Source organism: Rothia aerolata (assembly GCF_014635585.1).
In the GTDB taxonomy this organism is placed as follows: Bacteria; Actinomycetota; Actinomycetes; order Actinomycetales; family Micrococcaceae; genus Rothia; species Rothia aerolata.
In genome coordinates, this window is record NZ_BMDC01000003.1 from 57,230 (window position 1) to 114,625 (window position 57,396).

Below are 57,396 nucleotides of genomic sequence, written 5' to 3' on the forward strand. Positions count from 1 at the left end.
AGTCACGAGAAGATTGACGTGAAGAAGATTTCTCCCATTGCTATCACCGCCGCGGTGGGCGGGCCCGAGAACCAGCCCGATTTTCTGAACCTGGTGGTTGAAATTGAGACCACGCTGAGCCCCTTTGATCTGCTGCGCTACTGCCAGGAGATTGAGCTCAAACACCACCGCACCCGCGAGGTGCGCTGGGGACCTCGCACCTTAGATATTGACATTATCGAATACGCGCAGATTGAGATGGACGAGCCCGACCTCACCCTGCCTCACCCGCTGGCTGCCGAGCGTGCTTTTGTGCTGGCGCCCTGGGCTCGCATGGATCCGACCGCCCAGCTTGCCGGCGAGTCGGTGATTAAGCTGGCGGAACACGCCCATGACTACGACGGTATTCGTGAGTTCCGTGCCGCTCCGGTGGTTTGCACATGAGGTTGCTCAAGATCCGCGTGCTGATTTTGGTTTTTGTGCTGGCGCTGGCCGCCGGTGCGCTTCTCAACGGCATCAGCGTGGGGGCTGGCGGGCCGGTTTTACAGCCACCGCTTCTTTTCTTCGTTATTTCTATGGTGATTTCGGGAATTACCCTCTTCTTCGGCATGGAGGTGCGCAAGTACTCTAACCGCCAGCGCCGCAAAGACGCCAAGCTCATGGATCCGCTCTTAGCCGCCCGCACCGCCGTCTTTGCCCAGGCCTGCGCCTACACGGGGGCCGTGATGGCGGGCTGGAGCACCGCCCTGTTGGTTTTTCAGATTCCGCTTTTTGCCGCGCGCCAGCTCTGGAACCCCCTGCTTGAGGCCGGTGCCAACCTGCTGGGTGGGCTGGTGATGGTTATCGTGGGGCTGATAGTTGAGGCCTGGTGCAAAATTCCTCCCGAGGACGGCGCTGATACCGGCTCCCAGCCGGCGGTCAACTCCCGCGAAAGCCAGGGCTACGCGAGGAATGATTAGCCTTTTCTTTCTAGCCGAGAGGCCATTTTTATACCGAATTTCTGCAAAAAACGGTATAAAAGTGGCCTCTCGGCCTCAGAGGGGTCTGCTGTGCTAGCTTGGTGCTACCGCCTGATCAAAGGAGACCACCGTGGAAACCACAGAACCGCGTTTTTCCCAGACCCTGCCACCCCTTGACTTCGACGGTCGGGGAACTTCCACCATCGACCCGGCAGAGATTGACTGGAAGAGGGTTTCGCCCCGCTATGTGAAGGTGAGACTGATTTCCCGCGTCCTCTGGTCGGTTTTTTGGCTTCTTCTGGCGGCCCTGCCGCTGGTGGGTTCCAGCCTGGGCAACTGGGGCTGGCCCCTCTGGCTCACCGGAGGAATTCTTGCCCTGGTGGCAATCTGGCAAATTTGGCTGACCGTGCTGGTGCGGGGCAGGGTCAAAGCAATCGGCTACAGCGAACGCCGGGACCACCTGCTTAAGACCAACGGCGTTTTCTTTCGCAAGGTCAGGGCGATTCCCTACGGGCGAATCCAGTATGTTGATGTGACCTCGGGCCCCCTTGAATCTCGGCTGAAACTTGCCCGGGTGGTGGTCAATACTGCCTCTTCAGCATCGATTTCTATTCCCGGTCTGCCCACTGCCACCGCTGAGCAGCTGAGAGAAACCCTCACCGATCTTTCTGACGCCAAGATGGTGGGCCTCTAATGGAGAATCTTGAATTTCGCCGTGCCCACGTTCTCTCGCCCCTTGTGAATGCCTGGCTTGTTATTTTTGTGGCACTCTTCAGCTTTGGCCGGGAGTTTATTGAAAATTCAAGGCAGAGCCTGGACTATCTCACCTCAGCGCCTGAGCTTGCTGGCCCCCTCTCCTGGGTGTCATCCCTGGGTGCCCTGTGGCTACCGGTTTCCCTGCTTCTGCTCTTTGCGCTGATTCTTCTGCCCTTTTACATCGGCTGGTGGTTCTATAGCTTTGCGGTGGGGGAGAACCACGTCTACGTGAAGTCGGGGGTGCTGAACAAGACCCAGCGCCAGGTGCGCCTTGACCGCGTGCAGTCCATCGACATTAACCGCTCCCTGCTACCCCGCCTGCTGGGCCTGGCAGAGCTGAAATTCGATGTTGCAGACGGCTCCGACTCCGCCCTGGCGGTCAAGTACCTCTCGAACAGCCAGGCCCACAGCCTGCGCGCTGATTTGCTCTCGCAGGTGCGGGCCTTGAAGTCTGATGTTCAGGACGACGCCGCGGCGGCGTCCTCACCTGTACCGAGTGCTGACGAGAGCGAGGAAGAGCAGATTGTGCGGGTGCCTATCGCGCGCCTGCTGGCCTCGATGGCGCTGAACCTCTGGAACATCTTTGCCCTGCTGGTGATTGTGACCGTGGCGGTGATTTCGATGGTGACCGGCGCCAGTATCACCGGGGCGCTCTTTGCCAATTTTGCGGTGGTAGCAGGTTTTGTCTCGGCGGTCTGGAAACGCTTTAACACCGGCTATAACTTCAGGCTCTCTACCGGCCCCGACGGGCTGAAAACCCGCTTTGGATTTGCCGATACCCAGACCCAGACCGTGCCCCAGGGGCGAATTCAGAGTCTGCGTGTGGAACAGCCCTTTCTCTGGAGGATCTTTGGCTGGTACAGGGTGCAGGTTTCTCTGGCGGGTAAAGAGGCAGGCGAGAGCGTGTTTGCCGGTGAGCTGCTACCGGTGGGTACCCGCGAGGAGATTAGGCGCGTGCTCCCGCAGGTGCTTGCTGCCGAGCTCACCGATGTTCTGCTGGTGGGGATGGACGGCGCCGGGCAGGCGGGTGGCTTTGTGACCTCGCCCGACAGGGCAAAACTGTTTGACCCTCTGACCTGGCAGCGCAACGGTTTTGCCCTGCTACCCGAGGTACTGCTGGCTCGAAGCGGGCGGCTGACCAGGAATCTGGCGGTGGTGCCCCACGCCAAGATTCAGGCGCTGACCTGCGACCAGGGGCCCTGGGCGAGGCGTCGCGGCCTGGCAAACCTGACGGTGGAGACCGCAGGAGGCGGTGTGGCGCGGGTGCACCATGCCGACGCCGAGGTGGCAAGGGCACTGCTGGTGCGCCAGGCGCAACTTGCGGTGGGGTAGCGGAGCTGGCGCATCCCCGTCCGCGAGGCATGAGCCCCACCCGCGGAGCTGTGCTCTCTAGTACACTAGAGCCCAATGAACTCTTTGAAACCTGCTCGTTTAGGCATTGGTATTATCTCGGCCGGCAAGGTGGGGGCTGTGTTGGGTGCAGCCCTGCGCGAGGCTGGCCACGCTATTGTTGGCGTGCACGCTGTCTCGGAAGGTTCGCTGACCCGGGCTGAGGCGCTTCTTCCCGGGGTGCCGGTTCTACAGATTCCCGAGATTGTGGAGCGGTCAGAGGTGGTTCTTCTGGCGGTTCCCGATGATGCGCTGGAGTCTCTGATTGCTGGCATAGCAGCTACCGAAAGTGTGCAGCAGGGCCAGATTTTTATTCATACCAGTGGCAGGCACGGTGCCGGTGTGCTTGATCCGGTGCGGCAGAAGGGTGCGATTGGTCTGGCGATCCATCCGGCTATGACCTTCACGGGGCTCTCCCTCGACCTTGCCCGCCTCAAGAATACGGGCTTTGCGGTGACCGGCCCCGCCGCCTTTCTTCCGATTGCCCAGGCTTTGGTGGTTGAAATGGGCGGTGAACCGGTTATGGTGGCTGAAGGGGATCGCCCGCTGTACCACGCGGCTTTGGCCCATGCCTCAAACCACCTGGTAACTATCGCAGGCCAGGCCCAGCAGGTTCTTGCTGCGGTGGGGATTGAGAATCCCGCCCGCTACCTGGAACCCCTGTTGCGAGCTAGTGTGGATAATTCTTTGGCATCCGGCGAAAACGCGCTCACCGGGCCGGTGGCGCGCGGGGACTCCCAGAGCGTCGCCGTCCACCTGCAAGAGCTTGAAAACTTTGCAACAGAAGAGGGGGCAAAAGATATTTCCGCAGCGTATTTAGCCTTGGCAAAGGCCACTGCTACCCGCGCCCACGCCCGCGGGGCACTGACCGATGAGGCCTTGCAACAGGTTATTTCCGCTTTAGGCGAGTAGAATACTTCACGCACATACTTAGAAAGGACCGTTCAGACCGTGGCGAATAGTCCCGAAATTGTTCGATCTATCGAAGAACTTCAGCAGAAGATCCGCAAAGCTCTCAAGCATGCTAAAAAGGTTCGAGCCGAGCAGGCAACCGAGGAGTCCCCGGCAAAACAGCCCACACTGGGTTACGTTGCAACCATGGGCGCCTTCCACACCGGGCACGCAACCCTGCTCCGCCGTGCCCGCGAGCAGAACGACGTCGTCGTGGTGTCGATTTTCGTCAACCCGCTACAGTTCGGCCCCGATGAAGACTTCGACCGTTACCCGCGGGATTTGAACGCGGACGTCGCGGTGGCGGTAGAAGCCGGCGTTGATTTTGTGTTTGCGCCCTCGGTGGAGGAAATATACCCCGGCGGCAAACCGCGCATCACCGTGTTCTCGGGCGAATTGGGGCAGAAGTTTGAGGGTAAAACCCGCCCCGGTCACTTTGACGGCGCTCTGACCGTTATTAACAAGTTCTTCAACATTCTGGCACCGGCTGCCGGCCGTTGCACCCTCAACGCTTACTTTGGGCAGAAGGACGCCCAGCAGGTCTCCCTGGTGCAGCGCATGGTGGCTGATTTTAACCACTCTGTGGTGGTCAAGCCGGTGGCAATTGTGCGCGATGATAATGGCCTGGCGCTTTCCTCCCGCAACGAGTACCTCTCTGAGGAGGAACGGGAGAAGGCGCTGGTGCTCTCCCGCACCCTGGCGCTGCTGCGCGAGCAGATTCTGGGCCGCGGTATCGAGAGCCTGGATTTGCGCAGCGCTCGCGACAAGATTAACCACGCCGAGAACGTCAATCTTGACTACCTTGAGGTAGTAGACCCCACCACCTTTGAGGCACCCACCGCCGACTCCACCCGGATTCTGGCGCTGGTTGCTGCCTATGTGGGTGAAACTCGCCTCATTGACAATATGGAACTCATCTAAGAGCTTCAGAACCGTTAGGCTTTATACGTGACTAAGAATCAGAACGAGAATTCAGCAGTAGCAGACCTTTCAGAGCAGATGCAGATTCGCATGGAGAAGCGTGCGAAGCTGATTGAGTCGGGTCGTGACGCCTACCCGGTGGGCGTGCCCGTGACCCACACTATTTCTGAGGTGCGTGAAAAGTATGACGGCGCGCTGGAGGTAGACGAGGCAAGCGGCGACTTTGTGGGCGTGGCTGGTCGCGTTGTTTTCGTTCGTAACACCGGTAAGCTCTGCTTTGCTTCTCTTCAGCAGGGCGACGGCACCCGTATTCAGGCGATGATTTCTCTCAACGGCGTGGGCGAAGAGGCCCTGGTTGAGTGGAAGTCCCTGGTTGACTTGGGTGACTTTGTGTTTGTGCACGGTGAGGTTATTTCCTCCCGCCGCGGCGAGCTTTCTGTGATGGCTGATTCTTGGCAGATGGCTTCTAAGTCTCTGCGCCCCATGCCGACCCTGCACAAGGAGCTCAATGAAGAGACCCGCGTGCGCCAGCGCTACCTCGATCTCATGGTGCGCGATGAGGCTCGCCAGACCGTTATTAAGCGTGCCAAGATTACCTCTACCATTCGCCGGGTTCTTGAAGACCACGGCTACATCGAGGTAGAGACCCCCATTCTTCAGCTGGTGCACGGCGGCGCTACCGCCCGGCCCTTTGAGACCCACCTCAATGCTTTTGACCAGGATATGACCCTGCGTATCGCCACCGAGCTCTTCCTCAAGCGTGCTGAGGTGGGCGGTATTGAGCGGGTCTACGAGATTGGCCGCGTTTTCCGTAACGAGGGTATCGACTCCACCCACAGTCCCGAGTTCACCACCCTGGAATGCTATGAGGCATACGCCGATCAGTTTGTGATGGCCGAGCGCATGCAGGAAATCATTATGGCCTGCGCCGATGCCCTGGGTATTCACGAGATTGAAACCGAGGCGGGCACCATTGATTTGAAGGGGGAGTGGAAGTGGCTTTCGGTCTACCCCGGTCTCTCTGAGGCAGTGGGCGAGGAAATCACCATCGATACCCCCGCTGAGCGCCTGCGCGAAATTGCTGCCAAGCACGAGGTTCCCGTTGACCCCAAGTGGAACGAGCAGAAGCTGGTAATGGAGCTCTTCGGTGAAATCGTTGAGCCCACCCTTCTCAACCCCACCTTTGTCTACGACTACCCGCCGCTGGCCCAGCCGCTGGCCCGCCCGCACCGCGAGAAGCCCGGCGTCATTGAAGCCTGGGATCTGATTATTGGCGGCCGTGAGCGCGGCACCGCCTTCTCCGAGTTGATTGACCCGGTGATTCAGCGCCAGCGCCTCACCGAGCAGTCTCGCCTGGCTGCCGCTGGCGACGACGAGGCCATGCAGCTGGACGAGGACTTCCTGCGCGCCTTGGAACACGGTGCACCTCCCATGGGCGGTATCGGACTGGGTATCGACCGCCTGGTGATGCTCTTTACCGGCCTGGGCATTCGCGAGACCATCCTCTTCCCGCTGATGAAGCCCGAGGCAGAGTAGTTCGCTATGGATTACATCATTGCCGTTATCCCTTCTATTGCAGCCGGTCTGATTCTCTACTTCATCCTGCGTTCTATCAACCAGGCTGACCGTAAAGAACGCCGCATGAAAGAGGAGCTTCAGGCAGACGCCGAAGCCTGGTACGAAAAGGTCAAGGCCTCTGAGGGCACCCGCGACCCCTTTGGCGAAAAACCGAGCTGGGGTTCAAAGAAGTCTTAGGAAGTTTATTTAAAGGTAGGGTTTCCAGCCCGAGCGCGCTGGCCAACCTCCCTTAAACGCCAGCCCCGATGCCAGTTGGCCAGTCGCGCTCGGGCTGTCTTTGTAAACTTTTGAATAAGCCTCTAGCTAGAAAAATTATCGGAGAATCTTCTTATTCTCCGATAATTTTTTATTTATAAGATTTTGTTGCTAATATTTTGTATGACCTCATAAGATATGGAGTAAGCCTTGAGGTAGGCGGTTAACGTTTCACCGGAAAGCACTTTTGGTGCAAGACGGCGCAAGGCTGTTAAGCGGCTGACTCTGTTTTGGGTTTATCGTTTAGGTAAGAAATTTTCTATAAGGAGAATGCAGAATGGCTCAGAAAGTAAAGATCATTCTTGAAGACGATCTCGACGGCGGCCCCGCAGAAGAAACCGTGCGCTTCGGTCTTGACGGCGGCCACTACGAGATTGATCTCTCTAGCGCTAACGCGGCTCGTCTGCGCGATGCTATTCGCCCCTTTGCTGCTAAGGCCCGCCGTGTTCAGGGTGCTAACCGCACTCCCGGCCGCCCCTCAGGCGCAAAGAACACCGGCTCTGCAAAGCGTAACCCCGATACCGCGCTGATTCGCCAGTGGGCTAAGGATAACGGTTATGAGGTTTCAGACCGCGGCCGTATTCACCAGGATATTCAGGATAAGTACTATGCAGCTCAGAAGGCTAGCAACTAATCCTGAGAAAAATCTGAAAAATTGATTTTTGTAGAACCTTTTATTTCTTAGAAATTTTCGGTCTTATCTAAAAGCGAGGCCTCCCCGGTGGGAGGTCTCGCTTTATTTTTATTTCGAGTTCTATTTGCCGTGGGGCGGCAAGCTGAATCTGTCACCATAAAAGTGCCAAAAGATGCTCAGAGCGAAAGCGCCCGCTCGAGCTTTCACCTCTTGCGAACAGTGCCCTAGATAGGGCTCAACCCGCGTAGTCTTTTTTCTAACGTTAGATTTGTTAGGAGTGTTCGATGTTTGAACGATTTACCGACCGTGCGCGGCGTGTAGTGGTTCTTGCGCAGGAAGAAGCGCGCATGCTCAACCATAATTACATTGGCACCGAGCACCTGCTGCTCGGTCTGATTCATGAGGGCGAGGGCATTGCCGCTCGTGCTCTGGAATCCCTCGGTGTTAACCTCTCGGCAGTGCGCGAGCAGGTTCAGGACATCATCGGCCCCGGTCCCCAAGCGCCGTCCGGCCATATTCCCTTCACCCCGCGCGCTAAGAAGGTGCTGGAACTTTCCATGCGCGAGGCTATTCAGCTCAACCACGGCTACATCGGTACCGAGCACATTCTGCTGGGTATGGTGCGCGCGAACGAGGGCGTAGCTAACCAGGTTCTCTCCAAACTGGGCGTTGAGCCTGCCCAGGTGCGCCAGACCGTTACCGACATGATTTCCGGCTACCCCGGCAACAACGGTGAGGGCAAGGAAACCGCCGGTGTTGGCGCTGGCCAGTCCCGTGAGGGCACCCCCGCAGGTTCGGCGATTCTTGACCAGTTCGGCACCAACCTCACCGCCGCTGCCCGCGAGGGCAAGCTTGATCCGGTGATTGGTCGTCACGCCGAGATGGAGCGAGTCATGCAGGTTCTCTCCCGCCGCACCAAGAACAACCCTGTTCTTATCGGTGAGCCCGGCGTGGGTAAGACCGCCGTGGTCGAGGGTCTGGCCCAGGCTATCGTGCACAACGATGTTCCCGAGACCCTCAAAGACAAGCACCTCTACACCCTGGACATGGGCTCGCTGGTGGCAGGTTCCCGCTACCGCGGTGACTTTGAGGAACGCCTGAAGAAGGTGCTCAAGGAAATCCGTACCCGCGGCGATATCATCCTCTTTATCGACGAGATCCACACCCTGGTGGGTGCTGGCGCGGCAGAGGGCGCAATCGACGCGGCGTCCATTCTCAAGCCCATGCTGGCCCGCGGCGAACTACAGACCATCGGCGCAACCACCCTCGACGAGTACCGCAAACACATTGAGAAGGACGCCGCTCTGGAGCGCCGCTTCCAGCCCATTCAGGTGGACGAGCCCTCGCAGGCTATGGCCATTGATATTCTCAAGGGCGTGCGCGATAAGTTTGAGGCCCACCACCGGGTGACCATTACCGACGACGCTATTGAGTCAGCGGTAAACCTCTCGGCCCGCTACATTTCCGATCGCTTCCTGCCCGATAAGGCAGTGGACCTGATTGACGAGGCCGGTGCCCGCCTGCGCATCAAGCGCCTGACCGCGCCGCCGGAAATCAAGCAGCTTGAAGAGCGCATTGCCAAGCTCAAGGCGCAGAAGGAAGACGCTATCGCGAACAACGAGTTCGAGAAGGCGGCAGATCTGCGCGATAAGGAGCAGAAGCTCGTTGCTGAGAAGGACGAGCAGGAGAAGGCATGGCGCGAGAACGGCGATGCTTTCGGCGAGGTGACTCCCGATGTTATCTCCGAGGTGCTGGCAGCTTCTACCGGTGTTCCCGTTTACAAGATCACCGAAGAAGAGTCGGGCCGCCTGCTCAAGATGGAAGACGAGCTGCACAAGCGCATTATCGGCCAGGAGAATGCTATCAAGGCGCTGGCCCGCTCGATTCGCCGTACCCGTGCCGGTCTCAAGGATCCCAACCGCCCCGGCGGCTCCTTCATCTTCGCCGGCCCCACCGGTGTTGGTAAGACCGAGCTGGCTAAGGCGCTGGCGGAGTTCCTCTTCGGCGATGAGTCGGCTCTGATTACCCTCGATATGTCTGAGTACCAGGAGAAGCACACCGTTTCCCGCCTCTTCGGTGCCCCTCCCGGATACGTCGGCTTCGAAGAGGGCGGCCAGCTGACCGAAAAGGTACGCCGCAAGCCCTTCTCGGTGGTTCTCTTTGACGAGGTTGAAAAGGCCCATGCTGACCTCTTCAACTCGCTGCTGCAGATTCTTGAAGACGGCCGCCTGACCGACTCCCAGGGTCGCGTGGTGGACTTCAAGAACACCGTGATCATTATGACCACTAACCTTGGCTCCCGCGACCTGGCTCGCAAGGTGCCCGTGGGCTTCCAGTCCAGCGGCGATGTTGCTGGCGACTATGAGCGTATGCAGCACCGCGTGATGGAAGACCTCAAGGAGCACTTCCGCCCCGAGTTCCTCAACCGTGTGGACGACATCATCGTCTTCCCGCAGTTGGAGGAGAAGGAGATTCTGCAGATTGTTGATCTCTTCGTGGGTCGCCTGGCAAAGCGCCTGGCTGAGCAGGACATGAGCATTGAGCTGACCAACTCTGCCAAGGTTCTCATGGCAACCAAGGGCTACGACCCCTCTATGGGTGCCCGCCCGCTGCGCCGCGAGATGCAGAAGAACATCGAAGATGCCCTGTCTGAGAAGATTCTCTTCGGCGAGATCAAGCCGGGCGAGAAGATTACTGTGGACACCGAGGGGGAGGGCGAGCTGGCCAAGTTCACCTTCTCTTCCCAGCCCATGACCGATCTTGAGAAGTCCATGGATTTCTCCGCCTACGAGAATGAGTCTGAGGACGGCGCCGGTGCAGAACCCGAGGCCGGTGCGGCTAATGACGCCGCGGCTGCTGCGGCAGATGCCGAGGATTCCTCGAACCAGACAGACAGCTCAGCTCCCCACCTGGACCTTCCTCGCACTGACGAGAGCGGTCAGTAGGCTCTTCTAGCTCTCCTTAATGCCCGCAACCGCTTCGGTGGTTGCGGGCATTTTTGTTGAGTGGGGGCTACAGGGCTAGCTCTTGGTCAATACGAACCCGAGAACAAAAATCAGCATCATGTGAAATCAACACGAGGGAACCCTGATAGTTGGCGAGGGCGCCTACTAGCCAATCCACCGAGCTAATATCTAAATTATTGGTTGGCTCATCAAGAAGTAGCAGTTGGGGCGCTGGGTTGGATAAAAGAATTTGAGCTAAGGCCACTCTGAAACGTTCTCCACCAGAAAGTGTTGCTACCTTTGCGTTGACGGAATCACGTCTAAACAGCAGCTTCGCTAGCTGGTCACGTAAATATTGTTCTGAAGCTTCATGGTTTGCTTCAGACACAGTTTCTAGAACTGTCAGATTGTTCTTGAGTTCTATTTTCTGCGGTAGGTATCCTACCGAATCGATTCGATAGGTAACCTGATATGCAGGAGCAGGTCTACCTTTAGTACTGAGATTTTTGAGACCGGGTGTAAAAATTTCACGCATCAACGTGGTCTTGCCTGCTCCGTTGTTACCGGTGATCAGCAAATGTTCAGAACCTTGCAGAACATAAGACTCCGGTAGTTCCTCTAAAGCTTCAGAGGTTTTTTGTAATTCCAAAACTTTTCTGCCGGTGGGTAGATTGGTAGCTGAAAGGTCTAGATAGATCGTTTGATCGTCTCTCAGCAGAGTTTCAGCTGCTTGTGCCTTCGCAATCGCGGTAGACTCTGCGGAGTCCTGGGTAGATTTCAGCTTGCCTGCTGATTTCTGAGCTGAACTTTTTAGTAGTCCAGCTACCATGCCTGAGGAAACTTTATTATTTTCGGCCTTTTTATGGTTGCGACTTCTGCGATCGAGTTTTTCCTGAGTTTCAATACGATCCCGTTTTTGCTGCTTCTCCTCAGCTTTAGCCTCGGAGATTCTACGGCGAGCTACCCGTTGTTCCCCGTCGATAATTGCTCGATATGATTCAAAGTTCCCTTCAAAGAATCGTAAAGATGAAATGCCGCGGTCACTTCGTATCTCAGCAATCTCATGTACATGTGCCAACAAGTCTCGGTCATGACTAACTATCAAAGCAGGGCAGGAGAGCTTATCTAGCCGGGCTAGTAATTCCGCTTTCGATGAGGCATCGAGATTATTTGTGGGCTCATCTAAGAGAAGGAACTCAGGGTTATCTTGTAACGCTGAGAGAAGCGCTAGAGTTATTACTTCTCCGCCGGAGAAGGTCGATAGCCGTCTACACAGAAAATCTTCAGGTCGTTGACCAGCTTCTTGCGATTCGAGGGCTGGCTTAAACCCTCCGCTGGCTAGCTTCGCAACGAGGTCTTCTGCAATGGACCAGTTGTCGCCGATAATTGTGTAGAGACTTTCTGAATATTCGCCTGATTCAATCTGTTCTAGCGCGTGAAGAACCGGTGCAATACCTAATAAATCAGCTGGAGTCTTTGACGTTTGGAGAGCAATCTCTTGGGGCAAGTATCCTAAGCGCGTAGGTGCGGTAATTGAACCACTAGTGGGTTCCTCAATACCCATAATGAGTCTTAGAAGACTAGATTTTCCTGCTCCGTTATCTCCAACTAAGCCGGTAAGAGGGGCTGAGAAAGAACCGGAGATATTTTCAAGGGTGCTGGTGCCATTGGGGCGAAGAAGTGAAACGTTGTTTAAGACGATAGAAACATTAGACACGGTAGAGCAAACCTTTTGCATCGATAAGTGAAGCTGCGGCACTTTTGACCACCTGCCTGTGGGGCACTACAGCATGAACTTATGCAGAAGGTGCTGAATCCAATGTGAAACCAATCGTCGGGAACAAGACATTTTTAGGATAACAAGAAAAATCCAATAGAGATAGAGCTACCTTGCTGGTCATATACCGGAAGCGGGCGGTACTTTGGCGGTTGCAGGGGCTAGAGTGGGGTTATGACCAGCCTGACCCTCCGCCCCGCGACCGTTCACGATGTTCCTGCCATCCAGGCCCTGATTGCACCCCTGGCGGAGCAGAAAATCCTCATTGCTAAAGAGACGGTTGCCTACTATGAGGGCATCCAGGAATTTTTGGTTATCGAAGGCGAGAACCAGAAGGTTCTGGCCTGCGGTGCCCTACACGTGATGTGGCGAAACATCGCAGAGGTGAGAACCCTGGCGACTGACCCGAGAGTCCGGGGCAAGGGCCTGGGCCGAATGCTGGTTGAAGCCCTGCTAGACCGCGCCCGCACTATCGGGGTCAAAGAGGTTTTCTGCCTGACCTTTGAGGTGGACTTCTTTGAACGCATGGGCTTTGAAGTGATGAGCAACCAGAAACAGCTCGACCCCGAAATCTTTGCCGAACTGCTGCGCTCCTACGATGAGGGCGTGGCGGAATTCCTTGACCTTGCCAGGGTCAAGCCCAACACCTTGGGCAACACCCGCATGATTACTACCCTCTGATAAGTCGTGCCTCATTCGCTATAATTGTTAGCCACCTCTCATAAAATGCCGAGGCTGATTCAGAGGAGCGATAGGATTTGGCAAGATACAGAGACATTTCGAGCCTGCCATCTAAGCGTAAGAATCTTAGAGCTTTTACCGTTGCTGTACTTCTTCTGGGAGTTATTTTTCCCTTCGCTTTTTCGATGATTTTGGGCCAGTCGAGAGCTTTGAACTCGGATTCTGCGGAGCTTACCGTTGAAGTGCAGAACCGTGGAACCAACGATTCTGGCAAGCGGTGTTGGGAAGCCTCAGCAGAAACGCACGAGAAGAACGTTCTGGGTTTCAAGGTTGCTACTAATAACTTCAGGGCACAGTGGTGTGCCCTGAACGGAGAACTAACCGAGCAGGCAGGTTCCGCAACCTATCGCTCAAGGTTGCTTGGCTGGGATATGGTCAGTGCTGAAACCCACATTCAAGACTCGACCATTACGGTGGTGCAGCCCCTCAAGTACGACTTCTTAAACTTCAGCACGGGTTTTAACCGCACCGTGGAATTTACGGTGGATACCGAAGGCAATGCAAAGGCGGTGACCTACTAGTGTTCACTGAAATCAGAGAACCCAGCCAGTCAGAACCCGCTTTCCAGCGGGGTAAAAAAGCTCATCAGGAATTTGGTTTTGTGCAGGAGCACCCCGGCTTTTTTACCACTATCTGGTTCCCGCTCTTTTACCTGGTGTCTTTCTCTGGTACCGGCCTGCTTCCGCTGATAATCGCCCTGGTGGGCCTCTACAAGAACGGCCATGCTTACCCCAAAAAGTATGGCGTGTACTCGCCACTCTACTTCTGGCTCTCGGTCGCCTTCACGCTGGTGCCGTTGGTGCTCCTGGTGCTCACCATGCCGGGGTGAGTACTTATGGGGTGAAGTGAATCGGTGTGCCGCTCAGTCAACTGGCATCGGGGCTGGCGTTTAAGGGAGGTTGACTGAGCGGCACACCGATGAGCAGTCAACTGTGTTAAAGGCTTACCCGCCCCGCGTCGTCCTGCTTAGCCAGGCCGTCTGCCAGCAGACCCGCGAAACAGCGCTGTAGTTGCTCAGCGGGGGAGTTGAGCTTTTGGAGTTTCTGGACGGCGGCGGCCACCTCCTGCGGAAAGGCGAAGTCCACGCGCCCTCCTGAGGTCAGGAGCTCCGCAGGTAGCGGCCCCGTTGCCTCGCGCAGTACCGCCATCATGGCACCGCGCAGCTGGCGGTCGGTGCCTGCCCACGCCTGGCCGGTGGGAACATAGTCTGCCTCGGGCTTGCCTGCGGCAATCCAGGCGCAGCCCGAAGAGACCGGGCATTCCTCGCACCTGGGGGACTTGGCGGTGCAGATGAGAGCACCCAGCTCCATGGTGGCGGCGTTCCAGACCACCGATTCTTCAAGATCATCGGGCATAAGGGATTCCGCCAGGCGCATCTCGGCGGCGGTCAGAGACTTGCCGGGCAGGGCAAGCCCGCGCACCGTGCGTCCAAAAACTCGGCGGATATTGGTATCAACCACGGTGGCGCGGTTTCCAAAGGCAAACACGCTAATGGCGGCTGCCGTGTAGGAGCCAACTCCGGGTAAAGCCAGCAGTTCTTCGTAGGAGGAGGGAACCTCGCCATTGTGCTTCTCAACAATCGCCTGAGCCGCCGCGTGCAGGCGCAGAGCCCTGCGGGGGTAGCCCAGCCGACCCCAGGCGCGCACCGCCTCAGAGGAATCAACAGCTGCCAGGTCTGCGGGGGTGGGCCAGCGTTCCATCCAGGTCTCCCAGACCGGCAAGACCCGCTTCACGTGGGTCTGCTGAAGCATAAATTCACTGACCATAACAGACCAACCGGAGCGGTCGGCTGCACGCCAGGGGAGGTCCCGGGCATGGGCGCGGAACCAGGCGTTAATATTCCGGTGAAGGAATGCAATTTTCTCGGGAGAAACCACCGAATTATTAGGGGAAGAGCTCATTCATCACACTCTAGACGATTTCCTGTAACCGGGGCGAATAAAATTCTCAAACAAGTGCCTCACCCGGTACGCTATAAACATGTCTGTGAGTTATGAAGATCCTGAGGGCCCCGAGCCCGTAGAGCCCAACTACCGCCGGCGTCGTTTGATTGCGCTGGGCGTTTTACTTCTTCTTGCCCTGCTTCTGATTTGGGGCATTGTTTCGGTCTTCCGCGCTATCGGCGGTAACGACGAAGAAGCCAATTCTGCTGCCAGCGCCAGCCCCTCTGCCTCGGCAGAGCCCTTCAGCGACTTCACCGAACGTGCATCAGATGAGGCCTCAGAAAGCTCCTCGGCAGACCCCTCAGAGACCGCCAGCGAGTCTGCTGAGCCCAGCGAATCGGCTGATGCTACCGAATCCGCAGACCCGGCTGCTACCGAGACTTCAGACCCCGCAGCATCTGAAACCGCCGCTCCCAGCGAAACTGCTGAGCCCACCGCAGAACCCACCGAGACTCCCGCAACCGTAGCGGCCTGTTCCGCCGCTGACATGCAGGTTTCCCTTACCGCAGACAAGGGTAGCTACGCCGCTGGTGAGAACCCCGCTATGGCAATCACCTATACCAACACCTCGGGCAACCCCTGCGATATTGGCGGTGAAGGCCAGACCATCGACATCAACATCACCTCCGGCTCCGCCCAGGTCTTCAACTATGCCCAGTGCAACAACGCAGCCGTTGAGACTTCAGAGCTGGCAGCGGGTGCAACCGACACCAAGGTGATTACCTGGGATCGTTCGCTCAACGCCCTGGGCTGCAACACCAATCGCAACGTTGATCCCGGCTACTACTGGGCTACCGCAACCGTCAACGGTGTAACCTCGGAGCCCGCCCGAATCATCGTAACCGGTTAGTCTGCGTTCACCCGCCGCTGGTGGCTTTCTCGCCCCAGCGGCGTCCTGCCCTTAACCTGGCCACTGCGGGCTTAAGATAGGTTCTGTGCTTATCGACTATGACAACCAGCTGATTCGAACCCTTGCCCGCATAGCCCCCGGCACCGAGCTGCGCGAGGGCATTGAGCGTATTCTGCGCGGCCGTACCGGCGGCCTGATTGTGCTGGGTAGCGATAAGACGGTGCAGTCGATTTCCTCCGGTGGCTTTGCCATCAACACGGAGTTCTCCGCCACCGCTCTGCGGGAACTTGCGAAGATGGACGGCGCGATAATCTGCAACAAAGAGGTCACCATGCTGCTCAACGCTAGCGTGCAGTTGCTGCCTGACCCCTCTATTGAGACCCACGAATCGGGAACCCGCCACCGCACCGCCGAGCGCGTGGCGATTCAAACCGGTTTTCCCGTGATTGCGGTGAGCTCCTCGATGTCGCTGATTACCGTCTACGTCAGCGGAATCCGCTACGCGGTAGAGAACACCCAGGCGCTGGTTTCTCGCGCCAACCAGGCGATTCAGACCCTGGAGTCCTATACCTCCCGCCTGGAGAAAGTGCTCCAGGCTCTTTCCTCTTTAGAGATCGAAGCCAACGTAACCGCCCGCGACGTTCTCTCTACCCTGCAACGCATGGAGATGGTGCGGCGTATTTCTGCCGAGGTCAACCACTATGTGGTGGAGCTGGGAACCCACGGCCGCCTCATCAAACTCCAGCTGGACGAACTGACCCAGCCCGACCTTCCCGGAGCCGCGGTAATTCTGCGCGACTATCTGCCGGTTGAGTGGGAGGTGCTGGGCAGCGCCATTCCCGAGGCACTCAACGCCCTGGTTCAGCTCCAAGACAAAGACATTGTTGATCTTGAAACCATCGCCGCCGCGGTGGGGATAAATACCGATCTTGACGCGGAGATGTCTCCGCGCGGCTACCGCCTGCTGGCCGGTATCAAGTCTATGCCCGCCACCGTGGTAGACCGCCTGGTGGAAAACTTCAACGGACTGCCGGGACTCATGGCGGCCAACCTCGAAGACTTACGCGCCGTGGAGGGCATCGGCGAACAGCGCGCCCGCATTATTCGCGAGTCGCTCTCGCGCATGGCGGAGAGTTCGCTGCTGGAACGTTTTATGTAGGATGACGCCGGTTGGCCGGGCGCGCTCGGGCTGTCTAGGTAGCGGGCTACCTTTTGAAATCTCGAATACCCAGCAGCAGGGCCGCTGCCATCATGGCTGCCGCCCAAATCCACCAGGCGTTAGCAAAACCAAAGCCCGATGCCAGGGCGCCCAGTGCTATACCGCCCAGGCCGGTGCCCAAATCGTAGTTGGCGTTCCAGGCCACCGAGGCGGCAGTGGTTTTTGAAGCGGGTGCGTCAGAGAGCGCCCGTACCATGGTTACCGACTGCAAAAATCCGTAGCCGGTACCGGTCAGAAGCGCTGCCAGCATAAGATCCAGGGCAGAGCCTGAGATACTGGCAAACCCCAGGGCTGCCACGCCCGCAGCGTTGAGGGCCAGCACCGGCGCCATAGTGATGCGGGTACCCCAGCGGTCGGTGAGGGTACCGCCGTATAGCCTGGTGGGAACCGCAACCGCCATCATCACCAGTAGAGCCAGGGAGGCAGCCGAGGCATCCTGGGCGATCTCCGAAGCGAAGGTCATCAGAGCGCCACCGGCAGCTGTTGCCAGAGTCAGGGTGAGCAGGGCCGGCCAAATAATAGGAAGCACCGAGCCGCCCACCACCTGAGTCATGGCGCCGGTCTGCACCGTAGCGGCGTCGTCCTTATTCATCGAGTCCACCAGCGAGCCCAGCCGCCAGGCAAAGGGCGCGCCCAGGGCGGCAATGACGCCGGCGCACAGTACAAAGCGGAAGCCGAGGGTCTGCGCTATCCAGGGGGAAAGCGGGGTGAAAAGCAGCTGGGGAATCGCAGCGGCAAGGCCGTAGTAGCCCACTGCGCGTCCTCGCTGGTTGGAGGGTACCAGGAGGGTGAGCGCCGTCGAACAACAGACGGTGAGAATGCCGAAGCCCACACCGCGCAGGGCGGAGGAGAGCAGCACCAGCCAGAGGTCTGAGGAGATAGCCTGCAGAGGTGAAGGTAAGCCCATGAAGAGGGAACCCGCCGTGAGCGTGGCGGCCCAGCCGAACCGGTCGAGAGCTTTCTGTACCACTAGCACCTGGGTGGCAACGGTTGCCGCCATGAGCACAGCCGTGACTAAACCGGCCCCGGTCGCATTCGCGCCACCGGCAGAAACCCAGGCAGGAGACGCCGGGAGAAGCAGGGCAAGCCCCGAGATGCAAAAGGCGAAGGTAGCAAGTACCGGCACCATACCTGGTGTACGCAACAGACTCTGCTTCACGGCCGCTCCTTTGTGAAAACCGCGCCCTGAGGGGCTAACGTGACAAATGCCAACGTAACAGCGTACCAGCTTCGCAGGCTTTCGGCGCATAAGATAAAAGCCATGCCCGTGCTTATGAATACCGTCAACTTTCCCTCGGGAAACTCGCTGACCTCCCAGTCGCTGCAAAATACCCACGATCTGCTGAAATCTCACGAGGGAGCCACCGCTTTTATCGGTATTTCAGACCCCGATTCCACCGACATGCAGGCGCTGACCGAACGCTTTGGCATGAACGAGCTGGCGGTGGAAGACTCCACCGAGGGCCACCAGCGCGCCAAGATTGACCGCTATGGAGACACCTACTTTCTGGTGTTGCGCCCGGCGGTTTACCTGGACCAGGCAGAGGAAATTCATTTTGGCGAGATCCACCTCTTCATGGGCTCTAATTTTCTGGTGGCATTATCAAGGATTACCTGCGGGAATCCCGCACCATCAAGCAGCTCTTTGAGCGGGTTTCCGCCGAGATGCAGAACATGAAATCCCCCTGGGATATGGTTCATGCCGCCCTGGATGCCGTGGTAGACGGCTATATGCCGGTGATTGAGGGACTGGAGAATGACGGCGATGAGATTGAGGATTCCCTCTTTACCGAAGAACTCACTGACACCTCGAAAGTGTCTCAGCGAACCTACCAGCTACTCAATGAGGTGGCAGACTTCAAACGCGCCGCCAAGCCGCTGACCACCGTGCTTGATGTTCTCATGGGCAGAATCCGCATGAACTCTCATCTGCCCGGCGGCGGGCAGAATGAAGAGGCCGTGGAGGATATTCGGCGTTTCCGAGACGTTCACGACCACGCCCTACAGGTTAACGAGCGGATTGATGACCTTCGGGCTTCTCTACAGAATGCCTTGGAGGTGAACTCGATTATCGTGGCGGAGCGTCAGAACGATGACATGAAGAAGATTTCTGGCTGGGCGGCTATTTTGGTGGCTCCGACCGTGATTGGTTCTATTTACGGCATGAATTTCGATAATATGCCCGAGTTGCACTGGGCGCTGGGGTATCCGGCGGCTTTGCTGTTGATGGTGGTGACGTCGGTCTTTCTGTATGTGCTCTTCAAGAAGAAAGATTGGATGTAGCACGATTTTCCGAGCGAGCGAGGAAATAAAAATCGTGCGGAATCAGCCGAGCTTGCGAGGCTGGAGCGCGTTAGCGCGGGGGAGTAGCGAAGCGGGCGCGAGCGGAATCAGCTCAGCGACAGTTTGGTACACATTCAGAGCGCCAGTACACATCTACACATGTACTGGCGCTCTCAAGGTGTACTGAAGAAATCATGTCCGGAATTGAGGTGTACCGGGCAGGCCGTGCTTGATTTTAGGGTGTGCCCAGACGTAGAAATTTTTGTTCCCTGTGACCAACCTGTACACCAGATCCCTGTGGAAAACGCTTAAAAGTAAACAAAATCCCTCTTTTATCCACAGATTTTAAGAAGCAAATATATTTTGTATAGAAAATTAGCAAAATATATCTATGAAACAGATTGAAGAGTATCTCGCAAGGGTCAAAAGCTATCAGCAGTTGGTCGAATCTGGGTACAACAACCACCAGATCAAAAAGCTACTTTTGCAGGGCACGGTGCGAAAAATTCGGCAGGGCGTCTATGTATCCACTCAATTTTTTGATTCGCTTGCCCCGTGGGAGGTGCCGGTAGTCGAAGTTTTAGCGGTTCACCTCAATAGCCCAATCACGGTGTTTTCTCATCAATCGGCGGCTCTGCTGCAACACCTAGATCTCATATCGGACCCCGATAGCGTGCATGTTTACTGCTCCCGTAACTCCAGAGGAAGCCGCGATAGGGTAGTTAATCACCCTTTTCTCGTGCCTGAAACTCCCACCTTTACAACTGGTGCGGGAATACTGTGCACTGATATTGCCACTACCGTTGCTGATTCGGCAACAGTTCTTTCTTTCCAAGAGGCTGTAGTTCTTGCCGATTCGGCTCTGCGGCAGAAACTGATTACAGAGACTGAACTGAAAGAGAAACTGCTGGGTTTCTCGCGCAGGGGCAGGAGGAAGGTACTCAGAGTTGCAGATTCCATGAGTAGTTCTTCTGAATCTGCCGGTGAAACCCTCACCCGTCTCATTCTCGATGATATGGGAGTGAGCTACATCGAGCAGTATTGGGTTCCCGGCTACAACTTTCGCGTTGACTTTTACCTTCCAGATTTTGGCATCTATATCGAGTTCGACGGCGCCGGAAAGTACAAAGAATCGCAGTCGTTTGAGAGCTCAATTCTGCAGGAGAAGTGGCGCGAAGACGACATTACTGCTAACGGAAAAATTCTGATAAGAACCCGATGGGAGCAGGTGTTCAAGAACCCGGCTATTTTCCGGGGAAAGCTAGCTCAAAGAATCAGAGAGGTTCAGCGGCAGAAACTGGTTGCTGCCTAGAGACTTGAGTACACCTCAATTCCGCTAGGAAAAAGTTTGGTACACATTCAGAGCGCCAGTACACATCTACACATGTACTGGCGCTCTCAAGGTGTACCAAAGGCGAGAGAAAGAGTTTCCTTACTCTTCGATCAGATCTCGAACCACAATGGTCTGCTCGCGGCCGGGGCCCACACCCACAGCTGAGATGCGGCAGCCCGAGAGCTCTTCAAGCTTTTCCAGGTAGAGTCGGGCATTGGTAGGCAGCTCATCCAGAGACTTAGCCTCGGTAATGTCCTCAGTCCAACCGTCAAAGTACTCGTAGATGGGCTTGGCGTGGTGGAAGTCGGTCTGGGTCATGGGCATCTCGTCGTGGCGCACGCCGTCCACGTCATAAGCCACGCATACGGGAATCTTCTCAATGCCGGTGAGCACGTCCAGCTTGGTGATGAAGAGGTCGGTAAAGCCGTTGATGCGCACTGCCTGACGGGCCAGTACCGAGTCGTACCAGCCACAGCGGCGGGGGCGGCCGGTGTTGACGCCGAACTCACCGCCGGTCTTTTGCAGGAATTCTCCCCACTCGTCAAAGAGCTCGGTGGGGAAGGGGCCTGCACCCACGCGGGTGGTGTATGCCTTCTGAATACCGATCACGCGGGAGATACGGGTGGGGCCAATGCCCGAACCCACCGATGCGCCACCGGCGGTGGGGTTAGAGGAGGTCACGAAGGGGTAGGTGCCGTGATCGACGTCCAGGAAGGTCGCCTGGCCACCCTCCATCAGCAGGGTCTTGCCCTCGTCGAGGGCGGCGTTGAGCAGCTGGGTGGATTCAACAATCATGGGGCGCAGGCGGTCTGCAAAGCTCATGAAGTAGTCCACGATTTCGTCAACCTCTACGTGGCGGCGGTTGTAGACCTTCACCAGCAGCTCGTTCTTCTGGCGCAGGGCTCCCTCAACCTTCTGGCGCAGGATTGATTCATCGAGAATGTCCTGCACACGAATGCCCAGGCGGGCTACCTTGTCCATGTAGGTGGGGCCAATGCCGCGACCGGTGGTGCCGATGGCGCGCTTGCCCAGGAACCGCTCGGTGACCTTGTCCATGGTCTGGTGGTAGGGCGCTACCAGGTGGGCATTCGCCGAAATCTTCAGCTTGGAGGTGTCTGCGCCGCGGGCTTCGAGCCCGTCAATTTCCTCAAAGAGAGCCTCGGGGTTGACCACCACGCCGTTACCAATCACCGGGGTTGCGTTCTCTGAGAGAATGCCAGCGGGAAGGAGCTTGAGCTCGAACTTCTGGCCGTTGACGACGACGGTGTGGCCGGCGTTGTTGCCGCCGTTAGGCTTGACCACGTAGTCTACGCGGCCGCCGAGCAAGTCGGTTGCTTTACCTTTACCTTCATCGCCCCACTGGGCTCCAACAATCACTACTGCGGGCATTGAGTTACTCCTTGATGAGCGCTTCACCGGCCGGATTTCACGGCGGTGCGGTGTGCTGATGTTTTTCAGGACGACGCTGCTTGGCTTGGTTTCTCGCCGGCGTGTTGGTGCCGGGCGGCTGGGCGGGAATCGGACTGAAAACAATCTGGTGCTCAAAACACACCAGCTTTAAGAATACCAAGGTAGCTCAGTTTTGGGGTGCGGTACTTTACATGCTGGAAGTAGGGGGTCAAGTAATATCTGACATTTTATTCAGGGTTTTCTCAGAAAGTGTTTACTCTATTACCATGAGTGAAAACCCCTATACCCCTTCATCGAACCCGCAGCAGCCCGGTTCAACTCCCGCAGGTGCTGATGGCACTTGGTCTTCTCCCTATAACACTGCTTACCCAGCACCGGGCCAGCCTGGTCAGATGCCCAACGGTAAGAAGCCCCGTAACGTGGTGGGCCTGGTTGCCTTAGGCCTGGGCGTTCTGGGCTTTATTCTAGCCTGCATTCCCGGCGTTATGATTCTGGGCTGGTTGCTATTGCTTGCGGCCCTGGTGGTCGGTATCGTGGGGCTTTTCCAGAAGAATAGGGAAAAGATTAGCTCAATTATTGCCATTGTGCTCTCGGTGGTTGGATCGATTGTCTCAGCCATTGTGCTTTTCGTTGTTGTCGTGAATTCACTGGGCAGCTCTCCCGAACCCCAGCAGAGTTTTGAGGAGCGGGCCCCGCTTGTCGCCAGCCCGTCAGCCACTGCTAGCCGTGAATCTCTTGCTACTGAAGAGCGGACTACCCCGGCACCGGTGGCTGAAGCTCCCTCAAGCCGGGCGGCCACACCGGCTTCCAGTGAGCCGGCTGCATCGGCAAGCTCCGACGCCGCAGCATCCTCAGCAGGTGTACCGCGCGAGTACACGAGCGCTCTTTCAAAGGCTAACGACTATCTCCGCATCATGGACTTCTCCTATGCGGGTCTCTATGACCAGCTCACCAGCGAGTATGGCGAAAAGTTCTCGCCTGAAGCAGCCCAGTACGCGGTTGATAACGTCAAGGCTGATTGGAATGAAGAAGCGCTGGGATCAGCCCAAAACTACATCGACATTATGCACTTCTCGAATGCCGGTCTCTACGAGCAGCTCACCAGTGAATTTGGTGAGCAGTTCACCCCTGAGCAGGCCCAGTATGCGGTAGACAACGTCAAGGCAGACTGGAACGAAGAGGCTCTCGAAGCTGCTCAGAGCTACCAGGAGATGGATATGAGTAGCGCTGCCATTTATGACCAGCTCATTAGCGAATACGGTGAGCAGTTCACCCCTGAACAGGCTCAGTACGCTGTCGATCACCTCTAAGCGGGCGGGCTCGGGCTGGTGGGGAAGCTAAACTGAACCTATGTTTTCACGTTTTCGTTCGGCACCTGCCGGCGGGCAGGCCCAAGAACCCACCCAGCCTGAGCCGCCCATCTACCTGATTTCTATGGCGGGCTTTCCCAACTTTGGTGATGAACTTATTGCCGCCCGCTGGCTACGCTTTCTGGCCGAGCACAAGCCTGACACCGAGGTCTGGCTGGACGTGCGGGAGCCAGGCACGGCGTCGTCCTTACTCAAGGGCCTTCACCCCAAGCTGCACGTGACGAACACGGTTTTCCGCGCTATCCACGAGTACCTGCACTTTGGCAACCGCACCCCGGCTCAGCTGGTGCGCGATTTGGGCTCGCCCAAGTTCGACGTGGGCCTGCTTGAGCTGCGCGAGGCGGGCGTGATCCACCTGCTGGGCGGCGGCTTCGTGAACTCCGTGTGGCAGGAAAACAAGCTGATCGTTGACGCCATGCGGGCAGCCCGCGAGATTTCCGGCGCGCGGCTGATTGCAACCGGCCAGGGGCTGATGCCGCGAATTGATGAGAATTTTGAGAGCTTCGAGCACGTGAGTGTGCGCGATAACCCCAGCGCGCTCGAGCTGGGAATTGAGAGGGGCTGGGACGACGCCTACCTGCTGCCGTCTGCTCCGCAGCCGGGTACTTTTGACCCGCAGACCGCCGAGCTCTACCTCTGTATTCAGAACGATGCGCTGGACGACGGCGCCCACGAGAACCTGGTTGCCTTCGCCCGGCGCCAGGTGGAGTACTGGGGAATTCCGCGGGAGAGAACCTTCTATGTGGAGGCAATTCCCGGCGACGATTTTGCCGGCTACGATGCGCTACGGGATCTGGTGGGCGAGTTCCTGCCCTTTGCCCACTTCTGGCGGTCTGGCTTTGAATTTAGCTCTAACCAGGTGTGGGTGACCACCCGTTTTCATCACCACCTGGTGGGTGCCCTGCATGGGGCGCGGGGCATTGCGCTGAGCGGTAAAGCGGGCTACTACGATGTCAAGCACGGCTCCCTGGCAGATTCCGGTACCGGCTGGATTCTGCCGGAGAATTTTGAGCGCCTCTACGATATGTCTGAGCTCCAGGCGCCGCAGAGCTTTGCCCCGCAGGTGCGCGCTAAGTATGCGGAGGCGGAAAGAATCTACGCTTAGGTCCTGCGGGGCTAGTCTTTCAGCACCTTAATCTGCAGGGGGTAGTGATAGACCTCGCCGTTGTTGCTCTTGACCGCACCAATAATGTGAAAAACAAAAACACAGACCGTGGTGGCCAGCCAGACCAGGCCAGAGATGGGTAGCGCCAGGCCAAAGGTAACGAGGGCAAGCAAACCGGCGGCGATGTTGATAACCCACATGGTCAGATTAAAGTTGAAGGCCCTGGCCGAATTAGCGGTAACAAAAGCGTAGTTGGGCTTTGACCGGTAGATGAACCAGAAAATCAGCGGCCCCACAAAGCTCAGGGTGCTGGCGGTCAGCAGGTAGAGAACCAGCGACGAGAGGTGGGAGAGAACAGAGATAGTCTTGGCATCTGCGGGAATCTGGTTTCCGTAGGCATCAAAGCTAACCTGCGGGGGCTGCTGAAAGCCGCCGGGAGGGTAGCCAAAGTTGTTCTGCTGAGTCATAGTTCATCTTCCTCCGTAGAGATTGAAACACTTTATAACAGCTTAGGGCCTAGCCCGGGTAGACTTAACCCCATGCGTGAACTACAGGCAAAAATCATTGAAGAAATGGGCGTTAAGCCGAAGATCGACCCTGCCGGGCAGGTGCGTAAGCGCGTGCAGTTTCTGGTGGACTACCTCAAGGCAAGCGGTGCCAAGGGCTTTGTTCTGGGAATCAGCGGTGGCGTAGATTCAACCCTGGCGGGGCGCCTGTGCCAGTTGGCCGTTGAGGAGCTGGCGATGGAGGGCATTGACGCCGACTTCATCGCGGTGCGTCTGCCCTATAAGGTGCAGCAGGATGAGGACGACGCCCAGGCGGCGCTGAAGTTCATCATGCCCAAGACTACGGTCACCTTCAATGTCGGTGCTGCGGTAGACGGTTTCGAGTCGGCTTTCCAGGAGGCTACCGGCCGTGAGATTGCAGATTTCAACAAGGGCAACGTGAAGGCGCGCGCCCGCATGATTGCCCAGTATGCCCTGGCAGGGGAGAAGAACCTGCTGGTGGTGGGCACCGACCACGCTGCCGAGTCTATTACCGGCTTCTTCACCAAGTTTGGCGACGGCGGCGCCGATGTTCTACCCCTTGCCGGCCTGAACAAGCGCCAGAACCGGGAGCTGCTGAAGGTGCTGGGAGCAGAGACCAAGCTCTGGGAGAAGGTGCCCACTGCTGACCTGCTCGACGGCAAGCCCGGCCGCACCGATGAGGAAGAGCTGGGGCTGACCTACGACCAGATTGACGACTACCTTGAGGGTAAGGAAATCCCTGAAGAGGCCGCCGAGAATCTTGAGCAGAAGTACCTGCGATCCCGCCATAAGCGTGCCCTGCCCGTGACCATCTTCGATGACTGGTTCAAGAGCTAGGCATGGAGTTTAACAGGGAATCGGCCGCTGAGTTTGAAGAGAAAGTTCTACCCGCGCTGGAATCCATGCGCGAGTTTGGCCGCGACTTTTCACGCATGCTCATGGAGTACCAGTTTGCCATTGACGAGATTCTGACCAAGGTCAATATTCTTCGGCAGGAGTTTCTGCACGATTACCGCTACAACCCGATTGAGCACGTGACCTCGCGGGTCAAGGCACCCGAATCGCTGGCGAAGAAGCTGGTGCGCAAAGGTGTTCCGCTGGATTCTGCCTCGGTGGCGGAGAATATCTTTGACGTTGCCGGCGTGCGGATTACCTGTTCTTTCATTGGCGATACCTACCGCGTGATGAAAGCTCTGACGGATCAAGACGACGTTGAGGTTGTGGAGGTCAAAGACTATATAGCCAACCCCAAGCCCAACGGCTACAAGTCTTTGCACGTGATTGTCAAGATTCCGGTTTTTCTTTCAACCGGGCCCAAGAAGATTCCGGTGGAGCTCCAGTTCCGCACCATTGCTATGGATTTTTGGGCGGCGCTGGAGCACAAGATTTTCTATAAGTACGACCGCGATGTGCCCGAGCACCTGGTGGCGGAGCTGACTGAAACCGCCGTCATCGCAGACCAGCTAGACCGCAAGATGGAGACACTGCACGACTCGGTGCACGGGGCCAACGGTATTAAGGACGTCGCGGCGCAGAGCGTCGAGTCTGGGTCAGTGATTCTGCAGCAGCTTCTTGAGCTGGCGGAGAAAGATGGGATTCATAAGTAACCACAGCGAACAGTCTGAGGGCGCCGGGCAACTGGCATCGGGGCTGGCGTTTAAGGGAGGTTGCCCGGCGCCCTCAGACTGGAAGCCCAGACGTACCTTTAGCCTCTTCTACATTTTTACGTAAATCACAGATAACCATTCTTTAACCTTTGCGGTGAATCATAGTGGCTTGTGAAATCTATAAGCAGCGTACCGGGGCTAGAGAATGCTCACCCCGCCCACGAACCACCGCAGCGAAAAGAGAAGAAAGACTTTAAAAGTCTTCTTTTAGCGGCTGTTCTTGTTGTGCCCAATGTGGTTTTGCTGATTGTTTTTACCTATCGGCCCCTTATCGACAACATTAGGCTCTCTTTCTACAACTGGAACATATCCTCAACCCGCCCTGCCACTTTTGTGGGTCTTCAGAACTATATTGAGTGGGCTAGCAACCCGGTGAGCTGGCAGATTGTCTGGCAGACCATCATTTTTACGGTGGTTGCTGTATTTGGGTCTATGGTGATTGGGCTTGCCCTGGCCCTGCTTCTTGACCGAAAACTCAAAGGGCGCAACTTTGTGCGGTCCCTGATTTTTGCCCCCTATGTTATTTCGGGCGCTGCTATTGGCGTTGCCTTTCAGTTTGTTTTTGACCCCGGCTACGGCCTGATTCAGGATTTGCTGGGCCGGGTGGGCATGGACTCCCCGGATTTTTACTCCAGCCCCGGCTGGGCGCTGTTCATGGTGACCGCCACCTACGTGTGGAAGAACCTGGGCTACACCTTCGTAATTTATCTGGCAGCCTTACAGGGGCTGAGGAAAGATCTCGATGAAGCGGCAGAGATTGACCGCACTCCGCGGGCGCGTAAGTTCTTTAGGGTAACCCTGCCGCAGCTGCGCCCCACCACTTTCTTCCTCTCGATTACGGTGCTGTTGAACTCGCTACAGGTCTTCGACATTATCAACGTGATGACGGCGGGAGGCCCCCTGGGAACCTCCACCACCACCCTGGTTTTCCAGGTTTACCAGGAGACCTTTGTTAACTCGCGGGCAGGCTACGGTGCGGCGGTGGCCACCATCATGTTCCTGGCTGTTTTGGTGATTACCGTGGTGCAGGTGCGTATGCAGGATAAGGAAAACTAATGGCTTTTGATTATCAGGTTCCCGCTGTTCCCGCAGAAAATGGACTTTCAGAGCCCACCCAGCAGGCGAAGGAGGCGGAGGTTCCCCAGCGATCTGGAACTGCTCCTGCTGAGAACCGTCGCTCAAAGATCTGGGGTTATCTGGGGCTGGCGCTCGCCACGCTCATTGTTGCCCTTCCGCTCTATTTTGTGCTGATGACCAGCTTTAAAACCCACGGGGATATTTACTCAAATCCGGTGAGCTGGATTCCGTCTCCTTTTGCCCCGGAGAACTACTCTTATGTGTGGAACACCCTCAACTTCGACCGCTACTTTTTGAACTCGGTGATTATCACCGTTTCCCTGGTGATTATTGAGGTAAGTTTTGGGGTGCTTTCTGCCTACGCTTTTGCCTTTATTCGCTTCCCGGGCTCAAGTCTGCTTTTCTTCCTGGTGATCGGAACCCTGATGGTCCCCAACGAAATTACCATCATCTCAAACTACGCCCTGGTGGCGCAGCTGGGCTGGCGCAATACCTTTACCGGCATCATCGTTCCGCTGGCGGGAGTGGCCTTTGGAACCTTCCTCATGCGCAACCACTTCCGCTCCCTGCCCAAAGAAATCTTTGAAGCAGCGACCATGGACGGCGCGGGCTTCTTCCGCACCCTCTTCAAGGTGGTGCTGCCCATGAGCTGGCCGACCCTCATGGCGTTCGTCCTCATCACCGCAGTCACCGAGTGGAACCAGTACCTCTGGCCCTTCCTGGTCTCCGACACCGAGAAGGTTGCCCCGCTTCAGATCGGTCTGACCCAGCTGCAGGACGTCGAGGGGCTGACCAACTGGGGCCCGGTGATGGCGGGAACCATCCTGACCACCATTCCCATGATTGTTCTCTTCTTGCTTCTTCAGAAATCCATGATTAAGGGCCTGACCGCCGGCGCGGTTAAGGGCTAAATCCTCAACTCAACAACACTAAGGAACATCGCATGATTATCTCTCGTCGTTCGGTATTTACCCTTGCGGGCCTGGGCATTGCAACCGCCGGCCTCTCTGCCTGCGCGGGCACCGGTGGCAGCGCCAGCCAGCAGCAGGAGGGCTCGGGCACCCTGCAGTTTTGGTCTAACCACCCCGGATCTTCCCGCGACCTTGAGCAGAAGCTCATTGACGCCTGGAACGAGGCCAACCCCGATACCCCTGCCGAGCTGATTGACGGCGGCGCTGACTACGAGGAACTGGGCCAGAAGTTTAACGCGGCGCTGGCAGGCGGGGATCTACCCGATGTCATTGTTGCCTCAGACGTTACCTGGTTCAACTTTGCCTTCACCGAGGCAACCACCCCGCTGGATGACCTCTGGGCGGAGAACGATATTGATACTTCCACCTACGTTGAGACCCTGTTAGAGGACTACAACTTCGAGGGCAAGCACTACGGTGTGCCCTACTCCCGCTCTACTCCGCTGATGTACTGGTACACCGCTGACCTTGAGAAGGCCTGCCTGCCCACCGACCGCGGCCCGCAGACCTGGCAGGAATTTGCCGAGGAGTGGGGACCCAAGCTCAAGGAGGCGACCGGCAAGCCTGCCCTGGTGGTGGCCGACGGTTCAAACTATCTTGACTGGTATTTCCAGGGAGCTTTCTGGACTTTCGGCGGAGCCTACTCCGATGAGTGGGATCTCAAGTTTACTGACCCCAAGACCGTTGAGGCGGGTAAATTCCTGCAGAAGATGGTTCAAGACGGTCTGGTGTCTGTGGTCAAGGATTCCGCCAACGACTTCGGTATTGGTAACGCCAGCGGCCTGCTGGAATCCACCGGTTCTTTGGGCGGTCTGAAGGAGTCAGCCCAGGGCGATTTCATCACCACCTACCTGCCCGGCCCCAAGCCCGGCACCACTACCGGCGGTGCCGGTCTGGCTATTCCCGCCGGTATCTCAGACGAGCGTAAGGCGGTGGCGGTCAAGTTCATTGACTTTATGACCAACACCGAAAACACCATTACCTTTACCCAGGAAACCGGCTACATGCCGGTGCGTAGCGACGCCGCTGATGTTCCTGAGCAGGCTAAGTACATGGAGGAAAACCCCAACGCTGAGACCGCGATTCGCCAGCTTGAGGAGAACACCAAGCCCCAGGACTTTGCGCGCGTCTTCGTCAACGGTGGCGGCCAGGCAATCGGCGGTGCCCTCGATAAGATCGTTGCCGGCCAGGACGTCGAAGAGGTTTTCTCAGCCCTTCAGGATGAGCTACAGGCAACCATCGACCGCGACATCAAGCCCAATCTCTAAGAAACTGAGGTAAGCGCCTCGAGCGAAAGAATCACATGGTTGAAGTATCACTACAGCACATCTCCCGCTATTACGATTCGGGCAAGCGCCCGGCGGTCAACCGGGTCAACATCGATGTTCGGGACGGTGAGTTTATTACCCTGGTGGGCCCCTCGGGCTCGGGTAAGTCTACCTGCCTGCGCATGATTGCCGGGCTTGAGCCGGTTAATGAGGGAACGGTCATGATTGACGGCGTGGACGTTACCGAGGTCAAGCCCCGCGACCGAGACGTGGCGATGGTCTTTCAGTCCTACGCCCTCTACCCCAACATGACCGCCCGGCAGAACATGGCCTTTGCCCTGGAGAATTCGGGTATGAAAAAGCCCGAGATCAACCAGCGGGTAGAGGAGGCTGCTGCCATGCTGGAGCTGACCGACCTGCTCGATAAGAAGCCCTCGCAGATGTCTGGCGGCCAGCGCCAGCGCGTTTCCATGGGGCGCGCGATTGTGCGCAACCCCAAGGTCTTTCTCATGGACGAGCCGCTCTCTAACCTCGATGCCCGCCTGCGCGTTTCCACCCGCGCCCAGATTGCTGATTTGCAGCGCAAACTCGGTGTCACCACCGTCTACGTGACCCACGATCAGACCGAGGCGATGACCATGGGCGACCGCGTGGCTGTGCTCAAGGACGGCGTGCTCCAGCAGGTAGACGAGCCCATGCACCTCTACCGCTACCCCGGTAATACCTTCGTGGCGGGCTTTATCGGCTCGCCCTCGATGAACCTGTTTGACGGCGGTGAGGTGCAGGATTCCCGGGTGGTGCTGGGCGATCTGTGCACGGTGGAGATGAAGCCGGAACTGGTTGACCGCACCCGCCACCCGGCGGTGGTTGTCGGGGTGCGGCCCGAGGACTGGAAGATTAGGGTGCCCGGTGAAGACAGCGAGGTGCAGGGAATTCCCGGCCAGGTGGTTCATATCGAGCACCTGGGAGCTGAGGCCTTCGCCTACCTCAAGCTCAACCGGGGCGTGGGCGTTACCCCGCGGGCGGAGCGGGTGGCGGTTCGCCTCAACCAGCTGGCCGAGATGAAGAACATCGAGGTGGGCGATACCCTGCGTATTACCCCCACCCGCTGTAGCTTCTTTGACCGGGAGACCGAGATTAACCTGGAGTACCTGGCCTAGGTTGCCTGCCCGCTGGACTGGCTAGCGCAGAACTTTTTGCGCCACCCAGTCCAGCACCATGCCCAGGGCGCCAATCACCAGAATGACAGCCAGCATCTCGTCATAGGCTAAGCGGTCTCGGGCGTTGAGAATCTCATAGCCCAGACCCGAGGAGACACCGAGCATCTCCGCCGGAACAATAATCACCCAGGCGATGCCCAGCGCCAGGCGAATTCCCGAGAGCACGTAGGGTTTAATGCTGGGAACCACCACGGTACGCAGGGTTTCAAAGGGGGTGGCCCCTAAAGTCTGGGCAACCTGCAGGTGCTGCCTATCCAGCGCCCTTACGCCCGAGACTGTGTTGAGGGTAATGGGCCAGACCGCCGCCATGGCCACCAGAAAGATAACGGGCGAGCTGCCCACACCGAAGAGCGCCACAGCAATGGGAGCCCAGGAGAGTGGGGAGACCATGCGCAGAAACTGCACCAGAGGCGCTGAGAACTGATCTACCCCGCGCCAGAAGCCAATGGCAAGACCCAGCGGAATACCGATAACGCCGGCGATCAGCAGACCTGCCAGCAGCCGCCACAGGCTCACCCCGATATCGGAGAGCAAAACTCCGCGGGAGAAAAGGGCAGCAAAGGCCGAGGGTATGTTCTCGGGCGCAAAGGCAGTAATCATGGTGTTGCCCGTGGCGGAGTGGGTAAAAATCCACCAGAGTATCAGGGCAAAAACAATGCCGGCACTTCCTAGAACCCAGGGGCGGGCCTGCTTACTCATGCCTCTCCTTCACCGTCAATTTCTTCGTGGCGGGTGGTTGATGTTTCGCCAAAGACCGACAGGCCACCCACCCTGTCAATGGCCTGGGCTACCAAGCCGGTATTAACCAGCTCTTCCTGTACCTTCTCAGGCGCCAGTTTCTCGAGAAAGTCCGTGGGAGCATCGACCAGGGTATTCCGCATATGCTCCACCAGCTCCTTGGTGTAGCTGGCATAGGGGTAGGGCTGGAACTGGAGTAGGTGCCCACCCCAGTCCGGGTGGCGTACCGCATCCCGGTGGTCTGCCAGATGGTCTGTCATGGCCCGCTCAATAGCCTTGGGAGCCTGGGGCAGATAGTTATCGGAGAGAATCTGAGCCGCCCGCTGCCGGTTCTCGCGGGCAAAAACCTGCGCGGAAACCAAAGCGTTCGTGAAGAGCTGCGCGGCGCCGTCCTGCCGCTCAATCAGCGAGGAGCGCATCATGGTGACGCAGCAGGCGTGGTCGCGCCAGACATCGCCCATGAAGCGGTGAATCCGCCCCTTCTTCTGCGCCACCGCGGCGGCGTTGAAGGGGTCTGCCACGGTAAAGCCAGAGATGGTGCCGTTGGCAAGGGCGGGAATCATGTCGGCGGGTGCCATCACAATCAGGGTGACTTCCCCGCGGGAGGCATCGGCGGTTTTACGAATCACCGGGGTCAGGCCCGCCTCACGCAGAATCTTCTGCACCAGAATGTTGTGAATGGAGAACCAACCGGGAATCGCCACGGTCTTACCCGCCAGCTGGGTAGTCTCTACAATGCTCGGAGCCACAGTCAGCGCTGAACCGTTCACGTGGTTCCAGGCAACCACCTGCGCGTCTGCCCCCAGGTCGTATTTGAGGTAGACAGCCATGGGCATAAGCAGGTGAATCACATCCACGGTGCCCGAGATAAAGGCCTCGGTTAGCGACGACCAGGAGCGAAAGAGCACCGGGTCCGCCACCTGCACCCCCTCGCGCTCATAGTCGCCGTTGGCGTGCGCTAACAGCAGGGGAGCGGCGTCCGTAATGGGCAGAAAGCCCACCCGAATCGGCTCCTGTAGCCCGCGGGAGGTTCCGCTTGCTTCTTTTCCGGACGCCGCTCCGGCGGCATAGGCGCCCGCGGCGGCTGATCCCGCGGCGAGTACTCCGCCGCCGGCCATGAGGGCAGACCTGCGGGAGATGGGCTTAGATGACATAGGATCCCTGCCCTGCGGCGTTTCGATAGTAGTCGAGAATCTCTGTCTCGCTGACCTCTTCTTGGCGGGGGCTCCAGAAACGGGTGAAGCCCTTGTGCGCCTCGAAGTAACCAATGCGGTCTGCCACCGTGACCGCCTCGGAGATATCGTGGGAGACCATGAGCATGGTCAGGTGAAGCTCATCGATGAGGTTGCGGAGCCATCCCTGTAGTTCCTCGCGGGTGGCGGGGTCAAGCGCTGAAAAGGGCTCGTCGAGCAGCAGGAGCGAGGGGTTGATAGCCAGTGCCCGCCCGATGGAAACGCGCTGGGCCTGGCCACCGGAAATTTCGCTGATCTTGCGGTTTTCCAGGCCGGTGAGCCCCAGCTTGGCAATCAGGCTATCGATGCGGTCTTTCTGCACCCGACCCCGGTTGCGCTTGTAGCGGGCGCCGAGCTCAATGTTCTGCCGAACGGTCAGCCAGGGAAAGAGGGCAGCCTGCTGAAAGACCACCGCCAGCCTGCCGTGGTCGGCAATCTCTACCGTGCCAGAATCCAACTCTTCTAGCCCGGCAACAGCCCGCAACAGGGTGGACTTTCCCGAGCCGGTCTGCCCCAAAATCACCAGGGCCTCACCGGAATTGAGCTCTAAAGAGACTCCGTTCAGCGTGGGGGTCTGGGCACCGGGGTAGGTTTTGACCGCGTTTTCAACGGTGAGAGTTCTAGCCATAGAAAACCTACTTGAGCTTGCTCAGCTCATAGCGCAGGTGACCCTCGGTGGGTGACTGCACCGGCAGGAACTGAGCTTCGCGTACACGGCGACCGGAGGGGGACTTCACCGCGTAGGCCTTACCTCCCACGGTGGAGAGCTCCAGGTGGGTGGCAGCGTTGGCAAAGAGGGCAACGTCGAGGCGCAGCTGGAGCAGGCGGGTGCGGTCGGCGGTCTTGGGGTCCTCGGCCAGCTCAAGAATCTCTGCGCGCAGGCGCTCGTATTCGGCCTTGATCCGCTCAAAATCCTCGCGGAAGATGCCGTTATCGGCGTCTAAGTGCTGGGCCGCCGAATTCAGGGCAGCCGCACCCAGACCCAGGCAGAAGGAAGACTGCACGGTCAAAAAGGGCGCGGTGACCTTGGCCAGGAAGCCCGGTACATCGTCGGTGAGAATATCCTCTTGGGGAACAAAAACATTCTCGAACTTGCTGAAGCCCGACTCGGTGGAATCCAGCGCCATCAGGCCCTTCTGGTACTTAATCTCATGGCCTTCTACGCCCACTCGCAGGGTCACGATGTACTTGTTCGGCTCGTCCGCCGCGGCGTCGTCCACCACAACAGGCAGCACGACGACGCCGCCCGGGTAGAGGTTGGAGGTCCAGGGAATAATGCCGTTGAGCTCAAGCCCGCCCTCAACATGCTTGGCGTGAACCTGAATCTCGCCCACACCCGAGGCATCCTTGAAAGCACCCGCCATGGCGGTAGCACCGGTCACCTCACCGCTGGCCAGCCCCTCGGGCAGCTCGCGGTCCACAGCATCAAAGAAAGCCACGGTAGAGCGGTGGGCCCACAACGAAAAAGCGGTAGAGGCACACTCGGTCGCCAGGTCAAAAGAAACAGCAATCTGCGGCACCAACGAACCCTCGCGGCCCAAAGTCAGCAGACCGCCGTCCGCAGCCAGCTCGCGCAGGGTCTCAAAGGGGGAGCGCTCGTCAGCATCAACAGCGGCGGCATGCTCCTTAGCCAGGGCTAGCACGCGCTCGCGCTGGGGGTAGTCGGTGAGGGGAGTCAGGGTAAAGTCAGCCATAATTTGCCTTCTTTTCTCGGTTCAGAGGTGGTTCTTAGCGGTATTCGGGCATAAAAAACGCTGCCGCCTTGAGGAGGGCACCCTGGAGGGGGTTAATCCGATTCAGCGGCAGCGTGAAGAGTTGAAGATTTACTTAGCTTCGTTGAGCTTGAAGATACGGTCGATCGGGGTGTTGACCGCCGCGCGAGCACGCTTGAGAGCCTCTTCATCGGGAGCATCGTAGAAGCACAGGCACTTAGCGGTGTCTTCGCGAACGTAGGTGCGCAGGAAGGAGACCTCGGGAACCTTAGCGTAGTTGGGGGAGTTCTGCTTCTTGCGAGCCAGGTACTGGTCCATGGTGATTTCAGCGGGAATGTCCCACTCAATCAGGTACTCAGCGCTGGTCTTGAGCTTCTTGATGTCTTCGAGGTCTGCACCCACCAGACGAACCTCATCGGGGCCTTCCAGGCCAGCAACACCGCGGAAGGTGTCTTTGTAAGACTGGGCAAAGACTGCGGGGTTATCTGCCTCAAGAATGGCGTAGATAATCTTGAAATCAGAGGTCACCTGGGTCTCAATCACCTCAGCGTCCAGGCCCTCAAGTGCCTTGTGGGCTGACTCAATGATTGACTCAGCGGTTTCCTTTGAAGCTTCAGCTTCGGGAGTAAATTCAACCAGGTAGAGCTTTGACATGTGCTTATCCTCTCGGCTTGGAATTTTTGTATTTTAGATGCCTTATATACGAACCATGTCTGAATCTACGCGGTTTGGGAGTGGGAGTCTAGCGCGCGTTAAAAAACTTAACACCGCCCCCTTAAACGCCCGCGAGGGGTCACATATCGTTCACAAAACGGCTATTTTAGGCGTATTTGTGAACGATATGTGACCCCTCGCGGTGGGGAGGGTTACCTTGCTTCAATCTCGCTTTCGGTAACCCACTTGTGGTTTTTCATGGTCATGCCGCCAGCGCTGTAATCAACCATGTAGACGGTCTCGTGGCTCACCTCGGCAATGGTTGCCTCAGCGCCCTCCATGCCGCCCATATGATCGGCAGCCAGCACCGCGGTATCGCCCACCTGCAGGGGTTCATCACCGACGTTTTCCAGCTCCTCCTGCACCACCCACTTGTGGTCGGTGACCTTCTCGCCGCCGTCCGTGGGCTCATAGTCCACCGCGTAAACCGTGGTGTCGTAGGCGCCGACAATCGTGGCGGGAGCGCCGTCCATACCCATCATGTGGTCAGCGGTGAGCGTAACCTCGCTACCCACCGGAAAGGCTGGGTCGCTGGCTTCGCGAATCCCCTCGGGGGCGGGGCCGCCGTCCATCTTGTGGTCGTGCTCCTGGGCGGAGGCCGCCGAACTCTGCGCCTCCTGCACGATTTTTTCGCTGTTGCTCTGCCCTTCGCAACCTGCAAGGACGGCGGCGGTGAGGGTCGCGAGCAGGACGGCGCTGACGCGGGTTTTCATGGTATTCATACTTTGACTATAGCGGCTGGGCTGGCCTTAGCGAATGCCCACCATCTTCTTTACAATCCACTTGTTGAGGGCGAAGATAATCACGCCGGTGACGATAGCGATCAGACCCATGGTAGTGAAGTAGGATACTTCGGTTTCCAGGGAGTAGAACTGAGCCATCCAACCGGCGAGCACGGTGCCCAGGGAGACGGAGCAGAAGTAGAGCGCCATCATAAGCACGCGGTGGGCGTTAGGAGCCAGGCGGGAGACCAGCGACATGCCCACCGGGGAGAGGCAGAGCTCGCCCAGGGTAGCAAGAAGCAGAATCAGAACCATCCAGAGGATATTCACGTTGGTGTTACCCGCCTGGGTCAGGAAGATTAGGAAGGCCACACCAATCAGAACCAGCGCGATACCGAACTTGCGGGGAGTGGTGGGCTGGCGGTCTCCCAGCTTGGTCCACAGCGCGGTAAACACGGCACCGAAAATCAGGATGAAGGCGGGGTTAATGGCCTGGAACCAGCCCTCGGGGAACTGGATTCCGCCGATGTTCCAGTTCAGGCGAGATTCAGAGTAAATCGCCAGAACGGTGAACTGCTGCTGGAAGAGGGCGAAGAAGACCATGTTGCCGAAGAACATGGGAATGAAGGAGATAATGCGGGAGTGCTCCTCTGCCGAAGTCTTCTTTGAGGTAATCAGCAGTGCAAAGAGAACAATTGCGAAGAGAGCCACCAAGCTCATCACCCAGGTTGCCAGGTTAGAGGGGGTAATCAGCTTGAAGATAACCAGCAGGGCAACCACAATAACGATTCCCACCGCGATGAAGAGAGCTTTCTTCTTCTGCTGGGGGCTCAGCGGGTCAGAGAGGTGGTGAACTGACTCGGGCAGGCGCTTGCGAGTCAGGCTGTACTGAATCAGACCCAGTGCCATACCCACCGCAGCCAGGCCGAAGCCCACGTGGAAACCGTAGGTCACGCGCAGCCAGTCGGTGAGCAGGGGGCCAATGAGGGCACCGAGGTTAACACCCATGTAGAAGATGGTGAAACCGCCGTCGCGCCGCGGATCCTTCTGGTCGTAGAGGGAGCCCACCAGCACCGAGGCGTTGGTCTTCAGGCAGCCCGAGCCAATCGCAACCAGCACCAGGCCGATGACCACGCCGGGAACACCGGGCACTAGTGCCAGGGCAATGTGGCCGAGCATAATGCCAATGGCTGAGTAGAAGAGGGTGCGCTCGGGGCCCAGCACACGGTCGCCCAAGAAGCCACCCAGAATGGCAAAGAGGTAGACCATGCCGCCGTAGGCACCCATGACGCCGGTTGCGGCGGCCTCGTTGAGGCCCAGACCTCCCTCGGAAACCGAGAAGTAGAGGTAGTAGAGCATGATGACCTGCATGCCGTAGAAGGAGAAACGCTCCCACATTTCTACGGAGAACAGGTTGGCCAGCATACGGGGGTGGCCGAAGAAGGTCTTACCCGCGGTGCCACCGGGCGTATTGCCCTGTGGAGCGGCAACTACCGAGCTGCCCTGGGGTGAGTTACTCATGTTGATCTCACTTGCTGTATGGGGAACAACGGTGTGTTCCTGCTATAAATTCTTTCCAGCGTAAGCATAGACCTTATGAGGATTACGATGAGAAGAATCCCCCACGGGAGTGAACTAGCTTACGCTTCAGAAATCGAACTTATCATATGTTGAGAAGACTCTTGATTTTTTGGAAAAGTTGATGTTTTCGTGCTCGGGACGGCGCAGCGGAATCATATGTAGGCTTATTAATGATTTACTAAGCAGTATGTCTATCAATCCTAATCACTCGAACAACGGTAGCAACCCTGTAGAAGGCACCTCGGTTCAGCCCGGTACCCACCACAACGACTACGCCCAGCCCGGCGTCAATAACCAATACTCTGCCCAGCCCACTGACAACCAGTGGCGGCAGATGGAAGCATCTCAGCAGCAGGGTCTAAGCTCTGCTAACACCTCTAAGGTGCTGGGTATTATCGCGCTGGTTCTCTCTGTCATTTTGGTTGTATTTCCCCTAGGCGAGATTCTGCCCCTGATTCTCGGCTTTATCGGTGTGTCTAAGGCAAATAAGGCAAAGCGGTTTGGCGTACCTGCCAAGGGCGGAAAGATTATGAATATCCTGGCGATTATCATCTCTCTGCTGGTGATTGCCCTGGTGATTATCGCTACGATTGTGCTCGCGAATAACCCTGACTTCCAGCAGATGCTTCGCGATGCCCAGAATCAGGTTTCCTAGTTTTTAGTAACGGATTCGCTTTTAATCTATAAATCCCCGAAAGCCACTGGCTTTCGGGGATTTATATTTTTCCCTGCCCGTGGGATAGAGCAAATCTGTGTTCCCCTTCCGGGTGCGCCACCCAAGATAGTGGCAGAAAGGTGTTCTCTAACATGCTGGGCGGCTTTCAAGCATGGGTTAGTGCCCCGAGTCGCCGCTTCGGTGGCATATCGCTGCTTCAGCGACGTTTCGCTGGTTCGTGACCGGCGAAACGTCGTCGAAGCGGCGACTCAATGAAACAGGCGCAACTGCACGGGCTACTTTGACTGGCGAGCGGCCATTTTTAGACCGTTTTCCTCCGATTTTCGGTACAAAAATGGCCTCTCGGGAAAACTCGGTGGCGGCAAGGTATAGGTTACTTCTCGCCGCGCCACCTAGGGTACAAGCAGAGTCCCCGAGTACAAGTATTGTCTTGTACCTGGGGACTTCACGTGTACCTTTGGCCTCTTCACGGGAACTTGCTTGTACCTGAGGTCTATCTACAGGAATCTATGTGTACCGAGAGCCTGTTTCAGCTCAAAATCCACGAATGCCCCATGCCCCATTTCTCCCCTGGCGCACCCGCTTGCCCCGGCGTCGTCCTCGTGGAAAAGTGGAAGGAGCAACTTCAGCAAAGGAGTAAAAACCGTGAACGAAGATATTAATCAGGTCACCGTTGACGAAATCCCCGCAGACGCCAAGATCCTTGACGTGCGTGAAGACTACGAGTGGGAGGCCGGCCACATTAAGGGTGCCCAGCATATTCCCCTGGGTGAGGTGCCCGAGCGCTACGGCGAGGTTCCACTGGACGAAGACGTCTACGTGATTTGCCGGGCTGGCGGCCGCTCCCTAAAGGCAACCGCCTACCTGCAGGACGCCGGTTTCGACGTTATTAACGTTATCGGCGGCATGGGCGCCTGGGCAGACGCCGAGAAGCCCATCGTGTCTGAAAACGGTGAAGAACCCCGCGTTCTCTAAACAAGCCAGCTAGGGTACCGCCCGGTCTGTCTGATGAAGGCAAGGTCGGGCGGTTTTCTGTTCTCTATGACTTTTGAGGGCCCCTCGCGTTTAATGGTGGGGTGATAGTTCAACGCCTCAATTTTCCTGTGGACCCCGCCGCCGCTTTCCGGTCTTTTGCCTCTGAGTCTGACTACGCTTTCTGGCTGGATTCTGCGCGTGGTTCCTCGCCTATGTCGCGATTTTCCTACGTGGGTTTTGTGCCTGCTGATAGTGAGGTTCTGCGGGTTGAGCACTCGGGAGTGGGCGAATCAGATAATGCCTGGCAACTGCTTGCCACTGCACTGGAAACCGCGCCTTCGGTAGTGGAGGTGCCCGCCTCTCTGGGCTTTCTGCGCGATGAGCTTCTGGGCGGATACGTTGGGTACTTTGGCTACGAGGCGAGACGGTCGTTGGGCTTTTCCGTACCGTTTGAGGCAGCCACTCCCGATGCCCTGTGGATGCCGGCTGTCAGCTATCTAATCTTCGACCATTCTTCGGGGCAGACCTATGCGGTGGGTTCTGAAGAGTGGGTGGCGTCTATCGAGCAGGAGCTCCCGAGAGTTAACTACTCGACGGAAGAATTGAAATTACAAAAAGTTCTGGACTTTCCGCAACCCGAGCGCGCCCCCTACGAGGCAAAGGTGCGTGAGAGCCTGCGCGAGATTTTTGAGGGCAACAGCTATGAGGTGTGCCTGACTGCCGAAACCTCCTGTGAAGTACCCGAGGCGTGCAACGATGAGCACATGCTTGCCCTCTACCTCTCCCAGCGAGCCCATAATGCCGCTCCCTATGCGGCTCTGCTGAAGTGCGGGGACCACTGGGTGCTCTCGTCCTCCCCCGAGAAGTTCTTGACTGTCTCTGCTACAGGCGTAGCTGAGACCAAGCCCATCAAGGGCACGGTTCCGCGTTCTGCCGACCCTGCGCTTGATGAGGAGCGGGCAGCCTGGCTGGCCTCAGACCCCAAGACTCAGGCAGAGAATCTGATGATTGTAGACCTGCTCCGTAACGACCTTTCACGGGTGAGCGTGCCCGGATCGATACGGGTTCCGGTGCTGATGGGTGTGGAGAGCTATTCAACGGTGCACCAGCTAGTCTCTACGGTGACCTCCCAACTGCGACCGGGTACCACCGCGGTTGAGGCGGCGGCTGCCTGTTTTCCCGGTGGGTCTATGACCGGCGCGCCCAAACAATCGACCATGGAGATTATCGACCGACTGGAATCCCGCGCCCGCGGAATCTACTCCGGTGCCCTGGGCTTCTTCTCCGCGACCGGGGCGGCCAACCTCTCGATTGTGATTCGCACTCTGGTGACCCGCTCCTCTGGGTGTCTGACTCTGAGCGCCGGCGGTGCAATCGTGGCAGACTCCGATCCAGCTGCCGAATACGAGGAGATGCTGACTAAACTGGCGGCTGCGGTGCCGGGGCTTTCTGCTTAGGGTTCTCCCTGGGGTTAGTGTCGTTTCCCTGGCGGTTATCAGAAGGGAAACGACACTAACCCCAGGGAGAACTCCTCATAATTTTCTTGCCCTCACAAAAGCGCGTTTTAAATCCCTCGCCAAACGCTCCGGATAGAGGTAAACAGATTCCCAATTGACGCGCACAATAATCCAACCCTGGTTGGCCAGTGCTTTTTCTCTGTCTCGTTCACGAATGAGAGCCTGCTGTGTATCGCCGTAGTCCTGATATTTTCCGCGGCCGTCAAATTCCAAAATGACCCTAAGATCGCGCCAGATGAAATCTGGTCTGAAGAGTCCATAAGGGGTGCGGATAGACACCTGTTCTTCTGGAGCCGGAAAACCAAACTCATGTAGCCTATAGCGAGTGATGCTTTCGCCCACTGATTCGCTATGGGGGCTCATACGTTCAGCCACTTCTTTAGCGCGAGCCGATCCGTACCCTTTGACCGTTGTGAGCGCAGCTTGGAGCTCGGCAAAATTCACCATTGTTTTGAGTGCGCTATCGGCAATAACGGTGCCTTCCAAAGAGCCATAAACCCGTGAGCAATCTACTACGGTCTGTAGAGGCGATGTAGCTAGTACCCCGTGGGCGGTAGCGGCTGAGTGCTTTTGGATGTCGAACGAGTACCTGTGGAGTCTGATACCGGGCGGAGCCTTCTTACACAAAGAAGTCTGGGCTACATGCAGAAAATCTGATTTTGACAGGGTTGGCAGACCGTAGAGATGGGCTGCAGACAGATGCGTAAAGATGGGGTCTTTTGCTACTTTCGAGTAACCAACGCAACGGGCAATTTCTTTCTCTTCTCTACTCCAGGAGTTCCAGATACTCTGCCGCACATAGACCCCGTGGTATATGGTCAACAGCCGCTTGCGTAAAACCAACCTTCTGATGGTTGAAGCAGAATATCCGCGGTTTCTAAGCTCTCGAGCTGAAAAGATGTGCTCTGTGATGGGTGAGGTTCTTGTTGTCATGAACTAAACATTAGATATTTATTAGTTCATTTTGGGGCGTTTTGAAAATCTTTGGATAACTCTTGAACTTTTCCCTGGTGTTAGTGCCGTTTCCCTGCTGGTTATCCACAGGGAAACGACACTAACCCCAGGGAGAACCGGGATGAAAACTGTAATAGTAGAGTCATGAGTATTTTTTCTCGAGACAAAACTGAAACAAGGGGCCAGAAACTTACCCGCCTGACAATGGGCGCAGCACTGACCGGTATGGGAATCTTGCACTTTAAGCCCAGCTCTGTGCCCAGCTTCGAATCCATCGTGCCGCCGTGGGTACCCGGCACTGCCAGGCAGGTTGTCTACGTTTCGGGCCTCGCCGAGCTTGTGCTGGGGGCAACTCTGCTGGGTGCACCGCGCGCTCGCCGACTGGCGGGGCTGGGTGCGGCCGCTCTCTTCGCCGCTGTTTTCCCTGCCAACGTGTATCAGTACACTCACCGTATCGACATTCCCGGCCTCATTGACTCCGATGCCAAGCGCCTGCGCCGCCTGCCGATGCAGATTCCCATGATCGCTGGCGCGCTCTATATTGCTCGAAAGAAGTAAAAGGTAAACTGAGGAACATGACTAAGCTTTCTGAATCCCTCTCCGCTGAAGCCGCCCGCGAACGTCTGCGCGAACTCATTTCTGAGCTCGCCGTGGTGCGCGGTAAGGTGACTCTTTCTTCCGGTAAAGAGGCCGACTACTACGTTGATTTGCGCCGCATTACCCTCCACCACGAGGCCTCCCGCCTGGTAGGTCAGGTTATGCTCGACATGCTTGACCAGGCCGGTATTGAGTTCGATGCCGCCGGTGGTCTCACCATGGGTGCTGACCCGGTGGGTAACGCGATTATGCGTTCCGCTGGCGATAATGACCGCGCCATTGATGCTTTCGTGGTGCGCAAGGCGCAGAAGTCCTACGGTATGGGTCGCCAGGTTGAAGGTCCTTCGGTTGAAGGACGTCGCGTGGTGGCTGTCGAAGACACCTCCACCACCGGTGGTTCGGTGCTCACTGCTGTAGAGGCCCTGCGCAATGCTGGTGCTGAGGTTGTTGCCGTTGCCGTGATTGTTGACCGTGCAACCGGAGCCAAGGAGCACGTTGAAGAGGTTTCTGGCGTGCCCTACCTCTACGCCTACTCTAAGAGCGACCTGGGTCTGGACGACTAGAAATAGCACGTGACTACCGAATCTTTTGACTATCCCGGTACTGATCAAACTGTTCATACCGATTCTTCTGAGCAAAATTCTGCCGAGCTGAAGCACGTGGTAGGGGTTGGCCCCTGGGAGGGGGACTGGCCGGAGGGCGACCACTGGGACCCTGACCTGTTGCGTGAGGGCGACCGTCGCAATGTAGTCGATAAGTATCGCTACTGGAAGATGGAAGCTATCATTGCCGATCTCGATACCCAGCGCCACGATTTTCATGTGGCGATCGAGAACTGGCAGCACGATCTCAATATCGGCACGGTGGTGCGCACTGCCAACGCTTTCCTGGCTAAAGAGGTACACATTATCGGCAAGAAGCGCTGGAACAGGCGCGGTGCTATGGTGACCGACCGCTACCAACATGTGCGCCACCATCCCACCATTGAGGATTTTTTGGCCTGGGCTGAAGCTGAGGGCGTTGCTGTGATTGGTATCGATATTTTCCAGGACTCCCAGCAGCTTGAGACCTACGAACTGCCCAAGAAGTGTGTGCTGGTCTTTGGGCAGGAGGGGCCCGGTCTTTCTCCGGAGATTCACGCTGCCGCCGAAGCGACTCTTTCCATCGAGCAGTTCGGTTCTACCCGTTCGATGAACGCCGCTTCGGCTGCTGCCGTTGCCATGCACGCCTGGATTCGCAGACACGTGTTTGGGCAGAAAGTCAGCTAACAAGCCTGTTTCTGTGGGGCGCGATTGGTAAGGTGCCGCTTCTAAAATTTTTGCGACCGGTAAAGGTATCCGGGGAACCAGTAGCATCTGGGTCTGAGGGGCCTTGCCGGTCGCAAGCGTTCTAGGCTGTTGAGAAGCCGGCTCCTTGCAGATTATCCAGTCTGTGAGCAAAAGAATACTTGATTTTGAAAGTATCTTAGGGTGTATTCTACATATATAGGAATTTAAAAGAACCATACGCCCTCACAAGGAAAGAGCGCACTCATGAAACCAGAAGATTTTCCCCGGCCTGTCTCCGAACACAGTGCCGGCCACGAACCACTTCATACCGACACCAGATCTCTTCAGCACGTAGAGTCCACCGCCAGCCCAACCCTCACCGAGGCACCCGCGCAAGCGGCGTCGTCCTCAGAACAAACTCCCGAAGAGCCCGGCACTTTCACCCGAAGCATCATGGTCCAAGACCCCAAACGGCAACGCAAAATGATACTTGCCCTCATGGTGCCGCTGTTCATGGCGCTGGTGGCGGTGTCGGTGGTCAACGTGGCAATGACCCCCATTAGCCGCTCCCTTAACGCAGACACCAGCCAGGTACAGTGGGTGGTCTCGGGCTACGCGCTGGCCTTTGCGGTTTTTCTCGTTTCGGCAGGCCGTTTGGGTGATGCCACCGGACGACGCCGCGTGTTCATCACGGGTATCGTTCTGTTTACGCTGGGCTCGCTGGGCAGTGGACTGGCGCCAAGCGCAGATTTTCTGATTGCAGCCCGTTTGCTACAGGGATTCGGTTCCGGCCTGCTCAACCCGCAGACCACCGGCATTATTCAGCAGCAGTTCTCGGGCCAGGCACGCGCTAAGGCTTACGGCATGTTTGGTACCACGGTGGCAATTGCAACCATGGTGGGCCCGCTGCTGGGTGGCGTGCTGATCCGTACCTTTGGTGAGGCTGTGGGCTGGCGCATGATGTTCCTGATCAATGTGCCCATCGGTATTATCGCCATTATTTTTGCGCGCCTATGGCTACCCAATGACCGCCGAACTGCCGAGAATACCCCGCACGGTGTCCGCCCCAAGACCGACCTTGACCCGGTGGGCTCCCTGCTCATGACCGTAGCGATTTTCGCCATTATGTGGCCCTTCGTAGAGCGGTCTGCCGGTGCTATTAACTGGGTTGCTCTGCCGATTGGTCTGCTGCTTCTCTGGGGCTTTATCACCTGGGAGAATCGCTACAAGAGCCGCGGCCGTGAGCCCATGCTGAACATGAGCCTCTTTTCTGAAGAAGCCTTCCGCAACGGCATTTTGATTGTGGGCCTCTACTTCCTGGGCTCCACTAGCGTGTGGCTGATTGTGCCGGTTTATATGCAGTCTCACCTGGGCGAATCTGCCCTGGTGGCGGCGCTGATTAGCCTGCCCGCTTCTCTACTTTCCGGTATTTTGGCTCCGATTGCTGGCCGCTATGTGCTCCGCGCCGGACGACGCATGATTATGGGCGGTCTTGCCCTTATGATGGTTGGCCTGGCGACATCTGTGGTTGTCATGTGGAACGTAGAATCAGGTGCCCTGCCGGTGTGGGCAGCGGCAGTTTCGCTCTCCCTGGTGGGTGCTGCGGGCGGCCTCACCATTTCGCCTAACCAAACCCTGACCATGAAGTCGGTTTCGCCCCGCATCAGCGGTGTTGCCGGCGGCGTGATGTCTCTGGGTCAGCGCATCGGCACCGCAGTGGGTACCGCGCTGATTCCCGGCATTATGTTCAGCCTGACCGACGCCGGTAAGGGTTGGAACATCGGCTTTGCCGCCTCTTTCGCGGCAATTTTCGTGCTGATGGTCTTTGGCCTGATCTTCACGATCAAGGATCGCAGGCGTGAGCTACGCGAGCAGGCTGCTTAAAAAGGGTTCGGTACACGTGGGGAGCGCCAGTACATTTCTATAAATGTACTGGCGCTCCCCACGTGTACCGAACCCCAATGACCTACATCAGTCCGAAAATCCAGACTGCCAGGGTCATGGTGGTCAGGGTAATGAGCACGATGCCCACCAGGTTGAGCCAGAGGCCTCCCTTGACCATCTGGCCGATGGAGACGTAACCCGAGCCGTAGGCAATCGCGTTGGGCGGGGTTGCCACCGGGAGCATGAAGGCGCAGGTTGCAGCCAGGGCAACGGGAATTGCCAGTAGCATGGGGTCGAAGCCCATACCCAGGGCCATACCGCCCGCTACCGGTAGGAAGGTTGCTGCGGTTGCGGTGTTGGAGGTCAGCTCGGTGAGGAAGATAATGCCGGTGGTCATCAAAATCACCAGTACCAGAACCGAGATTCCTTCAAGGCCGCCCACAGCGGAGCCAATCCAGTCAGTTAGGCCGGAGGATGAGAACTGGGCTGAGAGCGCCAGGCCTCCGCCGAAGAGCAGGAGCACGCCCCAGGGCAGCTGCAGGGCGGTGTCCCAGTCCAGCAGGCGAACACCCTTCTTACCCGCGGGGCCGGCCGGAAGCAGGAAGAGCAGCAGGCCCACGAGAACCGCAATGCCGGCGTCGGTAATCGGCGGGGTATCGAAGGCAACGGGCACGATAATCCAGGCCAGAGCGGCGAGAACAAAGATGATGAGCACGCGGAGCTCACCAGAGCTCATCTTGCCCAGCTTGTTGTATTCGTTGGCAATCAGTTCTTTACCGCCGGGAATGTGGTCAATTTCCGGCTTGAAAATTACCTTGGTGAGCAAGAACCAGCAGACGAACATCATCACGACCGCCAGGGGAACGCCCACAATCATCCACTGGCCGAAGCCGATTTCAACGCCGTGGGTATCGGCCATGTAACCGGCAAGCAGGGTGTTGGGAGGGGTGCCGATCAGGGTGCCCAGCGAACCAATCGATGCGGCGTAGGCAATGCCGAGCATCAGCGAGGTGCCGAAGTTTGACTTGACGATGTCTCCAGCGCCGCCGGCCTCAGTGGTCTTGGGGTGCTGAATCTGGGCGATGAGGGTCAACACCGAGATGCCGATCGGTAGCATCATCACTGCGGTTGCGGTGTTGGAAACCCACATAGAGAGAAAGCCGGTGGCAATCATAAAGCCCGCCACCATTGACGAGGGCTTGGTGCCCATCATCTTCAGGGTCAGTAGGGCTATGCGGCGGTGCAGGTTCCAGCGCTGCATAGAGAGGGCGAGCAGGAATCCGCCCATGAAGAGGAAGATGACGTTGTTGCCGTAGGAGGCTCCCACCTCGTCAATTTTTACCTCGCTGTTAAACACGGGGAAAATCACCAGCGGCAACAGGGCAGTGGCGGGAATGGGTAGGGCTTCGGTCATCCACCAACCGCCCATGAGAATAGCGGTGGCTGCGGTGAGCTTGGCGCCGTGGGGAACGTCTGCGGGCATGATGAAGTAGATAATCAGCGCGAGTAGAGGCGCTCCGATGAGCCCCACCAGGCGCTTGGTACGTTCGTTCTTATCAACCGCTTCTGCCTGCGCACCGCGGGAGAGCTGAATTTCTCCGATTGCCTGTGTTGGAATCGGCTCGTAATTTTTGAGGTGATCGCCCACCATGTGGGGTTGCCTCTGCTGTTCTTGGTTGGTCATCTTTTTCCTTGATGGAACGGTCGATTGTGTGCTGTGACAAGCTATGGTATCGCTCCGGCTGTATTTTGTGGTGTGTATTACGCACCGGGTGCGCCGTGTTGCTCGGGTGGGGCGGTGATGTGAGGACGCCGCCCCTGTGGTTTACCTGCCTTGGGGCAGGTGGGTGCGTGTTGGATTCCGGTGGGGCAGGGGAGATTGCAAACTAGACCCACACGGGTTTTCCTTGATTTTGCAAGGAACTGTAAAAATTGCAGATGTGTCAAAGCGTGGGTTTAAGTGTGAAACCTTGCGAAAGACCCTGCCTTTTAGGCTTTAACTTGCTAGAATAAAAACCAGTTGTGCGCCTGGTTTAATCGCCGGAGGCTTCTGGCTTTGAGGCGCCTTAAACACGCAGTCATCAAACGGTGACTGACCTTCAACTCAAGGAGTTCAGCATGCCTATTGCTACCCCGGAAAAATACGCAGAAATGCTCGAAAATGCAAAGACTAAGGGCTTTGCATACCCGGCCATCAACGTTACTTCTTCACAGACCCTGAACGCGGCTATCCGTGGTTTTGCAGAGGCTGGCTCTGACGGCATCATCCAGGCTTCCACCGGTGGCGCTGCCTACTGGTCTGGCCCCAACAAGAAGAACATGGTTGTTGGTGCTCTGGCTATGGCTGCTTACGCTCGCGTTGTTGCTGCTCAGTACGACGTCAACATTGCTCTGCACACTGACCACTGCCCCAAGGATAAGCTGGACGAATACGTTCTGCCCCTGCTCGATGAGACCGAGAAGGCTGTGGCTCGCGGTGAAGACCCCATCTTCAACTCCCACATGTGGGACGGTTCTGCTATTGCACTGGACGAGAACCTGGAAATCGCCCAGCAGCTGATTGAGCGCACCTCCAAGAACCACCAGGTTCTCGAGGTCGAGATCGGTGCCGTTGGTGGCGAGGAAGACGGCGTTGAGGGTGCAATCGATGACTCTCTCTACACCACCGTTGAAGACGCTATCAAGACCGTTGAGGCTATCGGCCTGGGCGAGAAGGGCACCTACATGGCTGCTCTGACCTTCGGCAACGTTCACGGTGTTTACAAGCCCGGTAATGTGCACCTGCGCCCCGAGCTGCTGAAGGAAATTCAGGATGAGGTAGGCAAGAAGTACGGTAAGGAAAAGCCCTTCTACCTGGTCTTCCATGGCGGTTCCGGCTCCACCGAGCAGGAAATTGCAGATGCAGTTTCCTTCGGTGTTGTGAAGATGAACGTCGATACCGACACCCAGTACGCTTACACCCGCCCCGTTGCCGGTCACATGCTGTCTAACTACGACGGCGTGCTGAAGATTGACGGCGAGGTTGGCAACAAGAAGACCTATGATCCCCGCGTTTGGGGTGCCGCTGCTGAGGCTGGCATGGCAGCTCGCGTGGTTGAGGCTGCTAAGCAGCTGGGCTCCGTGGGTACCTCCATCAAGTAAAGCCTGCTAGTTTAGCTCAAAAATCCCGGCCCACCCTGTGGTGGGCCGGGATTTTTTGTGTGCTTGGGTCGTGGGGTGGTCTCCGACCGGTTTTGTACAGGTTTGTCTCCTGTGTACAAGGTTATCTCTGTACGCCCGAGACAAGCCTGTACAAAACCGCAGGGCGGGCGAACAGAGCAGCAATAATCCCAGGTCACCTGGTCAAAAGAAACCCGCTTGGTAGTATGGAAAACGTAGTTTACCTAACAGATTAAGGAGAAATACCGTGTCACTTGCCGGTAAAAACCTGCTTGAGGGCCCCGAGCCCACCTACCTGCCCAAAGAAGCCGAGCTTGAAATTCGCATTGCCGCTGGAGATGAGGCCGAAGACTTGGTCAAGGCTTTCCCCAAGTCATCGCTGGCCTGGGCTCTGCTTGCTGAGGATGCTCTCAAGGACGGCCGCACCGTTGAGGGCTATGCCTATGCCCGCGTGGGTTACCACCGGGGCCTGGACTCCCTGCGTGCTAACGGTTGGAAGGGTCACGGCCCCATTCCCTTCTCGCACGAGCCCAACCGAGGTTTCCTGAAGGCCCTCTACCTGCTGGGTGGCGCGGCAGCTGCCATTGGCGAAGAGGATGAGGCGCAGCGAATCGAGAATTTCCTCAACGATAGCGACCCCGAGGCAAAGAGCCAGCTCTCCCGCTAGGGGTCTTGCAGGGAGCGGGGCGGTCTTCAGTCAACTGGCATCGGGATGAAGCGATACAGGTGCGAGCTTGCGAGCACTCAGGAGTGAGCGGAATCGCGAAGTGTGCGTTAAAGGGAGGTTGGCTGAAGATCGCCCCGTGTACTGCAAACTTACGGAGGCTATGACAGCTCGGGGAATGCCTCAGCCACCGCCGGGAAGGTGATCTTACCGGCGTCAGTATTCAGGCCCAGTTGCAGGTCGGGATTAGCCGCCAGGGCGTCGTCCACACCGGCGGCGAGCTTGAGCACGTAGGGCAGGGTGGCGTCGGTCAGCGCAACCGTGGAGGTGCGCGGCACCGCGCCGGGCATGTTGGCCACGCAGTAGTGGCGGATTCCGTCTACCTCGAAGATGGGGTCTGCGTAGGTGGTGGGGTGGGAGGTCTCAAAGCAGCCGCCCTGGTCAATCGCCACGTCAATGAGCAGAGCGCCCGGCTTGAGGGTCTTGAGGTGCTCGCGGCGGATTAGGTGGGGAGTCTTGGCGCCGGGTACCAGAACCGAGCCGATAATGACGTCGGCGTCCGCGATTTCGCGCTTGATGTTGGACGGCGTGGAGTTGAGGACTCGCGCGGAGGAACCGAAGAGCTCGGTCAGCTGGCGAACGCGGGAGCCGAAGCCTTCAAGAATGGTAACTTCGGCACCGAGGCCCACGCTCATCTGAGCGGCGTGGGTGCCCACGTTGCCGCCGCCGAGAACCACCACGCGGGCGGCCTGCACGCCGGGAACACCGCCGAGCAGAATGCCAGGGCCACCCTGGGTGCCCAATAGGTACTGGGCGGCAGCTGAGCCCGCCAGGCGACCCGCAACCTCACTCATGGGCAGAAGCAGGGGCAGGGCACGGCCGTTGCGCACGGTTTCGTAGGCGATCGCCCGGGTCTTTGCCTTGAGCAGGGCCTCGGTCAGAGGCTTATCGGCTGCCAGGTGCAGGTAGGTGAAAAGGGTGAGGTCTTCGCGTAGGAATTTGTACTCTTCTTCGATGGGTTCCTTCACCTTGACCAGCAGCTCAGCCTGGTTCCAGGCTTCTTCCTGGGCGACAAGGCGGGCGCCTTCTTTCTCATATTCCTCGTTGCTGAAGCCGGCGCCATTGCCAGCATCCTTCTCAACGAGAACCTCGTGACCCGCCTCGGTCAGAGCATGAACGCCGTCCGGGGTAAGGCCAACGCGCTGCTCCTGCGGTTTGATTTCACGGGGTACGGAAATACGCATGATGTTCCTCCATCACGTCATAGGGATAGGGTGCTTCTATTCTCTCGCGAGAAAGTTGCCTATACAACCTCATTTTCCGGGCTTGTATCATTTAATATGACGCCGATTACGTTTGGGTGGTGGAGGAAGGAAGAAAGTCCCATGTCAGAGCATACATTCGTAGATAAAGATGAAAACCTGCGCCCCTACTGGCCCGAGACCGTCAAGGTGATGCGCACGGGAGCGCCCTGGCTGGATTCCGTGGTGATGGCCCTGTGCTATGTGGTTTTCTTTGTCTTATTCTTTTATTTTCAAAACCTACCTGCCGTTGCGATGCTGCTGGTGATGTGGGTTTGGCAGTATTTTCGTGGCCAGGGTTTTCTGGGCTCATCAAATGCGGATGTAATGGCTAGAGACCGCAAGAACACCATAAAAAGTGGCATTCTTGTTGCTCTGCTGATGCTCGGGGTCCTATGGGTAGCCATTCAGGAAATTGAGGTTCTCTACATTCCTGCCATCGTGCTGGTCTTTTGCACGATGCTGCTGGGGTACAGAAAATGGTTTGATTGGAAATACGACGAACCCGCAGCGAACCATCCCGAGGCAGCCAGAGGAAAGGCTCGGCAGGCCTACTTCAATGATGTGGCGAATCGGGGCTCTGTGTCCTAGGGGGTGAGGCTGATAAAAAAGGTCACAAAGCCAGCCCCGAGAGTGCGGGGCAACTGGCATCGGGGCTGGCGTTTAAGGGAGGTTGACCAGCACTCTCGGGGCTGGCTGCCACACCTTACCTTTAGAATTCCTGCTTGTGCACGCGCACCAGGTGCTCATTGGTGAAGCCGCGCAGGGCCCACTGGGCATTCTCGCGACCGTAACCTGACTTGTTGATACCGCCAAAGGGGAAAGCCGGGTCAGATTCCATGTGCGAGTTAATCATGGTCATGCCGGCCTCCACCCGGGCGGCAAACTTCTGAGCCTTCTCAAGATCCTCTGACCATACTGACGACATCAGGCCGTATTCGGTCTTGTTGGCAAGTTCCAGGGCCTCTTCTTCGTCTTTCGCCTTGAAGACCATCACAACCGGGCCAAAGAGCTCCTGGGCTGCGCTCTTTGAATCGATGTCAAGGTCGGTGATGAGTGCCGGTGACATGAACCAGCCCGGACGGTTGAGCTTACGTCCGCCGAAGTGCAGGGTGGCGCCGTCCTCGTCCACCGCCTGCTGCACCCGCTCAACAGCCTCATCGCGGGCTGACTCGGAGGAAAGCGGGCCCATGTCGGTGGTGGGGTCGTCGTAGTCACCCACGGTCACATTTTCCAGGGCTTCGCGGGCGGCGGTAACAAAGTCGTCGTAGTATTCCTCGAGCACAATCATGCGCTTGGGGGAGGTGCAGACCTGGCCCGCGTTGGAGATGCGGTAGGTGACAGCCTGCTGCGCCAGCGCCTTAACGTCGGAGGTATCGAGTACCACGAAGGGGTCGTTGCCGCCGAGCTCCAGTACTGAGCGCTTCAGGTGCTTGGCCGCGTGGCCGGCAACGGAGGCACCGGCCGCCTCAGAGCCGGTCAGAGAAATACCCTTGACGCGGAAGTCTTCAATAACCTTCTCGGCGTCCTCAGAATTGAGGTAGAGGTTGGTATAGACGCCGGCGGGCAGGCCTGCTTCTTCGAGCATGGTCTGAAAGCGCTGCGAAGAAACCGGGCAGATTGAAGCCTGCTTCATCAGGATAGCGTTGCCCACCATGAGGTTGGGCAGCACAAAGCGGGCAATCTGGTTGTAGGGGAAGTTCCAGGGCATCACGCCAAAGAGCACGCCCAGCGGGTCGTGCCGCACGTAGGTTTCTTCTGCTCCGGACGCCGGCAGGCGTGTGGGTGCCAGAAATTCGGCTGAGTTCTCAGCGAACCAGCGGGCAGTTTTGGCAACTTTGGTTGCTTCGGCCTTTCCCTGGGCGAGAGGTTTACCCATTTCGCGGCCAATAATATCTGCTAATTCATCGGCATTTTGGTCAACAATATCGGCGAATTTATTAAGGATTTCCGCGCGCTCGGCAAGAGAGGTTTCTTTCCACTCTGTATATGCCTCATGCGCGGTTTCAATAATGTGGGGGATTTCTTCGGTTTTGATGGAGTCAAAAGTTTCTTCGACTTTACCGGTATTGGCATTGGTTAGTGCGTAAGTACTCATACTTCAAGCAAAGCACTCATGCGGGGGAGTGTCTAGGGGTGTTGCCCGGCCTTTTGCCCTGCCCGCCCGTTCGTTGGGGAGTCGGCTTCTGAACAAAAGGCCGGTAGAAACACGGCTTCTTGCTAAGAAGCCGGCTCCTTAGAGGGGGGGGCGGAGTTGCTGTAACTGTATGATATTTCCTCTGGACGGAGATTTTTAGGAAACGAAAAAATATATACCTGTGGGTTACTCTGTCGACAGGGAATCACGGATATTATGTGATTTGAACAATATTTAGATGGGGAGATGGTATGAAATACAGAATCGGAATTGACGTTGGAGACCGTTCCGTGGGCCTTGCGGCTATCGAGTTCGACGATGTGGGCTTTCCTATTCAAAAGTTAGCTTTGGTGACTTATCGTCACGACGGTGGGCTTGATCCTACAACCGGAAAAAACCCTCAAAGTCGGAAAGCTACTGCTGGTGTAGCTCGTCGTACTCGACGTATGCGGAAGCAACGGAGAAAGCGCCTAAATAAGTTAGATTCTGTGTTGAAGCACCTTGGATATCCAGTACCTGACCAAGAAGAACCCCAGACCTATGAAGCCTGGCATTCGCGTGCTTTACTCACGGGAAAGAAGCTTGAAAACGAAGCAGAGTTGCAAGAGCACCTAGTGCGTGCCATTCGGCATATCGCTAGGCATCGCGGATGGCGGAACCCCTGGTGGAGATTCCACCAGTTACAGAACGCGCCGGTACCTTCACCGAGCATGCTAAAAATGATTGAGGCTGCTGATGAGCGCTGGCCAGGTAGGGTGCCTCACGACGCTACAGTTGGTGAGCTAGGTGCTCTAGTTGCTGAGCCAAGCACTTTGCTACGCCCTAGAACTTACGATGCGAAGAAACACCCTAATACTCTCAACAATAAGGGCGAATCTGCGGTTCTCAGCGAAAAAGTTCGGCAGGAAGACCTCTATGCAGAGGTGAAAAAGATTTGGGCTAGGCAGCACCTGCCCGAGGACCACTTTTTACCGATTGTTGAAGCCTTGTTTAATCAAGTAAGGCCTTATGTCCCTCAGGAAAATGTTGGAAAGGATCCTTTACCAGGGCAAACAAAGAAGAATCGTGCCGTTAAATCTTCACTTGAGTTTACTGAGTTCCGAATTGTTCAAGCGGTTGCAAATCTGACTGTGATTGATAGGGGAGGTAAACGCCTTCTTAAGGATGATGAATTTGATAAGGCAGTACACTACCTTGTTAATTTTTCTGAAGAAGCTGCTCCTACTTGGGGAGATGTAGCTGAAGAAATCGGTGTACCTGCAAATCGTCTTATTACTCCTGAAATTGATGGCGTAAAACTTAATTCTGCCCCGTTTGATAGATCTTCTCAGAAGATCTTGAATAGTAAACTCAGGAAAAATTCTGAAGTGCTTAAGTGGTGGGATACAGCTGATTGGGAACAGAGATCTGAGCTGATTCGCTTTCTGAGCGATGCGACTGACGAGACAATTATTTCTGCAGAGCAGTCGGGCTTGAGCGATATTTATGAGGCATGGCCGGAGAACGAGCGAGAGATTCTTGAAGGACTTGACTTTGAGCCTGGTCGTGCGGCGTACAGCACAGACTCCTTGATAAAGCTAACCGCTTATATGCGTGAACATCATGTTGGATTACATGAGGCTCGCAAGGAGGTATTCAATGTACCTGATACGTGGCAACCTCCTCGTGAAAGTTTAGACTCCAATACAGGGCAACCAACAGTTGATCGTGTTCTATCAATTGTGCGTAAGTTTGTTCTAGCGTGCGAGCGTAAATGGGGAGCGCCTGAGAAAATCATCGTAGAGCACGTACGCACAGGTCTTATGGGGCCTGCAGCTCGCTATGAGATTTTGCGTGAGATTGCAAAGAATAGAAATAACAATGACCGAGTCCGCCAAGAGCTCATCGATGGTGGCTTTTCTGCACCGACACGGGCAGATATACGTCGATACCGCATCGTCCAGAACCAAGACTGTAGATGCCTATACTGCGGAACGACGGTAACTGTCGAAACTGCTGAACTTGACCATATCGTTCCTCGTGCAGGCGGAGGTTCCAGTCGGGTAGATAATCTGGTTGCAGTATGCAGAACTTGTAATTCTGAGAAGGGAAAAATTCCCTTTGCCCAGTGGGCCAATTCTAGTAAGCGATCTGGAGTTTCAGTTGAGGAAGCCGTTGAGCGACTGTGGTCTTTTGACAAGGTCGGAGTCTTTAAAGGTGTATCTGGAAAACGTCTCAAACAACAGATTGCTCGTCGCCTGAGACAAACTGAAGAGGATGAGCCAATCGATGAGAGATCATTAGCATCAACTTCTTATGCTGCGGTGGAGCTTAGACAGCGTTTAGAAACCTATTTCAATAAGGGTAAAGCCTACGGCGAAGAATCCTGGTTTTCGGTCGATGTCTACAGTGGTTCCATGACTCGTGGTTCTCGCCGTGCAGGTGGTATTGACGAACGTCTGCTTTTGCGCGGTCAGAGGGATAAAAATCGCTTTGACGTTCGCCACCACGCCATTGATGCGGCTGTTCTAACTTTGCTGAATCGTTCTGTGGCAAGAACTCTTGAACAACGAAAGCTAATGCAGGAAGAAGCTCGCTTAGGTTCACGAGATACTGGTTGGAAAGACTTCCAGGGGTTGGGAATAACTGCTGTACAGAAATTCAAAGAGTGGAGGAAGACTTGTTTGGTTCTTAGCGATATTTTAGCGGAAGCAATCGAAGCAGATCAGATCCCAGTGATCACTCCTCTGAGATTAACACCTAAGAACGGTTCAGTACATAAAGACACAATTAGTGCGATGGGTCGGAAGTTCTTGGGCGAAGCTTGGTCCAAAGACGAGATTCAACGTGTGCAGGACCCTGAGCTTTACCTCTTACTCTTAGATGAGCTAGGTAAAGCAAGGGGCCTTGAGGCTGATGAGGAGCGTTCCTGCACGTTGCCTACTGGTAGTCAACTGTCTGCTGATTCTGAAGTGTTGGTGTTTCCTGAAAAAGCAGCTTCTATTCTGGTAGGTACGGGTGCAGCGAAGATTGGTGACTCTCTTCATCATGCTCGTTTATATGCTTGGAAGGACAAGAAAGGGAAGTTGAATATCGGGATGCTTCGTGTATTCGGAGCGGAGCTACCTTGGTTAATGCGTATCTCGGGTAACAAGGATGCTTTGACTGCGCCGATTCATAGAGGGGCACAATCTTATAGGGATATGCAGGACAAAACCCGGAAAGCCATTGAAGCTGGACTAGCTCAGGAGATTGGTTGGATCACCCAGGGGGATGAGATTGAGATAAGTCCTGAAGAATTTTCAAAATTAGGTGGCGAACTAGGAGAGTTCCTGAAGATACTTCCAGAAACCCGGTGGAGAATTGATGGGTTTTATGATGCCGGGCGATTGAGAGTACGCCCCATCTTGTTGTCACAGGAAGATCTGCCCAATACTGTGTACGCACAAGAACTCTCAAAAGAACAATTTTCCTTACTGGAGCTTGCGCTTACGCGAGGTCTTCTGCCAAGTCTTTCTAACGTCTTTGAACAGAATTCTACGAAGGTTATTCGCCGTAATAGTTTAGGGATTCCTCGTTGGAAATCAAATGGATTTCTGCCCGTATCACTTGATATTGCTCGTGTAGCAAATGAAAAATTAGGAGAGTAGGCGTGGACAGCAAGTGGCAGGTTCTAGATTTCACGGGATACTCGGGTTATCTCTCCTATGAGAGAGGCCGACTCGTAGTAGGGGATAGGAGCGTGCCACTTGCTGAGGTGGATTTCATATTGGTAGGGCAAAGTTGTTCCTGGGGGTATGGCCTTATCGCTGGGCTGGAGAGGTTTGGCGTTGCAATGGCGGTTTGCGATTGGCGGAATATTCCTATTTCAGTGCTATACCACTGGTCTGAAAATACTCGAGTCTTTGCAAGGCATAATGCTCAGGCTACGCTGAGCGTCCCCCGGGCAAAAAATGCATGGATGAGAATCGTTAAAGCTAAAGTGCGAGGGCAAGCTAATGTATTGAAAATTAAAGGTCAGGTGTCAGTTTCCCAAGAATTAGTTTCTTTGAGCAAGGCAGTACGTTCAGGAGATCCGAGTAATATTGAAGCGCTTGCTGCCCGAACATATTGGCATAATTTTCTACAACCAGGTGGAAGTTTTAGTCGCCAACAGTCCTCCTCTGATTTCGTAAACGCAATGCTGAATTATGGATATACGATTCTAAGAGGGAGGGTTATTACTCGTCTTGTAACTACTGGCTTGAGCCCAACTTTATCTCTATTTCATAGGAATAGAAGCAATATGTTTGCTCTTGCAGATGATCTTATTGAACCTTTCAGGCCTGCGGTTGACTCTGTCGTTCTTGACCTAGTAAATGACGGCTCTGTAGAGCTCGGTAAAACAGAGAAAAAACGCTTATCAGGCGTTTTGGCTGAACAGCATGATGAATCATCGTTTACAGTGCGCTCACTAAT

Annotated in this window: 54 protein-coding genes (2 of these 54 only partly in view); 38 read left to right on the forward strand and 16 right to left on the reverse strand. The window is 56.6% G+C overall.

Annotated elements, in window-relative coordinates:
* The 10 genes from folK to IEV00_RS08275 all read left to right on the forward strand — a co-directional run.
* A protein-coding gene (folK, locus tag IEV00_RS08230; protein WP_188359889.1) for a 2-amino-4-hydroxy-6-hydroxymethyldihydropteridine diphosphokinase crosses the window boundary here: on the forward strand, positions 1–423 show its 3' portion. The gene continues 84 nt to the left of window position 1, outside the view; only the last 423 of its 507 coding nucleotides appear in the window; its start codon lies beyond the left edge, outside the window; it ends in the stop codon at positions 421–423.
* Entirely contained in the window at positions 420–938 is a 519-nt protein-coding gene (locus tag IEV00_RS08235; protein ID WP_188359890.1) for a DUF3180 domain-containing protein, read from the forward strand. The genes folK and IEV00_RS08235 overlap by 4 nt, the downstream gene beginning before the upstream one ends.
* A 130-nt stretch (positions 939–1,068) precedes the next feature.
* Positions 1,069–1,632 (forward strand): PH domain-containing protein, encoded by a 564-nt coding sequence (locus IEV00_RS08240; RefSeq protein ID WP_188359891.1) that lies wholly within the window; start codon positions 1,069–1,071, stop codon positions 1,630–1,632.
* Positions 1,632–3,026, forward strand: coding sequence for a PH domain-containing protein (locus tag IEV00_RS08245; RefSeq protein WP_188359892.1), 1,395 nt, complete (start codon positions 1,632–1,634; stop codon positions 3,024–3,026). Before IEV00_RS08240 ends, IEV00_RS08245 begins: the two co-directional genes overlap by 1 nt.
* A gap of 75 nt (positions 3,027–3,101) precedes the next feature.
* The gene (locus tag IEV00_RS08250; protein WP_188359893.1) at positions 3,102–3,995 is read left to right on the forward strand and encodes a Rossmann-like and DUF2520 domain-containing protein; all 894 of its coding nucleotides are present in this window, start codon (positions 3,102–3,104) and stop codon (positions 3,993–3,995) included.
* A gap of 39 nt (positions 3,996–4,034) precedes the next feature.
* Complete coding sequence (panC, locus tag IEV00_RS08255) at positions 4,035–4,955, forward strand: pantoate--beta-alanine ligase (RefSeq protein WP_188359894.1); 921 nt, start codon at positions 4,035–4,037, stop codon at positions 4,953–4,955.
* Between the two features lie 78 nt (positions 4,956–5,033).
* Complete coding sequence (gene lysS, locus IEV00_RS08260) at positions 5,034–6,491, forward strand: lysine--tRNA ligase (RefSeq protein ID WP_188360113.1); 1,458 nt, start codon at positions 5,034–5,036, stop codon at positions 6,489–6,491.
* 6 nt (positions 6,492–6,497) lie between these two features.
* A complete protein-coding gene (locus tag IEV00_RS08265) occupies positions 6,498–6,710 on the forward strand; it encodes an OPA3 family protein (RefSeq protein WP_188359895.1) in 213 nt (70 codons plus the stop codon).
* Between the two features lie 355 nt (positions 6,711–7,065).
* Positions 7,066–7,422: a histone-like nucleoid-structuring protein Lsr2 gene (locus IEV00_RS08270; RefSeq protein ID WP_188359896.1), complete on the forward strand. Its 357-nt coding sequence runs from the start codon at positions 7,066–7,068 to the stop codon at positions 7,420–7,422.
* 284 nt (positions 7,423–7,706) lie between these two features.
* Positions 7,707–10,367: an ATP-dependent Clp protease ATP-binding subunit gene (locus tag IEV00_RS08275; RefSeq protein WP_188359897.1), complete on the forward strand. Its 2,661-nt coding sequence runs from the start codon at positions 7,707–7,709 to the stop codon at positions 10,365–10,367.
* A 67-nt stretch (positions 10,368–10,434) separates the two neighbouring features.
* On the opposite strand, the gene IEV00_RS08280 is transcribed toward IEV00_RS08275, so the two are convergent.
* Positions 10,435–12,084, reverse strand: coding sequence for an ATP-binding cassette domain-containing protein (locus IEV00_RS08280; RefSeq protein WP_188359898.1), 1,650 nt, complete (start codon positions 12,082–12,084; stop codon positions 10,435–10,437).
* A gap of 234 nt (positions 12,085–12,318) precedes the next feature.
* Between IEV00_RS08280 and IEV00_RS08285 the strand changes: the two genes are divergently transcribed.
* The 3 genes from IEV00_RS08285 to IEV00_RS08295 all read left to right on the forward strand — a co-directional run bounded on the left by IEV00_RS08285 (position 12,319) and on the right by IEV00_RS08295 (position 13,714).
* Positions 12,319–12,825, forward strand: a complete 507-nt coding sequence (locus IEV00_RS08285) for an amino-acid N-acetyltransferase (protein ID WP_188359899.1) — start codon at positions 12,319–12,321, stop codon at positions 12,823–12,825.
* A 209-nt stretch (positions 12,826–13,034) separates the two neighbouring features.
* The gene (locus IEV00_RS08290; RefSeq protein ID WP_188359900.1) at positions 13,035–13,406 is read left to right on the forward strand and encodes a hypothetical protein; all 372 of its coding nucleotides are present in this window, start codon (positions 13,035–13,037) and stop codon (positions 13,404–13,406) included.
* Positions 13,406–13,714, forward strand: coding sequence for a hypothetical protein (locus tag IEV00_RS08295; protein WP_188359901.1), 309 nt, complete (start codon positions 13,406–13,408; stop codon positions 13,712–13,714). The genes IEV00_RS08290 and IEV00_RS08295 overlap by 1 nt, the downstream gene beginning before the upstream one ends.
* 106 nt (positions 13,715–13,820) lie before the next feature.
* On the opposite strand, the gene IEV00_RS08300 is transcribed toward IEV00_RS08295, so the two are convergent.
* A complete protein-coding gene (locus IEV00_RS08300; protein WP_188359902.1) occupies positions 13,821–14,786 on the reverse strand; it encodes an iron-sulfur binding domain-containing protein in 966 nt (321 codons plus the stop codon).
* Between the two features lie 85 nt (positions 14,787–14,871).
* On the opposite strand from IEV00_RS08300, the gene IEV00_RS08305 reads away from it, so the two are divergent.
* Both IEV00_RS08305 and disA read left to right on the forward strand, forming a co-directional pair.
* The gene (locus IEV00_RS08305; protein WP_188359903.1) at positions 14,872–15,678 is read left to right on the forward strand and encodes a hypothetical protein; all 807 of its coding nucleotides are present in this window, start codon (positions 14,872–14,874) and stop codon (positions 15,676–15,678) included.
* Positions 15,679–15,763: 85 nt separating this feature from the next.
* Entirely contained in the window at positions 15,764–16,837 is a 1,074-nt protein-coding gene (gene disA / locus IEV00_RS08310; protein ID WP_373868238.1) for a DNA integrity scanning diadenylate cyclase DisA, read from the forward strand.
* Positions 16,838–16,883: 46 nt separating this feature from the next.
* Here the strand turns inward: disA and IEV00_RS08315 are convergent, their stop codons facing one another.
* Positions 16,884–18,056, reverse strand: a complete 1,173-nt coding sequence (locus tag IEV00_RS08315; protein WP_188359904.1) for an MFS transporter — start codon at positions 18,054–18,056, stop codon at positions 16,884–16,886.
* 102 nt (positions 18,057–18,158) lie between these two features.
* Between IEV00_RS08315 and IEV00_RS11220 the strand changes: the two genes are divergently transcribed.
* From IEV00_RS11220 to IEV00_RS08330, 3 genes are all read left to right on the forward strand, one after another.
* Positions 18,159–18,575, forward strand: coding sequence for a CorA family divalent cation transporter (locus tag IEV00_RS11220; RefSeq protein ID WP_188359905.1), 417 nt, complete (start codon positions 18,159–18,161; stop codon positions 18,573–18,575).
* The gene (locus IEV00_RS08325; RefSeq protein WP_268234174.1) at positions 18,572–19,180 is read left to right on the forward strand and encodes a CorA family divalent cation transporter; all 609 of its coding nucleotides are present in this window, start codon (positions 18,572–18,574) and stop codon (positions 19,178–19,180) included. Before IEV00_RS11220 ends, IEV00_RS08325 begins: the two co-directional genes overlap by 4 nt.
* Positions 19,181–19,571: 391 nt before the next feature.
* The gene (locus tag IEV00_RS08330) at positions 19,572–20,492 is read left to right on the forward strand and encodes a putative endonuclease domain-containing protein (protein ID WP_188359906.1); all 921 of its coding nucleotides are present in this window, start codon (positions 19,572–19,574) and stop codon (positions 20,490–20,492) included.
* A gap of 120 nt (positions 20,493–20,612) precedes the next feature.
* On the opposite strand, the gene IEV00_RS08335 is transcribed toward IEV00_RS08330, so the two are convergent.
* On the reverse strand, positions 20,613–21,902 hold the full coding sequence (locus tag IEV00_RS08335) for an adenylosuccinate synthase (RefSeq protein WP_188359907.1): 1,290 nt from the start codon (positions 21,900–21,902) through the stop codon (positions 20,613–20,615).
* 287 nt (positions 21,903–22,189) lie between these two features.
* On the opposite strand from IEV00_RS08335, the gene IEV00_RS08340 reads away from it, so the two are divergent.
* Together IEV00_RS08340 and IEV00_RS08345 are read left to right on the forward strand one after the other, a co-directional pair.
* Entirely contained in the window at positions 22,190–23,233 is a 1,044-nt protein-coding gene (locus IEV00_RS08340; RefSeq protein ID WP_229723151.1) for an Ltp family lipoprotein, read from the forward strand.
* A 40-nt stretch (positions 23,234–23,273) separates the two neighbouring features.
* Complete coding sequence (locus IEV00_RS08345; protein WP_188359908.1) at positions 23,274–24,398, forward strand: polysaccharide pyruvyl transferase family protein; 1,125 nt, start codon at positions 23,274–23,276, stop codon at positions 24,396–24,398.
* Positions 24,399–24,409: 11 nt separating this feature from the next.
* Here the strand turns inward: IEV00_RS08345 and IEV00_RS08350 are convergent, their stop codons facing one another.
* Complete coding sequence (locus IEV00_RS08350; protein WP_188359909.1) at positions 24,410–24,865, reverse strand: DUF4870 domain-containing protein; 456 nt, start codon at positions 24,863–24,865, stop codon at positions 24,410–24,412.
* 72 nt (positions 24,866–24,937) lie between these two features.
* Here IEV00_RS08350 and nadE point away from each other — a divergent pair, with 72 nt between their 5' ends.
* The 6 genes from nadE (at position 24,938) to IEV00_RS08380 (ending at position 31,068) form a co-directional block, all read left to right on the forward strand.
* Positions 24,938–25,762, forward strand: a complete 825-nt coding sequence (gene nadE, locus IEV00_RS08355) for an NAD(+) synthase (RefSeq protein WP_188359910.1) — start codon at positions 24,938–24,940, stop codon at positions 25,760–25,762.
* 2 nt (positions 25,763–25,764) lie between these two features.
* Positions 25,765–26,532: a GTP pyrophosphokinase gene (locus IEV00_RS08360; RefSeq protein WP_188359911.1), complete on the forward strand. Its 768-nt coding sequence runs from the start codon at positions 25,765–25,767 to the stop codon at positions 26,530–26,532.
* Between the two features lie 285 nt (positions 26,533–26,817).
* Positions 26,818–27,648 (forward strand): carbohydrate ABC transporter permease, encoded by an 831-nt coding sequence (locus IEV00_RS08365; RefSeq protein WP_229723152.1) that lies wholly within the window; start codon positions 26,818–26,820, stop codon positions 27,646–27,648.
* Positions 27,648–28,580, forward strand: coding sequence for a carbohydrate ABC transporter permease (locus IEV00_RS08370; RefSeq protein WP_188359912.1), 933 nt, complete (start codon positions 27,648–27,650; stop codon positions 28,578–28,580). The genes IEV00_RS08365 and IEV00_RS08370 overlap by 1 nt, the downstream gene beginning before the upstream one ends.
* A 32-nt stretch (positions 28,581–28,612) precedes the next feature.
* A complete protein-coding gene (locus IEV00_RS08375; RefSeq protein WP_188359913.1) occupies positions 28,613–29,908 on the forward strand; it encodes an ABC transporter substrate-binding protein in 1,296 nt (431 codons plus the stop codon).
* Between the two features lie 35 nt (positions 29,909–29,943).
* Positions 29,944–31,068, forward strand: coding sequence for an ABC transporter ATP-binding protein (locus tag IEV00_RS08380; RefSeq protein WP_188359914.1), 1,125 nt, complete (start codon positions 29,944–29,946; stop codon positions 31,066–31,068).
* A gap of 21 nt (positions 31,069–31,089) precedes the next feature.
* Here IEV00_RS08380 and IEV00_RS08385 read toward each other — a convergent pair whose 3' ends face one another.
* The 7 genes from IEV00_RS08385 to IEV00_RS08415 all read right to left on the reverse strand — a co-directional run bounded on the left by IEV00_RS08385 (position 31,090) and on the right by IEV00_RS08415 (position 37,767).
* Entirely contained in the window at positions 31,090–31,827 is a 738-nt protein-coding gene (locus IEV00_RS08385) for an ABC transporter permease (protein WP_188359915.1), read from the reverse strand.
* Complete coding sequence (locus IEV00_RS08390) at positions 31,824–33,020, reverse strand: ABC transporter substrate-binding protein (protein WP_188359916.1); 1,197 nt, start codon at positions 33,018–33,020, stop codon at positions 31,824–31,826. The genes IEV00_RS08385 and IEV00_RS08390 overlap by 4 nt, the downstream gene beginning before the upstream one ends.
* Entirely contained in the window at positions 33,010–33,726 is a 717-nt protein-coding gene (locus tag IEV00_RS08395) for an ABC transporter ATP-binding protein (protein ID WP_188359917.1), read from the reverse strand. The genes IEV00_RS08390 and IEV00_RS08395 overlap by 11 nt, the downstream gene beginning before the upstream one ends.
* A 7-nt stretch (positions 33,727–33,733) precedes the next feature.
* A complete protein-coding gene (locus IEV00_RS08400; protein WP_188359918.1) occupies positions 33,734–34,792 on the reverse strand; it encodes an acyl-CoA dehydrogenase family protein in 1,059 nt (352 codons plus the stop codon).
* A 129-nt stretch (positions 34,793–34,921) separates the two neighbouring features.
* Positions 34,922–35,464 (reverse strand): DUF4242 domain-containing protein, encoded by a 543-nt coding sequence (locus IEV00_RS08405; RefSeq protein WP_188359919.1) that lies wholly within the window; start codon positions 35,462–35,464, stop codon positions 34,922–34,924.
* Positions 35,465–35,676: 212 nt separating this feature from the next.
* On the reverse strand, positions 35,677–36,237 hold the full coding sequence (locus tag IEV00_RS08410; RefSeq protein WP_188359920.1) for a YdhK family protein: 561 nt from the start codon (positions 36,235–36,237) through the stop codon (positions 35,677–35,679).
* Between the two features lie 36 nt (positions 36,238–36,273).
* Entirely contained in the window at positions 36,274–37,767 is a 1,494-nt protein-coding gene (locus tag IEV00_RS08415) for a peptide MFS transporter (protein ID WP_188359921.1), read from the reverse strand.
* Positions 37,768–38,014: 247 nt separating this feature from the next.
* Here IEV00_RS08415 and IEV00_RS08420 point away from each other — a divergent pair, with 247 nt between their 5' ends.
* The 3 genes from IEV00_RS08420 to IEV00_RS08430 all read left to right on the forward strand — a co-directional run bounded on the left by IEV00_RS08420 (position 38,015) and on the right by IEV00_RS08430 (position 40,935).
* Positions 38,015–38,482 (forward strand): DUF4190 domain-containing protein, encoded by a 468-nt coding sequence (locus IEV00_RS08420; protein WP_188359922.1) that lies wholly within the window; start codon positions 38,015–38,017, stop codon positions 38,480–38,482.
* A gap of 666 nt (positions 38,483–39,148) precedes the next feature.
* Positions 39,149–39,478: a rhodanese-like domain-containing protein gene (locus IEV00_RS08425; RefSeq protein ID WP_188359923.1), complete on the forward strand. Its 330-nt coding sequence runs from the start codon at positions 39,149–39,151 to the stop codon at positions 39,476–39,478.
* 101 nt (positions 39,479–39,579) lie between these two features.
* Positions 39,580–40,935 (forward strand): anthranilate synthase component I family protein, encoded by a 1,356-nt coding sequence (locus tag IEV00_RS08430; RefSeq protein WP_229723153.1) that lies wholly within the window; start codon positions 39,580–39,582, stop codon positions 40,933–40,935.
* Positions 40,936–41,010: 75 nt separating this feature from the next.
* Here the strand turns inward: IEV00_RS08430 and IEV00_RS08435 are convergent, their stop codons facing one another.
* Positions 41,011–41,928 carry a type IV toxin-antitoxin system AbiEi family antitoxin domain-containing protein gene (locus IEV00_RS08435; RefSeq protein WP_188359924.1) on the reverse strand — a complete coding sequence of 306 codons (918 nt, stop codon included), beginning with the start codon at positions 41,926–41,928 and terminating at the stop codon, positions 41,011–41,013.
* 165 nt (positions 41,929–42,093) lie between these two features.
* Here IEV00_RS08435 and IEV00_RS08440 point away from each other — a divergent pair, with 165 nt between their 5' ends.
* From IEV00_RS08440 to IEV00_RS08455, 4 genes are all read left to right on the forward strand, one after another.
* On the forward strand, positions 42,094–42,507 hold the full coding sequence (locus tag IEV00_RS08440) for a DoxX family protein (RefSeq protein ID WP_188359925.1): 414 nt from the start codon (positions 42,094–42,096) through the stop codon (positions 42,505–42,507).
* A gap of 17 nt (positions 42,508–42,524) precedes the next feature.
* Positions 42,525–43,109, forward strand: coding sequence for an orotate phosphoribosyltransferase (gene pyrE / locus IEV00_RS08445; protein ID WP_188359926.1), 585 nt, complete (start codon positions 42,525–42,527; stop codon positions 43,107–43,109).
* A gap of 87 nt (positions 43,110–43,196) precedes the next feature.
* Positions 43,197–43,814, forward strand: a complete 618-nt coding sequence (locus tag IEV00_RS08450; protein ID WP_229723171.1) for a TrmH family RNA methyltransferase — start codon at positions 43,197–43,199, stop codon at positions 43,812–43,814.
* Between the two features lie 264 nt (positions 43,815–44,078).
* Positions 44,079–45,698 carry an MFS transporter gene (locus IEV00_RS08455; RefSeq protein WP_188359928.1) on the forward strand — a complete coding sequence of 540 codons (1,620 nt, stop codon included), beginning with the start codon at positions 44,079–44,081 and terminating at the stop codon, positions 45,696–45,698.
* An 82-nt stretch (positions 45,699–45,780) separates the two neighbouring features.
* Here IEV00_RS08455 and IEV00_RS08460 read toward each other — a convergent pair whose 3' ends face one another.
* Entirely contained in the window at positions 45,781–47,382 is a 1,602-nt protein-coding gene (locus IEV00_RS08460; RefSeq protein ID WP_229723154.1) for an SLC13 family permease, read from the reverse strand.
* A gap of 434 nt (positions 47,383–47,816) precedes the next feature.
* Here IEV00_RS08460 and fbaA point away from each other — a divergent pair, with 434 nt between their 5' ends.
* Together fbaA and IEV00_RS08470 are read left to right on the forward strand one after the other, a co-directional pair.
* Positions 47,817–48,839 (forward strand): class II fructose-bisphosphate aldolase, encoded by a 1,023-nt coding sequence (fbaA, locus tag IEV00_RS08465; RefSeq protein ID WP_188359929.1) that lies wholly within the window; start codon positions 47,817–47,819, stop codon positions 48,837–48,839.
* 265 nt (positions 48,840–49,104) lie between these two features.
* Positions 49,105–49,524: a DUF3151 domain-containing protein gene (locus IEV00_RS08470; protein WP_188359930.1), complete on the forward strand. Its 420-nt coding sequence runs from the start codon at positions 49,105–49,107 to the stop codon at positions 49,522–49,524.
* A 158-nt stretch (positions 49,525–49,682) separates the two neighbouring features.
* Here the strand turns inward: IEV00_RS08470 and ald are convergent, their stop codons facing one another.
* On the reverse strand, positions 49,683–50,765 hold the full coding sequence (gene ald, locus IEV00_RS08475; protein ID WP_188359931.1) for an alanine dehydrogenase: 1,083 nt from the start codon (positions 50,763–50,765) through the stop codon (positions 49,683–49,685).
* Between the two features lie 141 nt (positions 50,766–50,906).
* Here ald and IEV00_RS08480 point away from each other — a divergent pair, with 141 nt between their 5' ends.
* Positions 50,907–51,413, forward strand: coding sequence for a hypothetical protein (locus tag IEV00_RS08480; RefSeq protein ID WP_188359932.1), 507 nt, complete (start codon positions 50,907–50,909; stop codon positions 51,411–51,413).
* A 121-nt stretch (positions 51,414–51,534) separates the two neighbouring features.
* Here IEV00_RS08480 and IEV00_RS08485 read toward each other — a convergent pair whose 3' ends face one another.
* A complete protein-coding gene (locus IEV00_RS08485) occupies positions 51,535–52,920 on the reverse strand; it encodes an NAD-dependent succinate-semialdehyde dehydrogenase (RefSeq protein ID WP_188359933.1) in 1,386 nt (461 codons plus the stop codon).
* A gap of 290 nt (positions 52,921–53,210) precedes the next feature.
* On the opposite strand from IEV00_RS08485, the gene cas9 reads away from it, so the two are divergent.
* The gene (gene cas9 / locus IEV00_RS08490) at positions 53,211–56,588 is read left to right on the forward strand and encodes a type II CRISPR RNA-guided endonuclease Cas9 (protein WP_188359934.1); all 3,378 of its coding nucleotides are present in this window, start codon (positions 53,211–53,213) and stop codon (positions 56,586–56,588) included.
* Between the two features lie 2 nt (positions 56,589–56,590).
* On the forward strand, positions 56,591–57,396 hold the 5' portion of the coding sequence (cas1, locus tag IEV00_RS08495) for a type II CRISPR-associated endonuclease Cas1 (RefSeq protein WP_188359935.1). The gene runs 100 nt beyond the window's last position; 806 of the gene's 906 nt are visible here — the first part of the coding sequence; its start codon is at positions 56,591–56,593; the stop codon falls past the right edge of the window.

Coding starts and splice junctions, on each gene's coding strand:
- IEV00_RS08360 (WP_188359911.1), top strand. CDS start 25,765: ATGGAGTTTAACAGGGAATCGGCCGCTGAGTTTGAAGAGAAAGTTCTA.
- cas9 (WP_188359934.1), top strand. CDS start 53,211: ATGAAATACAGAATCGGAATTGACGTTGGAGACCGTTCCGTGGGCCTT.
- IEV00_RS08325 (WP_268234174.1), top strand. CDS start 18,572: ATGAAATCCCCCTGGGATATGGTTCATGCCGCCCTGGATGCCGTGGTA.
- IEV00_RS08370 (WP_188359912.1), top strand. CDS start 27,648: ATGGCTTTTGATTATCAGGTTCCCGCTGTTCCCGCAGAAAATGGACTT.
- IEV00_RS11220 (WP_188359905.1), top strand. CDS start 18,159: ATGCCCGTGCTTATGAATACCGTCAACTTTCCCTCGGGAAACTCGCTG.
- IEV00_RS08405 (WP_188359919.1), bottom strand. CDS start 35,464: ATGTCAAAGCTCTACCTGGTTGAATTTACTCCCGAAGCTGAAGCTTCA.
- IEV00_RS08420 (WP_188359922.1), top strand. CDS start 38,015: ATGTCTATCAATCCTAATCACTCGAACAACGGTAGCAACCCTGTAGAA.
- IEV00_RS08410 (WP_188359920.1), bottom strand. CDS start 36,237: ATGAAAACCCGCGTCAGCGCCGTCCTGCTCGCGACCCTCACCGCCGCC.
- IEV00_RS08265 (WP_188359895.1), top strand. CDS start 6,498: ATGGATTACATCATTGCCGTTATCCCTTCTATTGCAGCCGGTCTGATT.
- IEV00_RS08285 (WP_188359899.1), top strand. CDS start 12,319: ATGACCAGCCTGACCCTCCGCCCCGCGACCGTTCACGATGTTCCTGCC.
- IEV00_RS08415 (WP_188359921.1), bottom strand. CDS start 37,767: ATGAGTAACTCACCCCAGGGCAGCTCGGTAGTTGCCGCTCCACAGGGC.
- nadE (WP_188359910.1), top strand. CDS start 24,938: ATGCGTGAACTACAGGCAAAAATCATTGAAGAAATGGGCGTTAAGCCG.
- IEV00_RS08380 (WP_188359914.1), top strand. CDS start 29,944: ATGGTTGAAGTATCACTACAGCACATCTCCCGCTATTACGATTCGGGC.
- IEV00_RS08250 (WP_188359893.1), top strand. CDS start 3,102: ATGAACTCTTTGAAACCTGCTCGTTTAGGCATTGGTATTATCTCGGCC.
- pyrE (WP_188359926.1), top strand. CDS start 42,525: ATGACTAAGCTTTCTGAATCCCTCTCCGCTGAAGCCGCCCGCGAACGT.
- IEV00_RS08375 (WP_188359913.1), top strand. CDS start 28,613: ATGATTATCTCTCGTCGTTCGGTATTTACCCTTGCGGGCCTGGGCATT.
- IEV00_RS08460 (WP_229723154.1), bottom strand. CDS start 47,382: ATGACCAACCAAGAACAGCAGAGGCAACCCCACATGGTGGGCGATCAC.
- IEV00_RS08335 (WP_188359907.1), bottom strand. CDS start 21,902: ATGCCCGCAGTAGTGATTGTTGGAGCCCAGTGGGGCGATGAAGGTAAA.
- ald (WP_188359931.1), bottom strand. CDS start 50,765: ATGCGTATTTCCGTACCCCGTGAAATCAAACCGCAGGAGCAGCGCGTT.
- IEV00_RS08340 (WP_229723151.1), top strand. CDS start 22,190: ATGAGTGAAAACCCCTATACCCCTTCATCGAACCCGCAGCAGCCCGGT.
- IEV00_RS08390 (WP_188359916.1), bottom strand. CDS start 33,020: ATGTCATCTAAGCCCATCTCCCGCAGGTCTGCCCTCATGGCCGGCGGC.
- IEV00_RS08270 (WP_188359896.1), top strand. CDS start 7,066: ATGGCTCAGAAAGTAAAGATCATTCTTGAAGACGATCTCGACGGCGGC.
- IEV00_RS08385 (WP_188359915.1), bottom strand. CDS start 31,827: ATGAGTAAGCAGGCCCGCCCCTGGGTTCTAGGAAGTGCCGGCATTGTT.
- IEV00_RS08350 (WP_188359909.1), bottom strand. CDS start 24,865: ATGACTCAGCAGAACAACTTTGGCTACCCTCCCGGCGGCTTTCAGCAG.
- IEV00_RS08440 (WP_188359925.1), top strand. CDS start 42,094: ATGAGTATTTTTTCTCGAGACAAAACTGAAACAAGGGGCCAGAAACTT.
- lysS (WP_188360113.1), top strand. CDS start 5,034: ATGCAGATTCGCATGGAGAAGCGTGCGAAGCTGATTGAGTCGGGTCGT.
- IEV00_RS08435 (WP_188359924.1), bottom strand. CDS start 41,928: ATGACAACAAGAACCTCACCCATCACAGAGCACATCTTTTCAGCTCGA.
- IEV00_RS08275 (WP_188359897.1), top strand. CDS start 7,707: ATGTTTGAACGATTTACCGACCGTGCGCGGCGTGTAGTGGTTCTTGCG.
- IEV00_RS08345 (WP_188359908.1), top strand. CDS start 23,274: ATGTTTTCACGTTTTCGTTCGGCACCTGCCGGCGGGCAGGCCCAAGAA.
- IEV00_RS08400 (WP_188359918.1), bottom strand. CDS start 34,792: ATGGCTGACTTTACCCTGACTCCCCTCACCGACTACCCCCAGCGCGAG.
- fbaA (WP_188359929.1), top strand. CDS start 47,817: ATGCCTATTGCTACCCCGGAAAAATACGCAGAAATGCTCGAAAATGCA.
- IEV00_RS08480 (WP_188359932.1), top strand. CDS start 50,907: ATGTCAGAGCATACATTCGTAGATAAAGATGAAAACCTGCGCCCCTAC.
- IEV00_RS08245 (WP_188359892.1), top strand. CDS start 1,632: ATGGAGAATCTTGAATTTCGCCGTGCCCACGTTCTCTCGCCCCTTGTG.
- IEV00_RS08485 (WP_188359933.1), bottom strand. CDS start 52,920: ATGAGTACTTACGCACTAACCAATGCCAATACCGGTAAAGTCGAAGAA.
- IEV00_RS08395 (WP_188359917.1), bottom strand. CDS start 33,726: ATGGCTAGAACTCTCACCGTTGAAAACGCGGTCAAAACCTACCCCGGT.
- IEV00_RS08300 (WP_188359902.1), bottom strand. CDS start 14,786: ATGAGCTCTTCCCCTAATAATTCGGTGGTTTCTCCCGAGAAAATTGCA.
- IEV00_RS08235 (WP_188359890.1), top strand. CDS start 420: ATGAGGTTGCTCAAGATCCGCGTGCTGATTTTGGTTTTTGTGCTGGCG.
- IEV00_RS08455 (WP_188359928.1), top strand. CDS start 44,079: ATGAAACCAGAAGATTTTCCCCGGCCTGTCTCCGAACACAGTGCCGGC.
- IEV00_RS08330 (WP_188359906.1), top strand. CDS start 19,572: ATGAAACAGATTGAAGAGTATCTCGCAAGGGTCAAAAGCTATCAGCAG.